Origin of the sequence: Flavobacterium algoris (assembly GCF_048158525.1) — a bacterium.
Lineage (GTDB): Bacteria > Bacteroidota > Bacteroidia > Flavobacteriales > Flavobacteriaceae > Flavobacterium > Flavobacterium algoris.
In genome coordinates this window covers 115,343-173,013 of the sequence record NZ_JBLNKT010000002.1, presented here as the reverse complement: position 1 = coordinate 173,013, position 57,671 = coordinate 115,343, and the positions used below count along the sequence as shown (strand labels likewise).

The 57,671-nt window shown below is 33.1% G+C and carries 57 protein-coding genes and 2 pseudogenes (2 of these 59 running past the window's edge); 35 read left to right on the top strand and 24 right to left on the bottom strand.

Annotated elements, in window-relative coordinates; genetic code table 11:
• The 3 genes in view from ACM55I_RS01820 to ACM55I_RS01810 are tightly spaced (at most 7 nt apart) and all read left to right on the top strand, a layout consistent with a single transcriptional unit that may run on beyond the window.
• Positions 1-440, top strand: partial view of an SCO family protein gene (locus ACM55I_RS01820; protein WP_416845076.1) — the 3' portion only. Its footprint begins 247 nt before the window's first position; only the last 440 of its 687 coding nucleotides appear in the window; its start codon lies off the left edge, out of view; the stop codon is at positions 438-440.
• A gap of 2 nt (positions 441-442) precedes the next feature.
• Positions 443-985: a DUF420 domain-containing protein gene (locus ACM55I_RS01815; RefSeq protein WP_416845075.1), complete on the top strand. Its 543-nt coding sequence runs from the start codon at positions 443-445 to the stop codon at positions 983-985.
• Positions 986-992: 7 nt separating this feature from the next.
• A complete protein-coding gene (locus ACM55I_RS01810) occupies positions 993-1,244 on the top strand; it encodes a hypothetical protein (RefSeq protein WP_416845074.1) in 252 nt (83 codons plus the stop codon).
• A gap of 10 nt (positions 1,245-1,254) precedes the next feature.
• Here the strand turns inward: ACM55I_RS01810 and ACM55I_RS01805 are convergent, their stop codons facing one another.
• A complete protein-coding gene (locus tag ACM55I_RS01805; protein WP_416845073.1) occupies positions 1,255-2,664 on the bottom strand; it encodes a DUF4403 family protein in 1,410 nt (469 codons plus the stop codon).
• Between the two features lie 194 nt (positions 2,665-2,858).
• Here ACM55I_RS01805 and ACM55I_RS01800 point away from each other — a divergent pair, with 194 nt between their 5' ends.
• From ACM55I_RS01800 to tsaB, 3 genes are all read left to right on the top strand, one after another.
• The gene (locus ACM55I_RS01800) at positions 2,859-4,295 is read left to right on the top strand and encodes a TolC family protein (protein WP_416845072.1); all 1,437 of its coding nucleotides are present in this window, start codon (positions 2,859-2,861) and stop codon (positions 4,293-4,295) included.
• A 6-nt stretch (positions 4,296-4,301) separates the two neighbouring features.
• Positions 4,302-5,606, top strand: a complete 1,305-nt coding sequence (locus ACM55I_RS01795) for an efflux RND transporter periplasmic adaptor subunit (RefSeq protein ID WP_416836019.1) — start codon at positions 4,302-4,304, stop codon at positions 5,604-5,606.
• Positions 5,607-5,688: 82 nt separating this feature from the next.
• A complete protein-coding gene (tsaB, locus tag ACM55I_RS01790; protein ID WP_416845071.1) occupies positions 5,689-6,357 on the top strand; it encodes a tRNA (adenosine(37)-N6)-threonylcarbamoyltransferase complex dimerization subunit type 1 TsaB in 669 nt (222 codons plus the stop codon).
• Between the two features lie 9 nt (positions 6,358-6,366).
• On the opposite strand, the gene ACM55I_RS01785 is transcribed toward tsaB, so the two are convergent.
• The 4 genes from ACM55I_RS01785 to ACM55I_RS01770 all read right to left on the bottom strand — a co-directional run bounded on the left by ACM55I_RS01785 (position 6,367) and on the right by ACM55I_RS01770 (position 9,573).
• Complete coding sequence (locus ACM55I_RS01785; RefSeq protein WP_416845070.1) at positions 6,367-7,194, bottom strand: mechanosensitive ion channel family protein; 828 nt, start codon at positions 7,192-7,194, stop codon at positions 6,367-6,369.
• An 82-nt stretch (positions 7,195-7,276) separates the two neighbouring features.
• On the bottom strand, positions 7,277-7,807 hold the full coding sequence (locus ACM55I_RS01780) for a YtxH domain-containing protein (RefSeq protein ID WP_416845069.1): 531 nt from the start codon (positions 7,805-7,807) through the stop codon (positions 7,277-7,279).
• 556 nt (positions 7,808-8,363) lie between these two features.
• Positions 8,364-8,564, bottom strand: a complete 201-nt coding sequence (locus ACM55I_RS01775) for a dodecin family protein (protein ID WP_416845068.1) — start codon at positions 8,562-8,564, stop codon at positions 8,364-8,366.
• Positions 8,565-8,673: 109 nt separating this feature from the next.
• The gene (locus tag ACM55I_RS01770) at positions 8,674-9,573 is read right to left on the bottom strand and encodes a NifU family protein (protein ID WP_035669874.1); all 900 of its coding nucleotides are present in this window, start codon (positions 9,571-9,573) and stop codon (positions 8,674-8,676) included.
• Between the two features lie 153 nt (positions 9,574-9,726).
• Between ACM55I_RS01770 and ACM55I_RS01765 the strand changes: the two genes are divergently transcribed.
• Together ACM55I_RS01765 and ACM55I_RS01760 are read left to right on the top strand one after the other, a co-directional pair.
• Positions 9,727-10,725, top strand: a complete 999-nt coding sequence (locus ACM55I_RS01765) for a PorP/SprF family type IX secretion system membrane protein (protein WP_416845067.1) — start codon at positions 9,727-9,729, stop codon at positions 10,723-10,725.
• 12 nt (positions 10,726-10,737) lie between these two features.
• Positions 10,738-11,253: a gamma carbonic anhydrase family protein gene (locus ACM55I_RS01760; protein ID WP_416845066.1), complete on the top strand. Its 516-nt coding sequence runs from the start codon at positions 10,738-10,740 to the stop codon at positions 11,251-11,253.
• 13 nt (positions 11,254-11,266) lie between these two features.
• On the opposite strand, the gene ACM55I_RS01755 is transcribed toward ACM55I_RS01760, so the two are convergent.
• From ACM55I_RS01755 to ACM55I_RS01735, 5 genes are read right to left on the bottom strand one after another with little or no spacing between them, the layout of a single operon-like run.
• The gene (locus tag ACM55I_RS01755; RefSeq protein ID WP_416845065.1) at positions 11,267-11,980 is read right to left on the bottom strand and encodes a LytR/AlgR family response regulator transcription factor; all 714 of its coding nucleotides are present in this window, start codon (positions 11,978-11,980) and stop codon (positions 11,267-11,269) included.
• A gap of 52 nt (positions 11,981-12,032) precedes the next feature.
• Positions 12,033-13,121, bottom strand: a complete 1,089-nt coding sequence (locus tag ACM55I_RS01750) for a sensor histidine kinase (RefSeq protein WP_416845064.1) — start codon at positions 13,119-13,121, stop codon at positions 12,033-12,035.
• Positions 13,122-13,487: a DUF4907 domain-containing protein gene (locus ACM55I_RS01745; RefSeq protein ID WP_416845063.1), complete on the bottom strand. Its 366-nt coding sequence runs from the start codon at positions 13,485-13,487 to the stop codon at positions 13,122-13,124. It lies immediately after the preceding gene.
• Positions 13,471-14,478, bottom strand: coding sequence for a Kelch repeat-containing protein (locus ACM55I_RS01740; protein ID WP_416845062.1), 1,008 nt, complete (start codon positions 14,476-14,478; stop codon positions 13,471-13,473). Before ACM55I_RS01740 ends, ACM55I_RS01745 begins: the two co-directional genes overlap by 17 nt.
• A gap of 15 nt (positions 14,479-14,493) precedes the next feature.
• The gene (locus ACM55I_RS01735; RefSeq protein ID WP_416845061.1) at positions 14,494-15,309 is read right to left on the bottom strand and encodes a DUF6268 family outer membrane beta-barrel protein; all 816 of its coding nucleotides are present in this window, start codon (positions 15,307-15,309) and stop codon (positions 14,494-14,496) included.
• Between the two features lie 262 nt (positions 15,310-15,571).
• Between ACM55I_RS01735 and ACM55I_RS01730 the strand changes: the two genes are divergently transcribed.
• Positions 15,572-16,894, top strand: coding sequence for a DUF4270 family protein (locus ACM55I_RS01730; RefSeq protein ID WP_416845060.1), 1,323 nt, complete (start codon positions 15,572-15,574; stop codon positions 16,892-16,894).
• Positions 16,895-18,130, top strand: coding sequence for an aromatic hydrocarbon degradation protein (locus tag ACM55I_RS01725; RefSeq protein ID WP_416845059.1), 1,236 nt, complete (start codon positions 16,895-16,897; stop codon positions 18,128-18,130).
• A gap of 1 nt (position 18,131) precedes the next feature.
• Here ACM55I_RS01725 and murI read toward each other — a convergent pair whose 3' ends face one another.
• The 8 genes from murI to ACM55I_RS01685 all read right to left on the bottom strand — a co-directional run bounded on the left by murI (position 18,132) and on the right by ACM55I_RS01685 (position 26,669).
• Positions 18,132-18,908 (bottom strand): glutamate racemase, encoded by a 777-nt coding sequence (gene murI, locus ACM55I_RS01720; RefSeq protein ID WP_416845058.1) that lies wholly within the window; start codon positions 18,906-18,908, stop codon positions 18,132-18,134.
• 112 nt (positions 18,909-19,020) lie between these two features.
• Complete coding sequence (locus tag ACM55I_RS01715) at positions 19,021-19,521, bottom strand: OmpH/Skp family outer membrane protein (protein ID WP_039108822.1); 501 nt, start codon at positions 19,519-19,521, stop codon at positions 19,021-19,023.
• Positions 19,522-19,563: 42 nt separating this feature from the next.
• A complete protein-coding gene (locus tag ACM55I_RS01710) occupies positions 19,564-20,754 on the bottom strand; it encodes an OmpH/Skp family outer membrane protein (RefSeq protein ID WP_416845057.1) in 1,191 nt (396 codons plus the stop codon).
• A gap of 37 nt (positions 20,755-20,791) precedes the next feature.
• Complete coding sequence (locus ACM55I_RS01705; RefSeq protein ID WP_416845056.1) at positions 20,792-23,536, bottom strand: BamA/OMP85 family outer membrane protein; 2,745 nt, start codon at positions 23,534-23,536, stop codon at positions 20,792-20,794.
• Positions 23,469-24,209 carry an isoprenyl transferase gene (locus tag ACM55I_RS01700; RefSeq protein WP_416845105.1) on the bottom strand — a complete coding sequence of 247 codons (741 nt, stop codon included), beginning with the start codon at positions 24,207-24,209 and terminating at the stop codon, positions 23,469-23,471. Before ACM55I_RS01700 ends, ACM55I_RS01705 begins: the two co-directional genes overlap by 68 nt.
• Positions 24,210-24,213: 4 nt before the next feature.
• Positions 24,214-24,897 (bottom strand): type IX secretion system protein PorG, encoded by a 684-nt coding sequence (porG, locus tag ACM55I_RS01695; RefSeq protein ID WP_416845055.1) that lies wholly within the window; start codon positions 24,895-24,897, stop codon positions 24,214-24,216.
• A 156-nt stretch (positions 24,898-25,053) separates the two neighbouring features.
• Entirely contained in the window at positions 25,054-25,938 is an 885-nt protein-coding gene (locus ACM55I_RS01690) for an NAD kinase (protein ID WP_416845054.1), read from the bottom strand.
• 71 nt (positions 25,939-26,009) lie between these two features.
• Complete coding sequence (locus tag ACM55I_RS01685) at positions 26,010-26,669, bottom strand: CBS domain-containing protein (RefSeq protein WP_416836041.1); 660 nt, start codon at positions 26,667-26,669, stop codon at positions 26,010-26,012.
• A gap of 113 nt (positions 26,670-26,782) precedes the next feature.
• Here ACM55I_RS01685 and ACM55I_RS01680 point away from each other — a divergent pair, with 113 nt between their 5' ends.
• The 14 genes from ACM55I_RS01680 to ACM55I_RS01615 all read left to right on the top strand — a co-directional run bounded on the left by ACM55I_RS01680 (position 26,783) and on the right by ACM55I_RS01615 (position 39,074).
• Complete coding sequence (locus ACM55I_RS01680) at positions 26,783-27,496, top strand: pyridoxine 5'-phosphate synthase (RefSeq protein WP_416845053.1); 714 nt, start codon at positions 26,783-26,785, stop codon at positions 27,494-27,496.
• Between the two features lie 89 nt (positions 27,497-27,585).
• Entirely contained in the window at positions 27,586-28,344 is a 759-nt protein-coding gene (locus tag ACM55I_RS01675) for an alpha/beta fold hydrolase (RefSeq protein ID WP_416845052.1), read from the top strand.
• 54 nt (positions 28,345-28,398) lie between these two features.
• Positions 28,399-28,743, top strand: coding sequence for a phage holin family protein (locus ACM55I_RS01670; RefSeq protein WP_416845051.1), 345 nt, complete (start codon positions 28,399-28,401; stop codon positions 28,741-28,743).
• An 84-nt stretch (positions 28,744-28,827) separates the two neighbouring features.
• Positions 28,828-29,199, top strand: a complete 372-nt coding sequence (locus tag ACM55I_RS01665; protein WP_416845050.1) for a hypothetical protein — start codon at positions 28,828-28,830, stop codon at positions 29,197-29,199.
• Positions 29,200-29,346: 147 nt separating this feature from the next.
• Complete coding sequence (locus tag ACM55I_RS01660) at positions 29,347-30,249, top strand: DUF3347 domain-containing protein (protein WP_416845049.1); 903 nt, start codon at positions 29,347-29,349, stop codon at positions 30,247-30,249.
• Between the two features lie 68 nt (positions 30,250-30,317).
• A complete protein-coding gene (locus ACM55I_RS01655) occupies positions 30,318-31,028 on the top strand; it encodes a DUF3347 domain-containing protein (protein WP_416845048.1) in 711 nt (236 codons plus the stop codon).
• Position 31,029: 1 nt separating this feature from the next.
• Positions 31,030-31,500 carry a heme-binding domain-containing protein gene (locus ACM55I_RS01650; RefSeq protein WP_416845047.1) on the top strand — a complete coding sequence of 157 codons (471 nt, stop codon included), beginning with the start codon at positions 31,030-31,032 and terminating at the stop codon, positions 31,498-31,500.
• Positions 31,501-31,766: 266 nt separating this feature from the next.
• Entirely contained in the window at positions 31,767-31,988 is a 222-nt protein-coding gene (locus ACM55I_RS01645; protein WP_416845046.1) for a heavy metal-binding domain-containing protein, read from the top strand.
• A gap of 125 nt (positions 31,989-32,113) precedes the next feature.
• Positions 32,114-32,674, top strand: coding sequence for a helix-turn-helix domain-containing protein (locus ACM55I_RS01640; protein ID WP_416845045.1), 561 nt, complete (start codon positions 32,114-32,116; stop codon positions 32,672-32,674).
• A 106-nt stretch (positions 32,675-32,780) separates the two neighbouring features.
• A complete protein-coding gene (locus ACM55I_RS01635) occupies positions 32,781-33,230 on the top strand; it encodes a heavy metal-binding domain-containing protein (RefSeq protein ID WP_416845044.1) in 450 nt (149 codons plus the stop codon).
• A 59-nt stretch (positions 33,231-33,289) separates the two neighbouring features.
• On the top strand, positions 33,290-35,824 hold the full coding sequence (locus ACM55I_RS01630) for a heavy metal translocating P-type ATPase (protein WP_416845043.1): 2,535 nt from the start codon (positions 33,290-33,292) through the stop codon (positions 35,822-35,824).
• Position 35,825: 1 nt separating this feature from the next.
• Positions 35,826-36,281: a MerC domain-containing protein gene (locus ACM55I_RS16325; protein ID WP_465245403.1), complete on the top strand. Its 456-nt coding sequence runs from the start codon at positions 35,826-35,828 to the stop codon at positions 36,279-36,281.
• Complete coding sequence (locus ACM55I_RS01620; RefSeq protein WP_465245402.1) at positions 36,281-36,424, top strand: GDCCVxC domain-containing (seleno)protein; 144 nt, start codon at positions 36,281-36,283, stop codon at positions 36,422-36,424. Before ACM55I_RS16325 ends, ACM55I_RS01620 begins: the two co-directional genes overlap by 1 nt.
• Before the next feature lie 31 nt (positions 36,425-36,455).
• Entirely contained in the window at positions 36,456-39,074 is a 2,619-nt protein-coding gene (locus ACM55I_RS01615) for a multicopper oxidase domain-containing protein (protein ID WP_416845042.1), read from the top strand.
• A 79-nt stretch (positions 39,075-39,153) separates the two neighbouring features.
• On the opposite strand, the pseudogene ACM55I_RS01610 reads toward ACM55I_RS01615, so the two are convergent.
• Positions 39,154-39,700, bottom strand: a pseudogene (locus ACM55I_RS01610) (REP-associated tyrosine transposase).
• Positions 39,701-39,906: 206 nt separating this feature from the next.
• Positions 39,907-40,257 (bottom strand): annotated as a pseudogene (locus ACM55I_RS01605) (transposase); the annotation flags it as partial.
• Positions 40,258-40,466: 209 nt separating this feature from the next.
• Here ACM55I_RS01605 and ACM55I_RS01600 point away from each other — a divergent pair.
• The 9 genes from ACM55I_RS01600 to serB all read left to right on the top strand — a co-directional run bounded on the left by ACM55I_RS01600 (position 40,467) and on the right by serB (position 49,633).
• Complete coding sequence (locus ACM55I_RS01600) at positions 40,467-40,775, top strand: hypothetical protein (RefSeq protein WP_416845041.1); 309 nt, start codon at positions 40,467-40,469, stop codon at positions 40,773-40,775.
• A 221-nt stretch (positions 40,776-40,996) separates the two neighbouring features.
• Positions 40,997-42,415 carry a hypothetical protein gene (locus ACM55I_RS01595; RefSeq protein WP_416845040.1) on the top strand — a complete coding sequence of 473 codons (1,419 nt, stop codon included), beginning with the start codon at positions 40,997-40,999 and terminating at the stop codon, positions 42,413-42,415.
• A gap of 456 nt (positions 42,416-42,871) precedes the next feature.
• Positions 42,872-44,197 carry a trigger factor gene (locus tag ACM55I_RS01590; RefSeq protein WP_416845039.1) on the top strand — a complete coding sequence of 442 codons (1,326 nt, stop codon included), beginning with the start codon at positions 42,872-42,874 and terminating at the stop codon, positions 44,195-44,197.
• A gap of 408 nt (positions 44,198-44,605) precedes the next feature.
• Positions 44,606-45,280, top strand: coding sequence for an ATP-dependent Clp endopeptidase proteolytic subunit ClpP (gene clpP / locus ACM55I_RS01585; protein ID WP_416845038.1), 675 nt, complete (start codon positions 44,606-44,608; stop codon positions 45,278-45,280).
• Positions 45,281-45,366: 86 nt separating this feature from the next.
• Positions 45,367-46,599, top strand: coding sequence for an ATP-dependent Clp protease ATP-binding subunit ClpX (clpX, locus tag ACM55I_RS01580; protein WP_416845037.1), 1,233 nt, complete (start codon positions 45,367-45,369; stop codon positions 46,597-46,599).
• Between the two features lie 259 nt (positions 46,600-46,858).
• Positions 46,859-47,272 (top strand): VOC family protein, encoded by a 414-nt coding sequence (locus ACM55I_RS01575; protein WP_416845036.1) that lies wholly within the window; start codon positions 46,859-46,861, stop codon positions 47,270-47,272.
• Positions 47,273-47,477: 205 nt separating this feature from the next.
• Positions 47,478-47,741: a hypothetical protein gene (locus tag ACM55I_RS01570; protein WP_416845035.1), complete on the top strand. Its 264-nt coding sequence runs from the start codon at positions 47,478-47,480 to the stop codon at positions 47,739-47,741.
• A gap of 23 nt (positions 47,742-47,764) precedes the next feature.
• Complete coding sequence (locus ACM55I_RS01565; protein ID WP_416845034.1) at positions 47,765-48,199, top strand: VOC family protein; 435 nt, start codon at positions 47,765-47,767, stop codon at positions 48,197-48,199.
• Positions 48,200-48,394: 195 nt separating this feature from the next.
• The gene (serB, locus tag ACM55I_RS01560) at positions 48,395-49,633 is read left to right on the top strand and encodes a phosphoserine phosphatase SerB (RefSeq protein ID WP_416845032.1); all 1,239 of its coding nucleotides are present in this window, start codon (positions 48,395-48,397) and stop codon (positions 49,631-49,633) included.
• Positions 49,634-49,687: 54 nt separating this feature from the next.
• On the opposite strand, the gene ACM55I_RS01555 is transcribed toward serB, so the two are convergent.
• Positions 49,688-49,837, bottom strand: a complete 150-nt coding sequence (locus ACM55I_RS01555; RefSeq protein ID WP_416845031.1) for a hypothetical protein — start codon at positions 49,835-49,837, stop codon at positions 49,688-49,690.
• Positions 49,838-49,849: 12 nt separating this feature from the next.
• Positions 49,850-51,373 (bottom strand): GH3 auxin-responsive promoter family protein, encoded by a 1,524-nt coding sequence (locus tag ACM55I_RS01550; RefSeq protein WP_416845030.1) that lies wholly within the window; start codon positions 51,371-51,373, stop codon positions 49,850-49,852.
• 102 nt (positions 51,374-51,475) lie between these two features.
• Between ACM55I_RS01550 and ACM55I_RS01545 the strand changes: the two genes are divergently transcribed.
• The gene (locus ACM55I_RS01545) at positions 51,476-52,270 is read left to right on the top strand and encodes a DUF2797 domain-containing protein (RefSeq protein ID WP_416845029.1); all 795 of its coding nucleotides are present in this window, start codon (positions 51,476-51,478) and stop codon (positions 52,268-52,270) included.
• 201 nt (positions 52,271-52,471) lie between these two features.
• Here the strand turns inward: ACM55I_RS01545 and ACM55I_RS01540 are convergent, their stop codons facing one another.
• Positions 52,472-55,087: an AsmA-like C-terminal region-containing protein gene (locus tag ACM55I_RS01540; protein ID WP_416845028.1), complete on the bottom strand. Its 2,616-nt coding sequence runs from the start codon at positions 55,085-55,087 to the stop codon at positions 52,472-52,474.
• 184 nt (positions 55,088-55,271) lie between these two features.
• On the bottom strand, positions 55,272-57,032 hold the full coding sequence (sppA, locus tag ACM55I_RS01535) for a signal peptide peptidase SppA (RefSeq protein WP_416845027.1): 1,761 nt from the start codon (positions 57,030-57,032) through the stop codon (positions 55,272-55,274).
• Between the two features lie 137 nt (positions 57,033-57,169).
• Here sppA and folK point away from each other — a divergent pair, with 137 nt between their 5' ends.
• Positions 57,170-57,671: the start of a 2-amino-4-hydroxy-6-hydroxymethyldihydropteridine diphosphokinase gene (gene folK / locus ACM55I_RS01530; RefSeq protein ID WP_416845026.1), read on the top strand. 632 nt of this gene lie beyond the right edge of the window; 502 of the gene's 1,134 nt are visible here — the first part of the coding sequence; it begins with the start codon at positions 57,170-57,172; its stop codon lies beyond the right edge, outside the window.

Genomic DNA, 57,671 nt, shown 5'->3' with positions numbered 1-57,671 from the left:
TCTTAGAATTTTTTTTTACAACTTGTCCTTCTATTTGCCCAAAGATGAATTTGAGTATGTTAGCCATAGAAAGTAGTTTTTTTGGAAACCCTAATTTTGGAATTGTTTCCATTACTATTGATCCGGCTCATGATACTCCGGCAATTTTGAAAGCACATGCTAAATTATTAGGCGTAAAATCGTCTAATTGGAATTTCCTGACGGGAGATAAAGATTATATTTTTGGTATTGCCAATAAAGGTTTTAATCTTTATGTTGGAGAAAACAGTAAAGTAAATGGTGGTTTTGAGCATTCAGGGTTGTTTGCCTTAGTTGATAAAAATGGTACAATCCGTTGTAGAAAAGATGATTTTGGAAATCCAATTTTATATTACGATGGATTAGATAAAAAAGGAGTTAGAGATATTCAACAAGATATTAATATTTTATTAAAAGATTAAAGATGGAAGATAATACACTTGAACAAAAATTCAGCAAATTTATTATAATTGTTTCAATTGTAATTCCTGTAGTTGTAGCAATTCTCTTTGGAGTGAAACTAAAAGATTTTGGTTACAATGTGGAGCCGCTTTCTTTTTTACCAGCTATTTATGCAACTACAAATGGATTAACGGCTATTATTTTAGTAGCAGCTGTAATAGCAATCAAAAATGGCAAAAGAAAACTTCACGAGCAGTTAATGACAAGTGCAATCGTACTGTCAGTAGCCTTCTTAGTTATGTATGTAGCCTATCATATGACTGCTGATTCTACTAAATTCGGTGGAGAAGGAGCTATTAGATACCTATATTTCTTCCTTTTGATAACACACATTATCTTATCGATTGCGATTATTCCTCTTGTTATGATTACTTATGTGAGAGCTTTGGCCGCTAAATTTGATAAGCATAAAAAAATTGCTAAAATTACATTTCCTATCTGGTTGTATGTTGCAGTTACTGGAGTAGTTGTTTACTTAATGATTTCGCCATATTATGTTCAATAGAGAAAATATGAAAAAGTTTGTACCGATGCAGTTTTCAAGATTTGTAAAAACTAGTGCATTTATTCTGGTGTCTTTTTTTTTATACTTACCTGCAAATGCTCAATGTGCTATGTGCCGTGCAGCATTATCCGGTGAAGGAAATAAAGCTAAAGCAGCAGCAGTAAATGATGGAATTGTTTATTTAATGGTAATACCATATGTTCTGGTAGGAGCTATTGGTTATGCTGTTTATCGTATGAAAAAGAATAAATTAAAGTAGATATTCAAGATTATTTTAAACCATCAACTGATACATTTACCGTTCCTTTTACTTTTATAAAAGCAATGATAGCCTGATTGGTTAGTTCGATTTTTTGAAATTGAATGTCCTCCATTTTTCCATTTACAAAAACACCTGGCATTGGCGAATAATTTTTCAAATAATTCATCATGCTTTGTTTGCCATCGTCTAAATTTGGTTTTATGGAATAGCGACAGCTTTGTTGGATTTTTCTTAAAACTAATCCTTGAGCAAGCCAGTTAGCTGTACGCATTAATTTGTTCTTTGTGTCCAATGCATAATCTAATTTGTCAAAAAATACTTCTTTCGTTTTATCATTATATTGAGGAAAACCTGCCAAATAAATGGTTCCATTTACAGATCCCAATACATCTAAAGCAATTATCATTTTGCCGTTTTTGTGCCAAATTGCTACATTTTGAACTTTGACTTTCTTACTGCCTGAGCCAAATTCCTGTCCAGAAAAATTCTTAGTCATTATTTTGGAAGCTTCTTCATAAGTAGAAACCGCAACGATATTTGCCGTAATATCTTCGGGAATTTTGATGACGGGTTTCAAAGTAATTTTGTTTTTGTCAAATTTTGATTCGGGTTTTTTGCCTATCAATGTTTCCATAGTACATTTCATACCCATATCTAATAAAAAGGTGTCGTTTTTTAGTTTGGCAGTAGTAGAATAGATTTCAATTGGAATAATACGAAGCCAGCTTTCATATTCCTCATTCATTTGAAAAGGAGTGCAAATTTTCTCTAATGCTGATAGGACATTAGGTTTAAAATCCATGGATTTTGCTATAGCATCATCTATCTTTTTTTCAATTTTAGATTTGAAAAGTTTGATTCCTGGATTAATTAAGTAAGTTACAGGAACATTTTTTCCAAAAACGGTCATTGTTGGACTTTCGTTCCAATCTAATGATTTTAATTCGGTTTTAGTATTTAGTTTCCAATTAATCAGACCAGTATCACTTATTAAAGTCACCACTCCATCTAGGTTAAATTCACGTGTGTCATAAAATTCAACCCCTAGTTTTTTTGTCCCTATTCTATATTTTACTATTGCCTTAAGCGGTAAAATAGTTTTTATTTTGTCTCCAGAAACTCCTTTGTCATTTGTAATCGTAATTGGTGCTTGTTTCCAAACTTTCATTTCTATGTCGTCATCTTCAATATTGTTGTCCTCATAGATTAGTCCATTTAAGATTGAATTCGTTTGATTTTCAATGTCTTTTAGTTTGATGCTAATTGGCAAATTAATAAAAGAGGGAATATTTTCGTAAACTAATGGAACAGCATCATCAGGTTCAGGTTTTAAAGTAGCTATTTTTTGAGAAGTAGAACAACCGGAAATCAATAAGATAAGCACTATAGAGAGTAAGAATGAAAAGAATTTTAGCATTTTATTTTGGTTTAAAAAAGCAAAATTAACAAAACAAATATATTTTTAGCATTTTTTGTAACAAATGCTAATTTTCAAAGTCTAATTGTTTTTATAACGGATTCTGGTATGAATTATTTTATAGTATTTCTAAGTTCTTTAATAGAAAAAGTTAAATTTGTTTAGCAGTGATACTGCACTTTTATTCGAAATATATGGGAAAAAGAAGTTTTCTTAGTTTAATTCTAATGTTAGTTTCTAGCATTACTATTCAGGCACAATCTAAAAAGTGGACCTTAGAAGAATGTGTAAAATATGCTATACAAAACAATATTTCAATCAAGCAAACCGAATTAGATTCTAAAACGGCTGCAATTGATAAAAAAGGCGCAATAGGAAATTTTCTTCCTTCTTTAAATGCTAATGCGTCTCACTCTTGGAATATTGGTTTAAATCAGGATATTACAACAGGACTTTTGCAAAATAAAACAACTCAGTTTACCTCTGCAGGAGCAAATATTGGGATTGATATTTATAAAGGCTTGCAAAACCAAAATACACTTCGCAAAGCTAATCTTTCGATAGTAGCAGCTAAATATCAATTGCAAAAAATGCAGGAAGATGTAGCGCTAAATGTTGCCAATGCCTTTTTACAGATTCTTTTTAATAAAGAGAATTTAAAAGTGCAACTGGAACAATTAGGGATCAATCAAAAACAATATTCTCGTTCAGAAGAATTAGTTAGTGCAGGGTCAATTCCTCGTGGAGATTTGTTAGATATTAAAGCAACTGTAGCTTCTAATAATCAAAATGTTATTGCAGCTGAGAATGCTTTGTTAATTTCAAAATTGAGTTTAGCTCAGTTATTACAATTAAAAGAATTTGAGAGTTTTGATATCATTGATGATACTAACGCTAAAGATGAAAACAATATTTTAGCACAAACTCCAGCAGCAATCTATGATAAAGCAAAAGAAAATAAAATCGAATTGAAAATTGCCAAAACCAATTTGGAGATAGCAGAAAAAAATGTTGCGATTGCAAAAGGGGCCTTTCAACCTACTCTTCAAGGATTCTATAGTTTTAGTTCTAGGGTTGCTTACAGTGACAGAGTTGTAGGTGTTCTGCCTAATACGTCAAATCCTACATCTATAGTTGGTTATGTACAAGGGACAAATCAAAATGTTTTGCAAAATAATTTTTCTCCTGTATTAGGAAAGGCATTGCCATTTTGGGATCAATTTAGCAATAATAAAGGACAATCTTTTGGAGCACAATTGTCTGTTCCAATTTTTAATGGTTTTTCAGCAAGAAATAATGTAGAACGTTCAAAGGTAAGTTTAGAAAAATCAAAAATCGCTTTAGAACAACAGGATTTAGATTTGCAAAGAAATGTTTTTACTGCGTTTACAGATGCAAAAGGCGCTTTAAATGCACATGAATCTTCCATTGTAGCATTAGAATCAAGACAAGAAGCCTATAATTATGCCAAAGAAAAATATGCTGTAGGTTTGATGAATTCTTTTGATTTTAATCAATCACAAACGTTGCTTACTAATGCACAATCTGAGGTTCTTAGAACGAAATACGATTACATTTTTAAAATTAAAATTTTAGAATTCTATTTTGGAATTCCAATCATTAAAAACTAGATTATTATGTCAAAAAAAACAATTTATATCTTAATTGGTAGTGCTGTGGTTATTATTGCATTATTAGTAGTGCTTTCAAAAAAAGGAATTATTGGAAACAAAGATAAAGGTAAAGAAGTAGAAACAGCCCAAGTTGATGCTACTACAATAGTTGAAACAGTTTCAGCTACAGGAAAAATTCAGCCTGAAATTGAAGTGAAAATATCGTCAATGGTTTCAGGAGAAATTATTTCTTTGCCAATAAAAGAAGGACAAGTAGTCAAAAAAGGAGATTTGTTAGTAAAGATAAATCCTGATTTATATACTTCTGGATTAAACAGAACAGTTGCCAATTTATCAGGAACTAAAGCAGGTTTGAGTCAGGCTGATGCTTCTTTTAAAGAAGCTAAGGCAAGTTATGACAGAAACAAAACGTTATTCGATAAAGGAATTATTTCCAAATCAGATTGGGATAAATCAGTTGCGTCATTTGAGGTTGCAAAAGCAGCGAAGCAAACCGCTTACTTTAATGTTAGAAGTGCTTCTGCTTCGGTTAATGAAGCTCAAGACAACCTTGGAAGAACAATTATTTATGCACCAGCTGATGGAACGGTTTCAGTACTTAATGTTGAGCTTGGTGAACGTGTTTTGGGAACACAACAAATGGCTGGAACAGAATTGTTGAGAGTTGCAAATCTCAATAATATGGAAGTTGAAGTTGATGTAAATGAAAATGATATTGTAAAAATAAAAGTGGGTGACGAAGCAAAAGTTGAAGTTGATGCCTATTTGAAAAAACAGTTTAAAGGAATTGTTACCAGTATTTCTAACTCAGCAAGTTCTTCTTTGACCGCTGATCAAGTAACTAATTTTAAAGTAAAAGTAAGAATACTTAAAGAATCGTATCAGGATTTATTAGAGGGAAGACCGGCGGCATATTCCCCTTTTAGACCGGGAATGACTGCAACAGTAGATATTATTACTAAAACAAAAAAGAATGTATTGTCTGTGCCAATTAGTTCAGTTGTGGTAAAATCAGATACAGCTGCTGTTAAGGAAATAAAAATTGAGGATCCTAAATCCGACGAGAAAAAAGTAGCGCCTAAAAGTGATAAGAAATTTGAATGTGTTTTTGTGAAAGTAGGTGATAAAGCTAAAATAAGAATCATTAAAACTGGAATTCAGGATGATACTAATATTGAAGTTTTAACTGGGCTTAAAAAAGGTGATGTAGTTATTACAGGGCCTTACACTACAGTTTCTAAAGAGCTTAATTCTGGAGATAAAGTAACGTTAAAAACAGAAAAAGATAAGGAAGAAAGCAAGAAATAATACATAAAGTACATATATTTGAAATTCACAATTGTAAATTTTATTTTATGGTTGCGATTTTCACGTTAAAATAAAAATAAAATTGGATTACATACTTAACATCGAAACCGCTACAAAAAACTGTTCTGTTGCTCTTGCAAAAGAAGGAAAAATAATTCTATGTAAAGAAATTGCAGAAGAAGGGTATTCTCACGCCGAACGGTTGCACGTTTTTATCGAAGAAATTATACAAGAAGCAGGAATTACTTTTAATGATTTAGTTGCTGTTGCGGTAAGTCAAGGTCCTGGATCTTATACGGGATTGCGAATAGGAGTTTCTGCCGCAAAAGGGCTGTGTTTTGCTTTAAACATACCCTTGATTGCTATTGATACCTTGAAAACTTTAGCTTCTCAGGTGACAGTTTCAACTGGTTTGATTATTCCTATGATTGATGCAAGAAGAATGGAAGTGTACAGTGCCATTTTCACTCCTGATTTTGAGAATAAGAGAGGAACTTTAGCTGAAATTATTACTGAAAATTCATTTGAAGATTTTCAGGAAACGATTTATTTTGTAGGTGATTGTACCGAAAAGTGTAAAGCAGTTTTAACCAAAGATAATTTTGTTTTCTTGGAAGATATCAAATGTCCTTCAGCCAAAGAAATGAGCTTGTTGAGTTTTGAAAAATTCAAAACAAACGACACAGTAGATGTCGCTTATTTTGAACCTTTTTATTTGAAAGATTTTATGATTACTACTTCAAAGAAATAACGAATCATATTAAGAATCTGTTCTAGATAATCCTTTAGCAAATGGCTGAATAACTATTCCGGCAGCATCAAATGCTATCTTGCAGCTTTCTAAAGTTTGAGAGAAAACGGCACCAAAATCCTCATTATTTGCCCATGGCCTAACTGCAAGTTGGATGGCACTATCAGTCAAATTCTTGACTGAAACTTCAGCTACGGGAGTTTTAAGTATTTTTGGATTACTATTTAAAACAGCAGTAATAATATCTTTTGCCTTTTTTATATCAGTGTCATAGGAAATAGCAATAGTCAAATCAGCTCTTCTAAATCCTTGTAAAGAATAATTGATGATAGTGCCATTGGATAATGATCCATTTGGAATAAAAATAGTTTGATTGTTCCCGTTGATTAATTTAGTCACAAATATTTGGATTTCACTAACTGTTCCAATGTTGCCCTGTGCTTCAATAGTATGTCCCACTTTAAATGGTTTGAACATAATAATTAGCATTCCTCCTGCAAAATTGGATAAAGAACCTTGAAGCGATAAACCTACTGCAAGTCCCATTGCTCCTAATATAGCTACAAAAGAAGAAGTTTCTATCCCTAGATTTGAAATAAAAGTTACAAATAGTAATACTCTTAAAACCCAGAGTAAAATATCAGCAAGAAACTTAGTTAAAGTAGGGTCTAAATCTCTCTTTACCATTATTTTTCTGATTAATCTATTGATAAGTCGAATGGCATAAAGCCCTACAAACAAAACAACAACAGCAGAAATTAATTTGGGAGAATAATCGATTAATAGTTGAATAAAAGTACTGGCGTAATCAGTAATTTGATTAGGATTTAAGATCATTTTTTAAATAATAAAAAACCCTCTCAAAAGAGAAGGTTAAGTTTTGAAGTGCAAAAATACAAATAAATTATTTTTATATAAATTAATCTGCGTCTTCTTCTATTCTATTTATGTTTTCTTTAGCAGTTTGAGTGGCTTCAGAATCAGCATCACTTATAAAAGTACTAGTTTTTTCAGAAACTGTATCAACAGCGTCAGTTGCAATTGTTTTAGTTTCACTTACTACATCCTCAACTTTGTTTACTGCTGTGGTAGCTTTTTCTTTTACAGTTTCTACTACTTTTCCTAAAGCATCACCTGCTTTTTCAGAATAGTCACTTACAGCTTCTTTGGCGTGGTCGGCATATACTTCTGCTTTGTCTAATATTGGGGTGGCAGCCACTTTTGCTTTGTCTATTGTTTCAGTTGCAAAGGTTTCTACTTTATCTAAAATTGGAGTAGCAGCTTCTTTTGCCTTGTCTAAAGTTTCTTCTACAAATGCCTCTGCTTTTTCAATATAAGGTGCTGCAGTTTCTTTTGCTTGTTCAAAAGTTGTTTCCGCTTTGTCTGCTAATTCACCAGCAGTTTCTTTGGCTGAGCCAAATAAATTTTTAAAAAATGAAGATAGTCCCATGATATTTATTTTGATTAGTCTTACAATATTAAGCAATTTTTTCTAAGAACGCTTTATTGAATCGTTAATAATTTGCTGAAAATCAGTGTTTGGGGTTAAATACGTTTGGTTTTGATAAACATAAAATGGACTCTCATTAGTTTTTTATCTTGAAGCTAAAAGGGAAATATTTGATATTTTTTTGGTTAGAGCCAAAATGATATTGGGAGTATGTAAACTATTTATTTTTGTGAAATAATCTAAACCTAATGCTCTGAAAATGGTTAATTTTTTACTTTGTTCCGAGTAATTTAAAATCAAATTCAGGTTTTCAAATTAATAGAATTGTTGACGTGTTGTAATAAATAGAGACTAGTTTATAAATGTAGCTCGTTTATTGGGATTGTTTAGCCCCGGTAGCAGTGGAAATCCTTTCTAGTCCTGAACTTGTTTCAGGATCCTGAAACAAGTTCAGGACTAGAAAGATTGAAACGGATGACGGGAAATAGCTCCTGAAAATATATTATAAAAAAAAGCGTCTCAAATGAAACGCTTAAATTAATTGGGTCAAATTAAGCTATTCGAGTTCGAAAGTTAATTTTAAATTTACTCTATATTCTGTTATTTCTCCTCCACTTACGGCTGCACTATGGTCTTTAATATATACAGAACGTATGTGTTTTACGGATTTAGCCGCCTTTGCAACACCTTTTCGTGCTGCATCTTCCCAACTTATATCTGAACTGGAAAGTACTTCAATTACTTTTAATACTGACATAATTTCTATTTGTTAAGTTAAAGATTAAATGTACCTATTTTATTTAAAATTAAAGGCTATTTTAATATAACTATAACATTTTCAGTTGCTTATGTTTTTTTTTATTGAGTTATGCGTTTACTGCTTCCACTTTGATTCCTTCGTCATTTAACATACTTTTTAGCATGTTTTCAATACCGCTTTTTAATGTAAATGTTGATGAAGGACAGCCACTGCAAGCACCTTGAAGAATTACTTTTACGGTTTTGTCACTTTCATTATAAGAGTCAAATGCAATATTACCTCCATCAGCTTGTACGGCGGGTTTTACATATTCCTCTAATATGTTGATAATTTGTTGCGAAGTGACATCTAGATTATCAAAACTTTGTGCTTTAGTATTTTCTTCTGCGGTTGCTGCTTGGATAAAATTTTCATCTAAAACGGTTCCCCCATTTTCGATATATTGCTTGATGAAACTTCTTATTTCTAAGGTAATTTCCTGCCACTCATTGATTTCATATTTGGTTACAGATATGTAGTTTTCGTCAATGAATACTTCTTTTACATAAGGAAATTTGAAAAGTTCTTTAGCCAATGGCGATGAACCTGTTTGATCAATATTTTTATATTCAACAGCATTTTTGGTCAACATTCTGCTTACTACGAACTTTAAAGCAGATGGGTTAGGAGTAGTTTCTCCGTAAACGGTTATAGGCTGTTTTTTTGTTTTGTTTTCGTCTGGTGTAATGATTATTCCGCCATTGTTTACAAATGTTTCTATTTGCTCTGACACCGCATCTTTTACATCTTCCCATTCTACAATGCTGTATTTTTCAATAGCGATGAAGTTTCCAGAGATGTAAACTGTTTTTACGAATGGTAAGTAAAACAATTGTTGTGCTAATGGTGAAGATTTTGCCTCGTCTATATTTTTGAATTCAAAACTTTCATTTTGAGTAATGAAATCCTGAAATTCAAATTTTAATATGGTTGGGTTTTGAGTTTCTTTTATGGTAACTTTTATCATGATCTTTGTAAATTTTTACAAATTTAGTAAAGTTATTTTCCACGAATAGCTATATTTGAATTTTAATAAAATAAATTAACAATAATTTAGTTATTTAAAGAGTTGTTACTGCATTTTATTGGCTAACGAATCATTTTATATATTAGTTTTTCTATGTATAACAAAATTAAATTATTAGCAGTCTTCTTTTTTATGTATCAATATTCTTTTTCACAAGAGGGTATTGCGGTGTATTCTGATTATTTATCAGATAATTATTATTTGATTCATCCTTCTATGGCAGGAGCAGCAAATTGTGCAAAAATTAGGCTTACTGCCCGTAAACAATGGTTTAGTCAGCAGGATGCGCCAGAGCTACAAACACTTAGTTTTAATGGTCGAGTGGGAGAAAAGGCTGGAGCTGGAATTATTTTGTTTAACGATAAAAATGGATATCATTCTCAAAAAGGAGTTAAGTTTACGTATGCCTATCATCTTATGTTTTCTAGAGATGAAATTGATTTAAACCAACTGTCTTTTGGTATTAGTGCAGGTTTGATTCAAAGCCAACTAGATGAAACCAGTTTTTTACAATCAGGTGATTTTGATCCTATTATAGATGGAACCATCGTGCAAAAAGATTCCTATTTTAATTTTGATATTGGAGCATCTTATAATTATTTAGATTTTTATGTGCATGGTACAGTAAAGAATGCCGTTGAAACCAGACGAGATATTTACACCGAATATGAAAGTGATAACTTAAGAAAATATTTGTTGAGTGCCGGTTATGTTTTTGGGGATAAAGATAGAGTATTGTGGGAACCATCATTTTTATTTCAACTGGTGGACAAGACCAAAGAAAAATCAATTGACTTCAATATTAAAGCTTACAAAAATATGGATTTTGGAATGCTTTGGGGAGGTTTGTCCTACCGCAGAAGCTTAGACGGAGCAGAATATACTAATGGCTCAGGAGTTTCCAAACAAAAACTTCAATATATTACTCCTATCGTTGGAGTTAATTTTAATAATTTTATGTTTGCTTATACCTACTCACATGTATCAGGTCCAGTGAAATTTGATAATGGAGGTTTTCACCAAATCACTTTGGGAATCAACTTATTTTGTAAGCCTGAAAAATATGAATGTAACTGTCCTGCAATTAATTAATTTACTTTATCCATGTTAATCAAATCTGTTAACGGAAAAACACCCTTAATACCTGAGGATTGTTATGTCGCCGAGAATGCTACTATTGTTGGTGATGTTAGTTTTGGTTCTTCTTGTAGTGTTTGGTTTAATGCCGTTATAAGAGGGGATGTCAATTTTATTAAAATTGGGGATAAAGTTAATATTCAGGATGGTGCGATTATTCATTGTACGTATAAAAAACATCCAACAATTATAGGGAATAATGTTTCTATTGGCCATAATGCTATTGTACATGGTTGTACGGTTCATGACAATGTATTGATTGGAATGGGAGCAATTGTAATGGATAATTGTGTTATTGAAAGTAATTCTATTGTTGCAGCTGGAGCTGCCATTACCCAAAATACAGTTGTTAGTTCAGGTTCGATTTGGGCCGGAGTTCCTGCCAAAAAGGTAAAAGATATTGACCAATCTGATTTTGCAGGTGAAATCGAACGTATTTCTAATAATTACGTAATGTATTCCAGTTGGTTTAAAGAGGAATAGGATTTTAATGCACTTATAAATTGATCTTTTCAAAGAATGAGCTTTTGTAGCTTTCACTAATCGGGATTCTTTTTTCGGCAATTATAACTTTGTTTTTCTGGATTGATTTCACGTGTTTTATATTGATGATATACGACCTGTGAATTCTTGCAAATCCTTTGGATGAAAGTAGATTTTCCAGTTTCATAAGACTAATTAATGTTAGTGTGTACTTATTGTCAGTGGTGTATATTTTGACATAATCTTTCAATCCTTCAATAAACAAAATATCTGAAAAATTCAATTTTACATTTTCATATTCAGCTCTTACAAACATAAAATCCTGTTCAATTTCAGGAGTGGAAATCAAGTTGTTACTTACAGGTAAGTTTTGTGGATTGAAAATTTGTTGTGCCCTTAAAACAGATTTTAAAAACCGATGAAACGGAATGGGTTTTACCAAATAATCGACCGCGCCAAGATTAAATCCTTCAACAGCATAATTAGAATAAGCAGTTGTAAATATGATTAGCGGCTTTTTTTCTATTGCATTAATAAAGTCAATTCCTGAAAAATGAGGCATTTCAATATCTAAAAAAATCAAATCAACATTGGACTGATTGATTATGGAAATCGCATCAATAGCATTAGTGAATGTGTTGACCAGTTCAAGAGAATCTACTTTGCTAACAAATTCTTTGAGCAAATCAACCGCTAAAGGCTCGTCATCTATAATTACACATTTCATCTTTTTTGTTTTTTATTTAAAATTTGGAACAATTAAAATTTACATCATGTTTTTAATTAAAAGAAGTTTGAATTTGGTCTAGTTTTAAATTTAAATGGACACTATAATTACTGTCAGTCTCAATAATAGTAAGTTGGTGTGCATTAGGATAAAGAAGATTCAGGCGGTTTTCAATATTGGTCATTCCTATCCCTGAATTTTCCGGATCTTTCCTGTGATTTTCAATTTTGTTTTCTACCCAAAAATCTAAAATATTCTCTTCAATTGTTATTTTGATTTTTACAAAAGCAGCTCCTTTGTAATCTGTGCCATATTTGAACGCGTTTTCAATAAATGAAATCAAAAGCAACGGCTCGATGTATTTGTTTTTTGTTTCACCATGAATATTAATAGTGATGTTTTCAATATTATTCAATCGCAGTTTTTGTAACTCAAGATAGTTTTTAATGTAATTGATTTCTTTTTCCAAAAACACAGATTTATTATCAGTTTCATACAACATATACCGCATCATTTCTGACAAAGTTACAATTGCATCTGGAACTAAATCAGATTTTTTATAGGCTAATGAATAAATGCTATTTAATGAATTAAATAAAAAATGAGGATTAGTTTGTTTCCTCAGGTAGTTTAATTCTGTTGAAGCCCGGTGTGTTTCGGCAATTAATTTATTTTGCTGATTGTTATATAATTCAGACAAGGTTTTTACGATTGTACCAATCGTAATGATTAATATATAGAAAAAAGAAGGAACCGCCTTAAAAAAAAACGGCTGCTTCCTTTTAAAATTGGCGTTTACTAAAATCTCTTTGCCAGATGAATTTATCATTCTGAGAGGTCTCATATTCTTAAATTCGGGCATAAAAAAAGTATACCGAATAATCATAAAGAGGATTATTATAGAAATTAGGATAGTAAAATATTCCCAATATTTTTTTTGCAAAAGCAATAAAGGAACTAAGTATAAATAATTCAGATAGAATAATAGTATTCCCGTAATCCACTGGGCATAGAAATCAGTATTAATGCTAAATGGACTTTCGTAAAACTGGATTAATGAGGTAACGATGAAGAAACACCAAATCATACTATGAAAAAGTATTTGGTTTAAATTGTTGTTTTTAATTCCTTCTATGTTCATCTAGATTTTTACAGCTAATAAAAATAAATCTTTTTTTGTTACCGTAGGCGATAAATCGTCTTTCAATTTTTGTAATACTAAGTTTCCCAATTTCAGCGCATCTTCTTCGGTTTTGAAACTTTTATTTTCGCTAATAACGGGAATTACGGTTTGTTTTATTATAATTTTTTTATTGTTAGTTATAAAATAACCCCAACCTGTTGGCGTTTTTAAGGATTTTATGTTTAAATTTTCATTTTTGTTACAAGAAATAAATAAAAACAAACCCAATAGTAGGAACACATTATTTCTTGTAATTAGGAATGATAAATTCTTCTGGATTGCTGTCCAGAAGAATTTATTAGTTGTATTAGTTGTCATCATCATTTTGTGCTTCTAAAGGTTTAAATTCCCATGAATCATCAAAATAAGATGTTCCGGTTCTTCCTAGCATTACAAACCCTCTTTGGTTAATTGAGAACCCTGTAGCATCTGTTCTTGCTGATCCTTCAAGTGGTGTTCTTTCTAACCAAATATCAGTTGATGGATTGTATTCCCATATCGATTTTGAACTTTCGCCACAAGCGACATATCCTAATCCGTTCATAGAAAAACTGGATGCATTAGAACGAACAATTACATAATCATCGTTGTAAGTATAATCATCAGTGGTATCTTGATCAATGTCGCGTTTCCTTGTCCATACATCAGTTGCCGGATCAAACATCCAAAAATCAACTTGATAAACTCCACTATTTACTCCTGTTCCAAAATACGCTTTGTCGTCAATTACAAAAACAGTTGCATTTCTTCTTTTATTTCCACTAAATCCATTTGCCAATGACCAAGAATTAGTAGTTGGGTTGTACTGATAAAAATCTTTTAAATAATTTCCATCATAACCAGTTCCAAAATACGCTTTACCACCCACTTGGAATCCTACAGCTGAATAACGTGCTGTTCCTGCAAAATCTGCTTTTTGTGTCCAAGTATTGCTGGTAGGATCGTATTGATAGAAATCTTTCAATTTATTAGTGCCATCATAACCAAGACCTACATAGCCTTTTTCGTTTAATTCAAATCCAGAAGCTGAACTTCTTGCTGCTCCAATAAAATCAGCTTTTTGCTCCCAATAATCGCCTGTTGAATTGTAAGCCCAAAGATCTTTTAGATATTCATCCCCTGTATATCCAGTGGTTACAAAAGCGTAAGTGCCAATTACGAAACTCGTTGCGCTTGATCTTGCAGGTCCGTCAAAGGAAGATTTTTTAATCCAGTTTCCAATTAAATCTACGGAATCGTCATCATTACTGCAGCCTACAAATACTAAACTTGCAAAAAGTGTAGTGAACAATATTCCTTTTTTTAAACTATTCATAATTTATTTTATTTATTAATGTTTGTATTTTATTCCAATGTTAAAAATGTAGCCGTTGCTTATGTTGAAATCAAATTTTGAATCTCCACTATTGTTAGTCAGATTGTATTTTTTGTTAAATTCATAACCTCCTTTAAGACTTACAAACCAGTTTGAATCCATATTTCTCTCATATTCTAATGCCGAAGTCATTTGTGAAAAACTAACTTTTGTTGCGGTGTTTAAATCATCAAGAACTCTTGGTCTATCGAGGTTGTGAAAATTTCCATCGAAACTATTTGTAACACTGAAGCTATTTCGAGTGCTATTTGAATAAGAAAAAGTTGAGTTTGGAAAGCCAACGTTTACAAATGAATTTTGATTTATTTGATGATGAAAAGAAAAAGTAGGCAGTATTTCCGGTTTACCAAAAATGGACATTCTTTTTATACCAATGTTAATGGAATTTGTAGGGTTAAAAGAATGGTTAACTTCTAAACCACCTAGAATCGACACATCAGAAATTCCAAAATTATTTTCGAAATTAACTATTGGATTAATTTCTAAATTCAATTTTGTTTCCCCCGTTAGTTGATGAGAAAGTTCAAAATCATTTCCGAAACTAGTAAACTGATTAAGACTATTTTGTAAATCATAATTTTCTAATGAATAATTGATTCCAATATTTTTGTACTTGATAGTGTTGGTTATTTTATTTTTAGAATCAATATTCCTAAAAAAGGTTAATCCAATTCCGGTTTCATTTACTGTGATTTTCTCAGTTGGTTGTGTTTTTACATTCAACTCTAAGGAGTATCCACTTTGGGCCGATGCATTAAGAATTGGAATCATAAATAACAGGTTTACTAAAGTCTTTATTCTCATTATTTTTTTATTGTTTCAAAAGTAGATACGTTATCCAATTAAAAAAAAGAAGATATATATACCGCCCAATTTCATAGACAAACAAGGCATTTGTATGGTCGAATGAATAATTAGTACCGCTGTCTTAATTGTAGATTAGAATCAGCTTTTTATAGACAGAAAGCTTCCAATGGTATATGTTATTATGCGGTATAAAGTGGTCTCTTATATATTTGTTCAAAAAACATTTATGTATAAGGTATTGTTGTTGCTGTTTTTTGGACTTATGATGAATTCGTGTAACTCTGATTCTGACACAGGTGAGTTTGTCGTTGGGTCTGACTATTTATCGGTTAATAATAAAGTGATATTGATTGATACTTTAACTGTTGATGTTGCTACTATTAATTTTGATTCATTGGTAACATCCAGTCAAAGTAGGATTCTGGTTGGGAATTATGACGACCCTATTTTTGGAAAAGTAAAATCAGACAGTTATTTTCAAATGGCATCTACAAGTTACAGTCTGTATAATGAGAGTTCTGATACGGATGCCCCAAATTATGTGTTCGATTCCATTAAATTGGTTTTAAAAGAGGCTAAGTATTTCTATGGTGACACAACAAAAGTACAATCGCTTAGTATTCATAAGTTGACACAAAAGGTCAAGCCCAATCTAGAAGATAATAATTTTTATAATAATTCCAGCTTAAGTTATGATGCTGAAAGTTTAGGCAGTATTTCATTTAAACCAAAACCAAATAGAAAGGATTCAGTAGTTGTTAAACTGAATAACGAATTTGGAAATGCTCTTTTTCTAAAATTGAAAAAACATGAAATATCAAATTTTGATGAGTTTACAGAATATCTCAAAGGATTTGTTATCAAGTCAACATCAGGTAATTCTTCCAGTATTATAGGGTTCAATATGTCTAGCGCGCTTCGGTTGTATTATTCAAAATACCTAGGTGATTCAGAAACCTCTTTAATTAAAAATTTCTCTGTTTTGGATGTCTCCAGGCAATTTAATAATATCACTTTGGATAGAACTGGAACACAAATTCAGGATTTGCCTATTTCGTCAAATAGACTGCCCAGTTTGCAAACAGGGAATAAAGCGTTTATTCAATCAGGAACGGGAATTGCTTGCCGGGTAGATTTTCCTAACATAAAACAATTGAAATATCTCTCAGATAATGGAGCTATTGTAGATGCTGAATTAATTATAAAGCCAGTAAATAATACCTATTCAGACACGTATCCTTTAGTAGATTCATTACGGGTTTTTGTTGGAGATAAATTAAATAGAATTAAAGGAACACTTAATACTATAGCCGGAAAACCTGTTTATGCAATCTTGAATAAGACAAGTGATGAATTTAATGAGAATATTGGGTATAAAATTTCGATAGGAGCTTTTTTGCAAAGCGAAATGCTAAAAGAATCGGATTCTAAATCTTCATTAATTCTCACATTGCCCAGTATTTCAAGAGCAGTTGACAGACTAGTTTTAGGCGATCAGAAAAATGCCAACAACAAAATTCAATTGAAAATTTATTATATTTCTTATTAGATGAAAAATAAAATAGCATTCGTAGGTTTGTTTCTTTTTATAACAACAGCTTCGTTTTCACAAAGTATTTCCAGTTCTCCCTATTCGCTTTATGGTTTAGGAACCTTGTATGATTCTGATTTTGGATCAATTCCTTCTATTGGTTCTTCAGGAATTGCTTTACCTTCGAATCGATTTATCAATAATTTAAATCCCGCGTCTTTGGGATTTATGTATCAAAATCATTTTTTATTTGATGTAGGAGGAAAGGCTATTTTGTCGAGTTATGAAAATAATCTAAAAAAAGAAAATCGGAATAATGTTCAGTTTTCCCATATCGCTTTTGCTTTCCCTGTGACATCAAAATCAGCTTTTAGTTTAGCGCTAAAACCTTATTCGAGTTCTACATTCAAAATATCTAATTTATCATTACCAATTCAAGATAGCCAGGAAAGCTATATTTTGAATGCTACGGGAACTGGGGGATTGAATAATTTTGATGTTTCATATGGGTATAGAATAGGTAAGAAATTAGCTTTAGGAATTTCAACGTCTTTACTTTTTGGAAACACTACTGATGATAGGAATTATACTACTTCTAATTCTGTAACTAACATTTATAAAAAAACGAATTACAATGGCGTTAGAGCATCTCTAGGAGCTCAGTTCAAAGTTGATTCTACATTTACTTTAGGGATCAATTTGAAATCTCCTACAAAAATAAATGCTGCCAAAGAGCAATCCGTAACCACAGTCAATAATTCTGGTACTACAACAATTGAATCGGAGCTTGCATCTGATACCGATGATTATTATATGCCATTGGAAATAGGAATGGGTTTAAGTAAAGTTTTTAAAAACAACTTGAATCTGACACTTGATTATGGAAAAGGGTTATGGAATAGTACAAATCAATCCGACTTGTATGGTAATTTTATTAATCAAGATAAATTTGCTTTGGGATTTTCGTATAGTAAATCAAAAAATATAAGAAGTTATTTTGATAGAATTCAGTACTCGACCGGATTGAATTATGATACGGGTTATTTGGAGGTTGATAACAAAAGAATCAATTCAATGTCATTCTCGCTTGGGGTTTCACTTCCTATCGAAAACACTTTTTCAGCGTTGAATATTTCGTATTCCTATGGGCAAAAAGGAAGAATCAGTGATGGACTTATCAAAGAAAATTATCATAAATTGTCACTTAATTTATGTTTAGATGGAATTTGGTTTGTCAAAAGAAAATTTGAATAGATTAAAAATCTATTTCTTCGACAGTATATTTGTTTTCTAAAATTTCAGTTAAAACCCTAGGATTACTATTGACATAGAAAATAGGTTCGCTTTTTTTAGTTGAAGAAAAACCTATTTTTTCTCGTAATATTTTTTGAGTCTGCTTCGCTACAGCTTCACCAGAATCGATAATGTGAATGTGTTCTGGTAGTATTTTTTTTATTTGAGGAATCAAATACGGATAATGACTACATCCCAATACTAAATAATCGATGTTAGCCTCAATCATAGGAGTGAGATAGGAGTAAAGTAGTTTTATCATTTCCGGTGAATTGATATCGCCATTCTCAATTAGTTGCACTAACCCATGACCTACTTGTTCAATTATTTTGGTGTCTTGATACATTTCAGCAGTCTTGTTAAAAAGCTCACTGTTTAATGTGCCTTGTGTGGCAAGGATTCCTATAATTTGAGTCTTAGAATGTGTTGCGGCCGGTTTTATGGCCGGTTCAATACCAATGAAAGGAACATCATACTTTTCTCGTAATTCTCGAATGGCATTTGTAGTTGCGGTATTGCAAGCTACTACGATCAATTTACAGTTCATTTTAAGCAATAAATCAGTGTTTTTCATGCTTAAAGCAACAATCTCTTCTTTCGATTTTTGACCATAAGGAGCATTCTTACTATCGGCTAAATAGATTGTTTTTTCGTTAGGAAGTAAATCATGAATTGCGCTCCAAATTGAAGTGCCTCCAATACCGGAGTCAAAAATTCCTATTGGTTGATTGTTGTTCATAGAAACAAAGTTAAGTGCTACCATTTAAATATCCTAAAATTTATTTTGACAAAAAAAAACTGCTCGATCCTATATTTTAGGGTGAGCAGTCTTTAAACTATTTTTGTGTTTTTTAGAAACCTAAATCTTTTTTCACATCAGCAGTCAAGTTTGGACCGTCAGCTAATAAAAGTGTAGAACCATCTAACACATATTGAAATCCTTTTGCTTTACCTACTTTTTGGATAGAAGCTCTTACTTTTTCCATTAAAGGTTTTACGATATCAGATTCTTTTTGTTGTAATTCTTTTTGAGCATTATCTCTAAAATCAACAATTCTTTTTTGCATATCTTGAACTTCTTTAGAACGTTCTCCATTTACAACTTCAGTAACTGTTGCAGATTCTGCTTCGTATTTTTTTAATTTTGCTTGGTATTCTTCAACCATTTTTTTGTAATCTGCATCGTATGTACCACTTAATTTTTCAAGTTGTTTTTGTGCTTCTAACATAGCTGGCATTTTTGCCATAATTTCACTCACATCAACATGAGCAGTTTTTGCTTGTGCGTTAATAGTTTGGTTTGCACCAAATAAAAGTATTGCAGCAATTAGTAAAGTTTTGATTTGTTTCATCGTTTTTAAAATATTTAGTATTAATTTTTGTTAGTATTTTTTTTAATTTTTTTCTTTAGCTTTTTTAAGAGCTTCTCTTTCTTCTAATATTTTTTTTCTTTTTTCTTCTAAAGCTTTTTTACGATCTTCCAATACCTTTTTACGGTCTTCTAAAATTTTCGCTTTTTGCTCTATCAGTTTCTCTTTAGCGTCTTCTGCAACTTTTTTTGAATCTACTTTAGTAGAATCACTAATAACTGTTTTAGCCTTTATATCTTCTGTTTTAGAAGAGGCAGAAATCGTGCCAGTTTTTTTTGCTTCTCTTTCTTCGAGTATTAGCTGTCTTTTTTCTTCAACTGCTTTTTTGCGATCTTCCAACGTTTTTTGTCTCAAATTCATTTGCTTTTGCCTTGCCTCGGCAGCAGCTGTTTTAGACGCTTCAATTTGTTGTGCTTTGTCAGTTGTTGCAGCTGTTTTATTGTTGTCAGTTACAGCACCAGTTTTTTTAGCTTCTCTTTCAGATAGAAGTTGTTTTCTTCTTTCGTCAAATTCCTTTTTCTTCTCTTCTTGAAGTAATTTCCTTTCAGCTATAATTTTGTCTCTGGCTGCTTTTTTTTCGTCCAATGCTTTTTGTCGATCAGCTAAAACTGGATTTTCATCCAAAGCATCTTCTTTATTTTCTTTTGCCTCTTCTTCCTTAAGTTGTTTTTTACTTAACTGTTCTCTCTTTTCGGCTCGATTTATTACTCGTAAAACCTGATCACTTACATCAAATCTTTTTGCTGAAAAAAGCATGGTTAAATCAGAAGATTTATCAAAGATAAAATCGTATTTTTTTGCTTCAGCAATATCTTGAACAGCAGTAAAAACTTGATCTTGTATTGGTTTTGCTAACATTGATTTTTGTTGAATCAAATCGCCATTAGCCCCAAATCTTTTTTGTTGATAATCTAAAGACTCATTTTCAAGGAACTTAATTTCTGTTTCTCGTTCATTAATAAGTTCTTTTGTCAGTAAAGCTTGTTCTGCTTTTAATGCGTTTTTTAACTTATCTATTTCGTTCTTTTTAACTTCAATCTCTTGTTTCCATTTTTGAGCTTTTTGCTCTAATTGAATTTTTGCTTGCGTATAATCGGGTACGTTTTGAAGGATATACTCCATGTCAATATACCCTATTTTAGTCCCTCTAGTTTGCGCATGAGAAGTAGTTACTACAACTAGCGCTAAAAATATAAATAAAAATTGTTTTCTCATAACTTTAATGTATTAGAAAAATTTTTAACTAATTTTTTTAAAATTGTTGTCCAATGATAAAATGGGTTTCCCATCCGTTTGGTTTAGTTGTTCCTGGTAAGGCATCAAAACCGTATCCAAAATCAATTCCTAATAGTCCAAATGCAGGCATGAAGACACGTAAACCAGCTCCAGCGGAACGACTTAATGCAAACGGATTATAGCTTTTGAAATTCGCATAAGAAGAACCTGCTTCTAAAAACGTTAATGCATAAATAGATGCTGATGATTTTAATGTTATAGGATAACGCATTTCCAATGAAAATTTATTATAAACCGTTGCTCCAATTTGTTCTCCTTTGCTGTTTACCGGTGTTAAAGAGTTGTTTGGATATCCTCTCAATTGTATGGTTTCTCTACCATCCATAGAGTAATTTGCTAATCCGTCACCACCCACATAGAATCTTTCAAAAGGAACAACACCTCTATCTTGGTTGTATGCTCCAAGGAATCCAAATTCAGTTAAAGTTCGTAGTACTAATTTACCATAAATTTTTGTGTACCAGTCTGCTTTGAACTTAATTTTATAATATTCTAACCAATTAAATTTCTGCTGATCTACTTTTGCTGGGTCAGCAGCTGCATCTTGATAGTTAGAAACTTTGTTTGGAGTAGGGTTTGTCGTGCTAGGGATAACTTCAACATAATCCCCTTCATTTACTTGTATTCCGTTTGAACCGGTATAAGTAGTACCTTTATATTTGTATTTGTATTCTTCTTTATCGCCTAATGTCGCATAATCAGTTCCATTTATCAATGAGTATGGAGGAGTTAATTTTGCTGAAATGCTAAACTCTGAACCATACGTTGGGAAGATTGGATTTACTCCTTTATTGCTTCGGGTTAATCCTATTGTGTAAGCTAAGTTTCTAGAAGTTCCATTTCCAAATGTAAATAATCCTGTGTTGTAATTATGTAAATCATAATGTTGGTAACTTATCGATTGTGACAATACAAAGAAATCATCTGGCACAGTTAATCTTTTAGCTAAACCAACAGATAAAGTAAGGATATTAAAACTCTTAGTTTTATCTACTCTTTGTGTTATATAATTATTTAAAAACTGTTTACTATAGGATAAGGATGTACTAAATTGTACTGGTTTTTTTCCGCCAAACCATGGTTCAGAAAAAGACATACTATAGGTTTGAAAGTAAGTACTTCCCTGTAATCTCAAAGAAACTTTTTGTCCGTCTCCCATTGGTAAAGGTTTATATGCTTCTTTGTTTAAAAGATTTTTTGCTGAGAAATTATTGAAAGATAATCCCAAAGTACCTATAAAACCACCTCCGCCATAACCACCTTGCAGTTCTATTTGGCTAGATCCTTTTTCAACAAGATTGTATTCTATGTCAACAGTTCCAGCTCCAGAATCTACATTTTTAAATTTTGGATCAATTGCTTCAGGATCAAAAAATCCCAACTGTCCAATCTCTCTAATAGTTCTTACCAGTTCTTCTTTACTGTATTTTTCTCCGGGCTTAGTTCTTAATTCTCGGTAAATTACATGATCATTAGTTTTGTCATTTCCTACAACTGTAATTTTATTGAAATAAGCCAAAGGTCCTTCAGTAACTCTTATCTCAAAATCGATAGTATCGTTAGCGGTCTTTACCTCTACGGCATTTATATTTGAAAATAAATAACCACTATTTTGATATAAATTGGTAATGTCCTCTCCGTCTGGTTTTGATTTATCAGCAATTCGTTTCTCAAGAAGTACACCATTATAAGTTTCTCCTTTTTTGACACCTAATATTCTACTCAACAATTGATCTGAATATACAGTATTTCCTAAAAACTTAATATTTCCAAAATAGTATTTATTTCCCTCTTCTACATTTATTTTAATTGACAATGCATTCTTGTCTTTGTTGTAAGTAACAGAATCAGAAAGTATTCTGGCATCTCTATATCCTTTTTCTTTATAAGCAGCAATTACTTTTTCTAAATCGGTTTTGTATTTTGCTTGTATGAATTTAGATGCTTTTAAAAGTCGAATAGGGTTTTTTTGTTTTGTATCTTTCATTGCGCCACGCAATGTTTTGTCAGAAATCTTTTCATTTCCTACAAAATCAATATTTTGAATCTTTATTTTGTCACCTTTGTCGATATTCACAAGCATGTTTACTTGGTTAATTGTTGTTGTATCTTTGGTGGTATTTATGGTTACTTTTGTATTGTAATAACCGTCTTTTTTGTATTTATTTTCAATGTAATTTTTTGTCGTAGTGATTAAATTTTCGTTTACAATCTTATTTTTGGTAAGGCTATTATCTTTTATTAAAGCCTCCGTTTTATTTTTCTTAATACCTACAAATCTCACCTGATTTAATTTAGGTAATTCTTCAATATTTAGGTCTAGATAAATACTGTCATTTTGAATTCGATTTACATAAAAAGAGATTTCATCAAAAAGCCCTAATTTACCAAGTTTTTTTATGGCGCTGCTTATTTCTTCTCCGGGAATTGTTATTTCCTGTCCTTTTTGAAGTCCTGCAAAAGTTACTACGGTCTGAGAATTGAAACTTATTTTTCCAACAACTGCTACATCGGCTAGAATGTATTTTTTTCCTTGGTCAAAAGGAACTCTTTCTTGAGCCTTAATTTGAGTAAAACTTCCCAAAATCAAAATAGTAAGGACTGTTTTTATGCTTTTATGTAACACTAAAAAATTATTTAATTTGTTCACTTGTTTTTCCAAATCTACGTTCTCTTTTTTGATAACTAATAATAGCCTCATATAAATCTTGTTCTTTAAAGTCTGGCCACAATATATCAGTAAAATATAATTCTGCATAGGCGATTTGCCACAACAAAAAATTACTTATTCTATGTTCTCCACTTGTTCGTATTAATAAATCTACATCCGGTAAATTTTGCGTGTAAAGATGCTCATTTATAATTGAATCGTCAATAGTGTCTATTGAAATTATATTATTTTTAACTTTACTACAAATGTTCTTAACTGCAGAGACTAATTCTTCTCTAGAACCATAGCTTAATGCCAGTGTTAATGTCATTTGCGTGTTGTCCTTTGTTTTATTTATTACATCGAGAAGTTCCTTTTGTGCTGATTTTGGTAATTTTTCAAGATTTCCAATAGCATTCAGTTTGATGTTGTTTTTTTGGAGTGTTGTAAGCTCCTTTTTTAAGGAATTTATTAAAACTCTCATTAAAGTCTCTACTTCCAGTTTTGGTCTGTTCCAGTTTTCAGTAGAGAAGGCATATAAAGTGAGATATTCTATTCCTAATGTAGCACTGGCTTCAATTATTTTTTTTACTGACTTTGTTCCGCTTTCATGTCCAAAAGCTCTTAAAAGCCCTTTTTGTTTTGCCCAGCGTCCGTTACCATCCATTATAATGGCTAAGTGTTTTGGTAAATTAGTTGTGTCTATCGTATTTAGTAAATCCATTTCTTTATTCTGCACAGTAACAAGGTTTGTTTCCAAAGGTATAGGTTAGGGTTAATCCCGAAAACACATACCAGTCATTATTATTTAAATTTCCAAATTGTAACGTTTCTAAATTATCATTTTTCGGATTGCTTCCGTCTAGATTATCCGTTAGTGTGTATCTTGCTCCAACTTCTACAGCTAATATAAAATTAGGCGTAATGTTAGATTTTATTCCTAAATTCATTGGAATTGCAAAAGAACCCGTACTCTTATCTTTTCGTGTTATGCCTGATAAAATATATAATTCGTCATATCTAAAATAACTTATTCCAGAATATACATATGGTGTGATTTTATTCTTCATTTCATGAAGATTAAAATCAAAAAAATTGAATTCAAGGCCTAAAGATACTTCTTTTATGCTATTTTCAAAATGATATCCTCTTTGGTTTCTACCAGCCTCTTCAGAATCCAAATCGTTTGAAGTTATTTTTGATTGTGTATAGGAAAATCTATAGGCATGTCTTGGGCTTTTATTCCATTTGTAAAGGATTCCCAAAGCAGGTTCGTTTGGAGAAATATAGGTTGTAGGTCCAACATCTCCAATATAGTTACTGCCTCCTACAAAAACACCAATTTCATGAATTTGAGCATGGACTGCTAAAAAGGGAAACAGGCATAAAAATAAATTAAAAACTTTGTTCATTTAGTTAAAATTGCGTGCAAATATAATAATTATCAATACGATTCAATACCTATTGAGTTAATTGTACTCTCTTTTGAGTAATTCACAACAAATAGACGTTAGATAAATCCAAACGTGAAAAATAGATAGAATCGTATAGTGTTTAACTAAAATGGATTAATTCCTTCTATCTTCTCCCCAAAGTAGTTTGGTACGCAATGTTTTTAGAAAGGTCTCTTCTGGGATTTCCACCATGTTTATTTGAAAAGGAGTTTTCTTAATGGTTAGGATTGATTCGTTTTTTACAGATGTAATTCTGGAATCTAAGGATACTAAATATTGATTTTCTCTACCGGAAACTTTTAGTCTTATTTCTGTTTCATCAGGAACTACAAGCGGTCTGGCATTTAAATTGTGAGGTGCAATAGGAGTTATTACTAGGCTTTTTACATCTGGGGTTAAAATAGGACCTCCACAACTTAAATTATATCCTGTCGATCCTGTAGGAGTGGCAATAATTAAACCGTCTGCCCAATAGGAATTTAAAAACTCATCATTCAAATACGTTTCTACGGTAATCATCGAGGTAGAGTCTTTTCGGCTAACTGAAATTTCATTCATAGCAAAATTGATGTCTAATAACGATTCGTTTTCGGGAGTGCAGGACAAACTTAATAGAGTTCTTTTTGAAATGGTGTATTTTTTATCAATTACAAACTGCATAAATGTAGCAATATTCTCTTTTTGAACAGTAGCCAAAAAGCCTAATCGGCCTGCATTTATTCCTAGTATTGGAACGCCGGAATTCCGAACTAATGTAACGGCTCTTAAAATAGTTCCGTCACCACCAATGCTGATTAGCATATCAAAACTTTTGTCTAATTCCGTATGTGATGAAAAAGTGTTGTATTCTTTTTGTATTATTTTTTTTTCATAAAGCATCTTAAGAAATTCTGCTTCAATAACCATTTCAACATTGTTTTTATTAAAAAAAACAAAAATATCTTTTATGATTGGTTCTGTGCTTACAAGATAGTATTGTCCGTATATAGCTACTTTCATCTGTTGTTTAATCTTTAATTTATTTTACTCGTTTAATTTGTTGAAGTAAATAAACAAATTAAACGAGTAAACTATATATTAAGGTATTTGTCTAAATAGTCAGAACGTTCCTTTAAGTTGTTGATGTAATTGTCTTCTTGATGCTCTGATATGATTTCATAATTATACCTTCTGAAAGTTTGGATGATTTCATTCATGGCTCCTAAACTTATTTTCATGGTTATTTGGACGCTTTCAACATCAGCATCAGATATGAATAAACCCAAAAGCTTTCCGTTATTGCTTTCAACAATTTGGGTAATCTGGCTCATTGAGTAATCCAAAATAGGTTTTTTGACAACAATAATTCCACCAGGTTCTTTTAAAAATGGGGTTTCATGGAAAAATTTCATGATGTCCTCTATTTCATAATAGCCTACATATTTATTATTTTCATCTAAAACAGGCACTAAATTAGTGTGGTTTTTTGCAAAAATTTCTAAAACATCGAGCCAAATAGTATTGGTTCTGGTAAAAAATCCTTCAAGAGTAAATCGGTAATCAGCTACTTCCTTATCGGTATCAAAAGTTTCTATATCGTCGGATGCAATACTTCCAATATAAATTCCCTCTTCAATCACTGGAAAGTGCGAAAAGTGCAATTCATCAAAAAACTCTTGAACAACCGCAATAGTATCATGGCTGTCAATCGCTTTGAAATCGTTGGTAATATATTCTGTTATTTCTGTCATAAATCAATCGGCAATATTTCATGCAAAATAATCAAAAATAAGCAAAAACTCCTACCTTTTACTTTGTATTTTTGCTCCAATAAATACTATTATCACAATCAAAAAGTGTTCCAATGACAAAGTTAAGTGTAAACATCAATAAAATAGCTACTTTACGAAATGCTCGTGGTGGAAATGTTCCAGATTTATTAAAAGTCGCAACCGACATTCAAAAGTTTGGAGCCGAAGGAATCACCATTCATCCGCGTCCAGATGAGCGTCACATTCGCTATCAAGACGCCCACGATTTGAAATCCATTGTTTATACCGAATATAATATGGAAGGAAATCCAGAGAAAACCTTTATCGATCTTGTTCTCGAAATAAAACCGACCCAAGTTACTTTGGTTCCGGATGCTGTCGATGCGATAACTTCAAATGCAGGTTGGAATACTATAAAACATGCCGATTATCTCAAAGAAGTGGTTCAGGAATTTCAACGCAACGGAATCAGAACGTCTATTTTTGTCGATCCAGTTCTCGAAATGATCGAAGGCGCCAAAAAAATTGGAACCGAAAGAATCGAACTATATACCGAAGCCTTCGCGCACGAATACAGTTTGGGTAACCAAAGAGGAATTCAGCCGTATATGGAATCAGCAATTTTAGCCAATCAAATAGGTTTGGGAATCAACGCTGGCCATGATTTAAGTTTGGATAACATTCAGTTTTTTAAAGATAACATACCGGGATTACTCGAAGTTTCCATAGGTCATGCTTTAATTTCCGAAGCCATTTATCTAGGATTGGATAATGTGATCAATATGTATTTGCAAAAATTAAAATAGTTTATCAAAAGTGATTCATGAATCTGGATGGTAGTAGTTAAAATCTGCAATCTAAAATCTAAAATCTGCAATCTAAAATCTAAAATCAAATGTTGTACTCAAAAATTGAAGGCGTTGGCCAACCACTTTTAATTCTCCACGGATTTCTTGGAATGTCTGACAATTGGAAAACACTCGGAACACAATTTGCTGAAAATTTTCAAGTTCACATTCTCGATTTACGCAATCACGGCCGAAGTCTACATTCAGAAGAATTCAGTTATGAAATAATGGTTCAGGATGTTTTTGAATATTGTCAAGCCCATAATTTAGAAAACATCAATATGATTGGGCATTCAATGGGCGGGAAAGTAGCCATGCTTTTGGCAACAACGCATCCCGAATTAGTAAACAAATTGATTGTCGCGGACATTGGACCAAAATTTTATCCGCAGCATCATCAGGATATTTTGGCGGGATTAAATGCGGTTGATTTTTCAATAAAACCAAGCCGCAACGAAGTCGAGGAAATTATGAAAAAATACATTCCTGATTTTGGAACACGACAATTCCTGATGAAAAATTTGTATTGGCAAGAGCCGGGACAACTCGCCTTCCGATTTAATTTGGCCGTTTTCAATACTAAAATGGATGAAATTGGAGTTCCGTTACCAGAAAATTTAATTTTTGAGAAACCAACTTTATTCATTCGTGGTGGAAATTCCAATTATATTTTGGACAGCGATTTCGAAAATATAAAATACCATTTTCCAACGGCAACAGTTGAAACGATTCCTAGCGCAGGACATTGGCTTCACGCTGAAAACCCTGTTGTTTTTTATGAAAGGGTTATCTCATTCCTAAAATAAAATAATCGGATTTAAATTTTTCTTACATTTATTAAAATTTTAAAACAAAAAACCATGAATTTATTGATCAGAATTCTTGTTACTTCAGGATTAGTACTGCTAATTTCCCATTTTATGCCGGGGGTTCATGTGGCTGGATTTACTACTGCATTAATTGTAGCGGTTGTTTTGGGTTTACTTAATATATTTATCAAACCAATATTGGTGATATTAACATTACCGGTTACCATTGTTACCTTGGGTTTATTTTTATTAGTGATCAATGCCTTGATTATTTTATTGTGTACCAGTATTGTAGGGGGATTTAGTGTCGATTCGTTTTGGACAGCCTTTCTTTTCAGTATCATATTGTCTCTTTCACAATCCATCATGAATGGGATATTAGGAGAAGGAAAATAATCAATTATTTAACAGCTATTTGTGAGTGAATAAATTCACGATGATTGTTGATTTAATATCTTTGTGCTATAAATCGTTTGATAAATGTCGAAAAAGTTTTACATAGTGCTATTTGTTATGTTTGGTTTCTGTATGATGCCAAGCATAGCTTTTGCATGTGGAACTAAATCAGAGAAAGCATGTTGCAAAAAAGAGGCTTCTTCAAAAACGGAGAAGGCTGACTGTTGTAACAAAGAACATTCTTCTAAAAAGGAATCACATGAGGGTTGTAATGGAGCTTGCAAGAGTGTTTCCTGCAGTTGTCCCGCAATTCATTTGGGTTTAACTTTATTATTTTACACCGATTTAAACAATAAAAACGTTAGTTTTTCTTTAGAAAAACAAAAGTATTATTATTCGGAAATCTTTATTTCTTCTGATTTCCGATCTGTTTGGCTTCCACCTAAAATAAGCTAAATTCCTTTTTAGACAGCCATAAGTCTGCTTAATTCAAAGCGTTAATGCTTTAAAATCATTAAATTTATAGTCAAATTCAATTTTCAGCAATGCAAACCATTGCTCCAATGTTGTTTGTGGCAAACTCACTTCAAATTATTTAAAACAATGAACTCAATAAAAAAAATAGTGATGGCAATTATAGTATTGCTTTCAGTCACAATCGCGAATGCACAAATTAAAAATGCCAAAACCGAAACGGTGAAAATTTATGGGAATTGCGGAATGTGTAAAACAACAATAGAGAAAGCCGGAAATTTGAAAAAGGTAGCACAGGTAGATTGGAATAAAGATACCAAAATGGCTCTCCTGACCTATGATTCACAAAAAACAAATCAAGAGGAAATATTAAAACGCATTGCTTTGGCAGGTTATGACAGCAACAGCTTTCTTGCTCCAGAGGCCGCTTACAATAATCTTCCCGGATGTTGTCAATACGACAGAGAAGCTAAAGTGGCTGTTACATCCGAAACTAAAAATGATCCTAGCAATAGCGAACAGGCGAAGCAAATGGGAACTATGACAAATCATGAAAGTCACGATAAAAATTCAGGGACTCTAAATCAAGAACAGAAAACGAATAATCAATTGAAACCAGTTTTTGATAATTACTTTTTGTTGAAAGATGGTTTGGTAAAAACTGATGGTAAAGCGGTTTCTTTTATAGCGAAAGATTTATTAACGGCATTGAATGAGGTGAAAATGGATGAACTGGCGATGGATGTTCACTTGGTTTGGATGAAGGTAATGAAGGATTTGATGGCTGGAGCCAAAAATATTTCTGAAACAGAAGACATTAAAAAACAAAGAGCTCTTTTTATGCCTTTGTCGAAAAACATGTACGATTTGATAAAAGTCGCTAAGTATGAAACTCCCGTTTTTTATCAATTTTGTCCAATGGCAAATGATGGAAAAGGGGCTAATTGGTTGAGCAAAGGGGACACGATTAAAAACCCTTATTATGGCTCTCAAATGTTAAGTTGTGGAAAAACTGTAGAAACAATTAAGTGATTTAAGTAGAGCGAATTATAAAAGTAACTTTAAAATAGAAGTAAAAATTAGTAACATAAATATAAAATATGAAAAATATAATCCTTTCCTCGATTGCATGTGCATTCCTATTTACAGCTTGTAACCAGAAAAATAAGCAAGCTGAAGCAGTAAATTCTGAAACAGCTAAGAGCTCTTCAGAATTATATGCGTGTTCCATGCATCCTGAAATTACAGGAAAAAAAGGCGAAGCATGTTCTAAGTGCGGAATGGAATTGACAGAACCTGTTTCTGAAACTCCGAAAACTGAAACAAAAACGGCCACTATTTTTACGACTGAATCTGAAGTGAAACCAGTTGTTTCCTCTTCATTTGCTATTGATGGAATTGTAAGTAGCTATTTGAAACTTAAAAATGCATTGATAAAAGATGATTCTAAAGGAGCTGCTAATGCTGGAAAAATATTATATGCCACTTTTAATAGTGTAAATACTGGTGGTATAAATCCAAAATTAAAAGCTGAATATCTAGATATTACTGGTGATGCCAAAGAACACGCTGAACATATAGGGGATAATCCTGGGAAAATTGATCATCAAAGAGAACATTTTGTTATGTTGAGCAAAGACATAAATGATTTAATAAAAACCTTTGGAACAAAACAAAAATTATATCAAGATTATTGTCCAATGGCAGATGAAGGTAAAGGTGCTATTTGGATAAGTGAAACCAAGGAAATAAAAAATCCTTATTATGGTTCTACTATGCTTACTTGTGGTTCAATAAAAAAAACATTATAAAATGAAGAAAAGCATCAAGAAAATATTTTTTATAGGATTAATTATTTTTTTATTGATGCAACTGTATCAACCTGCTCGGAATGTGAATTCCGAGCAGGATATGACAGTAGATTTTACAAGAGTGTATGCTGTTCCTAAAAATGTAGAAACTATTTTAAGAACGTCTTGTTATGATTGTCATAGTAATAATACTAATTATCCTTTGTATTCTTACATTCAACCAGCACGTTTTTTTATGGAAAGCCATATCAAGGAAGGTAAAGAAAATTTGAACTTTAATGAATTTGGCAGTTATTCCAAGCGAAAACAGGAAAACAAATTAGACAGAATGGTTAAACAAATAAAATCGAACGAAATGCCTTTAGCTTCGTACACTTTAATTCATAAAAATGCAATACTGTCACCTGCACAAAAAAACGAATTAATGGATTGGATTAATAAAACAAAAGATAGTCTGTCAACTGGATATTAAAAAGCAATACAGCTTAAAAAAATGCCAAATAATATACAATTTTATGAAATTATAAGAAGAAGTTTAATAGGAAATCGTAATTCCTGTTATGGTTCAGAAATTCAGAGGGCTAGAGTCTATTTTTGTGTTGATATAGAGTGAATTATGTGATTTAAACTAATGGAAATACAATAGTTAGAAAACTATTTTTTTTTAGCCTGATGATGGCTTTTGTAATGATGTCCTGTAACCAAAAAAATAAACAAAATTCAACAAATGATTCTCATATGATGGATGATAACGCCACTATGATGAATTCAGACTCTACAATGATGGGGAATGATTCAACGATGATGGGTAATAACACAAAAATGATGAAAAATAATCCAACAATGTATGCTTGTCCGATGCACCCTGAAGTTCAAGGTAAGTTGAATGATAAATGTCCAAAATGCGGAATGAAATTAACGGTTCCTGTTCCTAAAACTGCTGAAAAAAGTAACAAATAAAAAAAGTGTTTTTCACATTTAAACCAGACAGCTTTACCGTTAAATCAACAAGTTTTGGTTATAAGATAAATAATTTATGAAATATAAAATACTATTAAGAGTATGTGTCAAAATAATATTGTAAAATGAAATTCTATATCAAAAATATGGTATGCGATCGCTGTAAAATGGTTGTGAAAGCAGAACTCGAAAAAATTGAAATTTTTCCAGTTTCAGTTGAGTTAGGTGAAGTCGAATTATTAGAAAATTTCAAAGACAATCAGAAGCAAGATTTAGAAAAAAAGTTGCAATCACTTGGATTTGAATTATTAGAGGATAAAACGACTATAACTATTGAGAAGGTTAAATGCCTAATTGTTAATTTGGTTCATCATCAAAATAATGAATTAAAAACTAATTTGTCAAGCTATTTGTCCGAGCAATTAGGGCAAGATTACAACACTTTAAGTAATTTGTTTTCGGAAGTTCAGGGCACGACTATTGAGCATTATTTTATTGCTCAAAAGATTGAAAAAGTAAAGGAATTATTAATGTATAAGGAATTAACACTAAGTGAAATTGCAATTAAGTTGAATTACAGCGATGTAGCGCATTTGAGTAATCAGTTTAAAAAAATTACGGGCGTAACGCCAACTCATTTTAAACAATTAAAAGAAAATAACAGATTGCAAATTGATGGGTTGTAAAATTTACAAATCATTTCCAAAATTCTACAACAAGTCAAAATAGACGGTCTTGTACCTTTGATTTGTAGAAATGAATCTTTAGTTTAATGTTTTAATAATAGAAAAAATGAAAAAATTAATTATCGTACTAAGCGTATTCTTAGCAGTGAATTCAATGGCATCAGCTCAAGAAGGGGTGACGTCTTCCCAAAAGGAAACTCATAAAGGAATGTATGTGTGTCCAATGCATCCGGATGAAATGAGTAATAAAGAAGGGGAGTGCAGTAAATGTGGAATGAAATTGGTAAAAACATTAAAACACGACACCTCGGGTAAAGGGAGAAAAACAGAAGTAGTTTCAAAATACGTTTGTCAAATGGATGGTACAACTTCTGATAAACCTGGAAAATGTTCTAAATGTGGAATGAAAATGACTCCTGAAAAAGTTCAAAAATCGGGATATTCCTGTCCAATGCATCCGAAAGAAATGAGTGATAAACCTGGAAAATGTCCTAAATGCGGAATGGAAATGACTCCGAAAGAAAGTGATAAAAAAGAAGAGAATCATCAACATTAAAGTCTTTTTCAAATCGGTTCTATAAATTTTATAGAATCGATTTTTTTTAATTCAACAGTATGAAACATACGTATACAGTCACCGGAATGTCTTGCGACGGTTGTCGTTCCAAAGTCGAAAAAACATTGAATGCTATCGATGAAATTCAAGCAATAGTTACTTTGGATCCGCCAATGGCATCGATAACAATGGATAAACACATTCCTACAACTCAATTGCAAGAGGCATTGACGGCTGCCGGAAACTATACAATAGCAATGAATAACGGGGTTGATTCTCATGAAACGACTGAGAAACCAAAGGAAAAGTCATGTTGCAGTTCGAATAAATCTCAAGAAAAATCGTCTGTGGTTTTGCCAAATAATGCAAAAGGAAAATATTATTGTCCGATGCACTGTGAGGGCGAAAAATTCTATAATAAATCGGGAAGTTGCCCAGTTTGCGGAATGGATTTGGTCAAAGAAGCAGCGTTGACAGCTAGTAAAATGTTTTATACCTGTCCCATGCATCCCGAAATAATCAAAGACGCTCCTGGTTTTTGTCCCATTTGTGGAATGGATTTAGTGCCAATGGAACCAACCGATTCTGAAGAAAATAAGGTGTATAATGACTTGGTGCGTAAAATGAAAACAGCAGTGGTTTTTACGGTTCCTGTGTTCTTAATTGCCATGTCGGATATGATTCCGAATAATCCATTAATGAAAATTATGGATGTTTCAAAATGGAATTGGGTACAGCTAATTTTATCGCTTCCAGTAGTTTTTTATGCGTGTTGGATGTTTTTTGAGCGCGCTTGGAAATCCATTATTACTTGGAATCTCAATATGTTTACCCTTATCGGAATTGGTACGGGAGTGGCGTTTTTATTTAGTTTAGTCGGAATGTTTTTTCCTGATATTTTTCCAAATGAATTTAAAACTCATAACGGAACGGTTTCGCTCTATTTTGAGGCTACAACAGTCATTTTGACTTTGGTTTTATTGGGACAATTGTTAGAAGCCAGAGCACACAGTCAAACCAGTGGTGCGATAAAAGAATTGTTGAAATTAGCACCAACCGAAGCCACTTTGGTCAGCGATGGAGCAGATAAAGTAATCTCAATTCACGACATCATAAAAGGAAATTTATTGCGTGTAAAGCCTGGAGATAAAATTCCGGTGGATGGAAAAATCACCGATGGAGAAAGTACCATTGATGAATCGATGATTTCTGGAGAGCCTATTCCTGTTGATAAAAAAAAGGATGATTCCGTTATCGCAGGAACAATAAACGGAAATAAATCCTTTGTGATGATTGCTGAAAAAGTAGGTTCGGAAACGGTGCTTTCGCAAATTGTAGAAATGGTGAATATTGCCAGTCGCTCTAAAGCACCAATCCAAAAACTAGCGGATAAAATCGCTAAATATTTTGTGCCTATTGTTGTTTTTGTATCGGTAATCACCTTTTTTGTTTGGGCAAAATTTGGACCGGAGCCTGCACTGGTTTATGGATTTATTAATGCTATCGCCGTATTAATTATTGCGTGCCCATGTGCTTTGGGATTAGCCACGCCTATGTCAGTAATGGTTGGTGTTGGGAAAGGAGCGCAATCAGGGGTTTTGATAAAAAATGCTGAAGCACTGGAAAATATGAACAAAGTGAATGTTCTAATTACAGATAAAACTGGGACAATTACCGAAGGAAAACCTTCAGTTGAAAAAGTATTTACTATAAATAATGATGAAAATTTGCTATTGCAAAGTATTGCTTCCTTAAATCAGTATAGCGAACATCCTTTGGCTCAAGCCGTAGTCAATTTTGCAAAAGCGAAAGAAGTTTCATTAATCGAAGTAATGGATTTTGAAGCGATTTCCGGCAAAGGGGTTATTGGTACGGTAACCAATAAAAAAGTGGCTCTTGGAAATAAAAAATTAATAGAACAGGTGAGTGCTACGGTTTCTGAAGAGTTAGAAAATCAAATTATAGCAGAACAAAAACTGGGAAAAACAGTTTCTTATATTTCAGTTGACGGAATTGCGGTTGGGTTTGTATCGATTACTGATGCTATAAAAACAACAAGTGTTGAAGCTATAAAAGAATTAATACGTCAGGGAGTTGAAGTCATAATGTTGACGGGCGATAATGAAAATACGGCAAAAGCAGTGGCGACACAATTGAATTTAAGTTCTTATAAAGCGGGTTGTTTACCCGAAGATAAGCTCAAGGAAATTAAACGATTGCAATCTGAAGGAAAAATTGTAGCCATGGCAGGAGATGGAATAAATGATGCTCCGGCTTTGGCACAAGCCGACATCGGAATTGCCATGGGAACTGGAACTGATGTTGCCATTGAAAGTGCTAAAATTACATTGGTGAAAGGTGATTTACAAGGAATAGTCAAAGCCAAAAATTTAAGCCATGCCGTGATGCGAAATATTAAACAAAACTTATTTTTTGCTTTCTTTTATAATGTGTTGGGGATTCCAATTGCCGCGGGCGTTTTATATCCATTTTTTGGAGTTTTGCTTTCACCAATGATTGCAGCTTTGGCGATGAGTTTCAGCTCGGTTTCCGTAATTGTAAATGCCTTACGATTAAGGAATCTAAAACTTTAAAATGAAAATAATAAATAACATAGATAAATTAGGGATAGTGGGGCTCTTTACAACAGCACTGTTTTCACCTTGCTGTTTTCCTCTTTTTGCAGTCGGAGCATCAACATTTGGATTGGGTGCTTTTGAGTTGTTTGGCGGATGGACAATGTGGATATTTCAGGCAATGGTTTCAATTTCTATTGTAGGTTTAATCATTTCTTATCGCAAACATCGTAGTGTTTACCCTTTATTAATGGGGGTTCCATCGGTTCTATTAATTTATTACGGATACTATTTTAACAGTAACCCTTATTTTATTTACATGGGTATGTTTGGATTATTGATAGCAACTGGAGTAAATTACTCTAGAAATAAATTGAATGATATCTGTACTACTTGTGTAATCTATAACGGTACGTCAGTAGAACTAAAATCAACTTTAACTTGCCTAAATTGCGGATATAAAAACCCGAAATAATGCCTACTGATACTTGTCAATTCTTTTATGAATGCGAGAATTGTAAGACTGTATTAAGACCCAAACAAGGTAATTGTTGTGTTTATTGTAGTTACGGTACAGTAAAATGTCCATCAATACAGGTGGGTGAAAGTTGTTGTTAAAAAACAGCAACATCAATTTTAAACCAAAAAAATGAAAAAAATAATAGTATTTACATTCATTCTCGCTTTTTATTCCTTTTCACAAGCACAGGATATGAAAGAAATGAACATGCAAAAGAAAGAAAGCACACAAAAGGCGCAGCCTACAACATATACATGCCCGATGCATTCCGAAATTCATGCTAAAACGCCGGGAAATTGTCCTAAATGCGGAATGATATTGATAAAGGAAAAAACGAAAGTGGTTAAGAAAACGGGGGTTAAAGAACAGGATAAAATGCAAATGCCCATGAAAGAAACTTCTATAAAGAAGGACAATAAAGGCAATTTGAAATCTGACACTATTGATACGCATCAAAATCATAATATGGGAAATATGGATATGTCAAAAGCAAGCCTGGAGCCCGCGAAGACAATTGTAAACAACACGTCTCCAAGAACAGTTCGTTACGATTTATATGTTCGGGACACGATCGTTACTTTTGGCGATAAATCTAAAAGAGCGATTGCCGTAAATGGACAAATTCCAATGCCAACGCTCACTTTTACCGAAGGTGATATTGCCGAAATTTATGTGCACAATGAATTAAATGAAGATACTTCGTTGCATTGGCACGGATTGTTTTTGCCGAATCAATATGACGGTGTTCCTAATTTGACACAAATGCCAATCAAACCGCATACTACCCATAAATATACGTTCCCGATTATCCAAAATGGAACCCATTGGTATCACAGTCATACCGGTTTGCAAGAACAAATTGGGATGTATGGTTTGTTTATTATGAATAAAAAAGCAGATGATTCGACTTTTAGAAAAGGAATAGATGATTTACCAACTGTTCCAATTATTTTGAGTGAATGGACGGATATGAAACCAGAAACTGTACATCGCATGTTACACAATGCTTCTGATTGGTTTGCGATTCAAAAAGGGACAACACAAAGTTATTCGGAATCCGTAAAAGCGGGGCGTTTTAAAACAAAAGTCACTAACGAATGGAAGCGAATGAATGCCATGGATGTTAGTGATGTCTACTACAATAAATTTTTAATTAATGGAAAAAACGAAAGCCAACTTTCACAGTTAAAAGGGGGTGATAAAGTCCGATTGCGAATTGCAAATGGAGGTGCATCAACGTATTTTTGGTTGACCTATGCCGGTGGTAAAATAACTGTTGTGGCAAATGATGGAAATGATGTGGAGCCTGTAGAAGTCGACAGACTAATTGTTCCAGTTGCTGAAACGTATGATGTTGTTGTAACGATTCCTGCCGATAAAACGGCGTATGAGCTTTTAGTAACCTCAGAAGATAGAACCAAATCAGCTTCCTTGTATATAGGGGATGGGGTGAAACAATTAATTTCGCCTTTGCCTAAATTAAAATATTTTGAAGGGATGAAAATGATGAATGGCATGATGAAAATGAATGGAGATTTAGATGATATGGGAATGCAAATGTCACTCAATAAAATGGACATGAATGTGGTGATGTATCCTGAAATTACTGGAAAAGAAGAGGACAGCGGGAAGAATATAGAGAAAAGAAAAGATGAAAAAATGGATCATGCTTCACATGACATGGGGAAAATGAAAATGACTGAAGATGATTATAACAGCAATGAACTTTCAGATATCACGACTTTGAATTATGCAATGCTGAAATCCCCAACCAAAACAACATTGCCAAAAGACGCACCCGTAAAAGAATTAAAGTTTGAACTTACAGGGAATATGAACCGTTATGTTTGGAGTTTAGATAATAAAGTAGTTTCGGAAACTGATAAAATCTTAATTAAAAAAGGAGAAATCATCCGCATGGTAATTCACAATAATTCGATGATGCGGCATCCGATGCATTTGCACGGACATGATTTTAGGGTAATTAATGGGCAAGGGGATTATTCGCCATTGAAAAACACGATTGATATTATGCCAATGGAAACCGATACATTGGAATTTGCCGCTACCGAAAGTGGAGATTGGTTTTTTCATTGCCATATTTTGTATCACATGATGAGTGGAATGGGCAGGATTTTCTCTTACGAAAATTCTCCTGTTAATCCCGAAATACCAAATCCGAAATTAGCGCAACGCAAATTATTCGCTGATGACCAAGCTTTTCATTTGATGGCCGAAAATGATTTTGCCACCAATGGAAACGATGGAATGGCAATGTTGGGAAATACGCGTTGGAGTATTGGTACCGAATGGCGTTTGGGTTACAGCGATCATCATGGTTATGAAACTGAAACGCATATTGGACGATACATCGGGAAAATGCAATGGCTGATGCCGTTCATCGGTTTTGACTGGCGGTATCGAAAAATGGAAATGGGAGCAATGGAAGAGAATCTTTTTGGTCAAGCCAATACCAAGGACAATCGCGCCGTTTTCAGTGCCGGAGTCGAGTATACGTTGCCCATGCTCATCAAAGCCCAAGTGGAAGTATTTACAGACGGGAATTTAAGGTTGCAATTTGAACGCATGGATATTCCGGTTTCCAAAAGATTGCGTATGAATTTAATGTGGAATACCGACAAAGAATACATGGCGGGTTTGCGCTATATTGTCAAGAGAAATTTTGGAATTACCACGCATTATGACAGTGATATGGGATTTGGTTTTGGATTGAGTTTGAATTATTAGAGAATTGAAAATTTATTACCATAGCTAAAGAGCAATGCCGCCGCTAGCGCGAGTTTCCCGCTCGTGCCCACTATCAAAATCAATTCAAATCTATCTCTAAAATCGTTTGATCATTATTTCCATAATTTCTGGCACTACTATTTCCAATCTATTGGATCAGTTACAAAACCAGATTCGACTGGATTGTAATGTATATAATTAAGTTTTTGTTCAAAAACCTTTAATGACCAAATTTCTATTGGATGATTATCCTGTTGCCAAAATTGTCTATGCTTTACATTACTATTCTTTTTTCCTGCTCGTTCCATCATCCAAAGCATCCATTCTCTTCGGCTTTCTTGAGCATTTTCTTCGATTGTTTGGAGCATTTTTTTTGATGTGAATCCTTTGAAATCTCGCATCAATCCTGATGGATTGCCATTTCCTGAGCGAAATAGTAAATGAACATGGCTTGGCATAATGCAATACCCATAAATTTCCATCGCCTTATTTTTTCTGCAAAAGTCCAATGATTCAATGATATTCCCAAAATACGCATCTCTTGTAAATACATCTATCCAATTTACTGTGGCAAAGCTTACAAAATAAGCTCCTGTACTTTCTCCAAATTTATATTTTGTACTCATAGATTTTGCTTGTATTTAAGTACTCTAACCACTTCAATTATCAGTCTGAAAAACTAATTAAATTCATTCTAAATCTTTCTTTAAAACTTGATTTTTTTTAAGATTTTGCTTTTTGTTTTTCTAACTCTTTGTTGTGGGCACGAGCGGGACGCTCGCGCTAGCGGGGGGAATACCGATAGAGAATACATGGCAGGTTTGCGTTATATCACATTACTATTCTTTTTTCCTGCTCGTTCCATCATCCAGAGCATCCATTCTCTTCGGCTTTCTTGAGTATTTTCTTCGATTGTTTGGAGCATTTTTTTTGATGTGAATCCTTTGAAATCTCTCATCAATCCTGATGGATTGCTATTGCCAGAACGAAATATTAAATGAACATGGCTTGGCATAATGCAATACCCATAAATTTCCATCGCCTTGTTTTTTCTGCAAAAGTCCAATGATTCTATGATATTCCCAAAATAAGCATCTCTTGTAAATACATCTATCCAGTTTACTGTGGCAAAGCTTACAAAATAAGCTCCTGTACTTTCTCCAAATTTATATTTTGTGCTCATAGATTTGCTTGTATTTAATCTAATTGTCAATTAAAAGTAAATGTATTATTTCTAGTTTTTTTAGAAGTAGAAGATTTAGTTTTTTGTTTTTTCCTGCTTTTGTTTGCGGTTACGAGCGGAGGTTAAATTGGTTCGCTTACGCTAGCGCGAGCGTCCCGCTCGTGTCTCTTATGACATTTATTTTTTAGATTTTTTTGTATTTCCTACTTTTGTTTACGGTCACGAGCGGGACGCTCGCGCTAGCGGGGGAATTAGAAGATGATTTAGTTAAGGATAATCAACAAAAAAAATATGATTATAAAATCAACATCAATTTATCTTATGGTTTTCTTAAAAACAGAATACTAGATTTATTCCTTACTTCAAAATCAATGGAAAAATCTTTTGAAGACCTTAAGCAGTTATATAAAGAAAACCTTATTCCAATAAGACCCAATAGATCTTTTGAAAGAAATTCAGGAAAATATAGAACCAGAATAAAACCTAATGTGACTAAAAACCAAAAAGATAGCTTTTAAAAATTTCTTAACTTAATGACATTGCGCTAGCGGGGGCTGGGTTTTGGCTGTGTCTATTGTAGATGAGATAATAGGCAGATACGTTTGCGCAGCATTAATGAGAAATTTATTCTTTTAAGGAAGACTTTGTGGAGCTGGTCAAAAGATTTCTTGTTGATAACTTTAGCTCTTTTTAGATTCTAACATATTTCTCTTCCAATATATTTGTAGAAAAATATTTGATGGCGAAGGGATTTAAAGAAAATTGTGATGCAATAAAAACCTACTGGAATACAAAAGTCGGTCTGGCTTTCTTCTTTTTCATTTTTATAGCAACTTACTATGGTGCTGTTTCTGAATTTATTAAAGAGAATTTGTTTGATCACAAGTTATACCGCGTCTGGCTTATCCCAGTAATAGGATTGATGTTAATATATGTAGTTTGGGCATTCGCTTCTCATCGACTAAACCTCTTCAAAAAAAAGGTTGTTACTACCGGTATTTTCTTGAAGTGTAATGACTCTATTTCTGAGTTGCGGATAAAAGAAATCATCAATGACTTAGTAGAAGAATTAGGAGACGAGTTTGGCGAAATAAAATTTAAGCTGTTCCCAATAAACCATATTACAACAAAAAATCAATTAAGTAGGTTTGTTGATAACAATAATCATATAATAGATAATGCTTTCTTTGCGACGATTTTTAATGGAAGCAGTATGGAAGATGCACAAACTGTTGCGAAAATAGAACTCCAAAATATTCATTTTTCAGCTCATCTAAGTAATATTGATCAATCCGATTTTAGAAATAATATCAATATGTCACGTGATTTGAATTTTAGAAACTTAAATAAGGACTGGCAATATGTCGAAAGCAAAAGCTTTACGGATAAAACTAAAATCAAGCACAACTTTAAAGACTCATTGCTTTTTTTTAACGGACTTTATTCGATTTATATCAAGGAATACGACTTGGCATTAAAGATTTTTAAAACCCTAAAGGCTTCCGAAGACTTAAACAACGATACAGTTAGTAATGCTAAAAAAACAAGATTAAATGAGATTTTGCTTGGTCTTTTTACATTTAACGCAATTGAAAAATATATTGACAAAAAAGATATTGAATCTGCGTTCAATTTGTTGAAGGAATGCGAAATACTGTTCAAAGAAAATCATCGCTTTAGCTTCAGTAATTATATATCTCTTTCACGAATGTATTTTGAAAAAAGCGAATACCTTTTGGCGAAAGATTATACCGACAAAGCAAAGATGATAAGTAAATTTTCGCCAGCAATACATTGTAATCTAGGCTTTTTTGGAATGGTTGAAAATGACCCTGAGCAAGTGTTTACCAATTACAGGGAGTTAGCTCACACTTATAGATATGAAAAAAAGCTCAATTATTTGGAAATATTACATTTTATAGAGTTGCACAAGAAAAAATATCTAAATTCTCTTCATCTTTTTGATTTTGCAATTGCAGCATTGAATTTTTTATATGTTGATAGGGAATTAGGGAGAGTCCAATTGCTTCAAATTCAAGAAAGTCTAAGATCAAATCTGATGTGTGTAAATTTGCTAAGCCTAACTAATCATCTTTTACGCAAAGGCGATATTAAATCTCCATATTTTCAACGAGATAGGAAGCGAAAGGCCAGTTAATTTACTAAAGACTATAAAATGGCTTTCACATAACTTGTAAATAATCAAACGATATCAGACTTATTATCCTTAAATTGGGTCGTTTTATCTTATAAGTATAAGTTTTTATATATTTCAAACATATATTGTTGAATACTCCAAGCCGCGTGAAGGATGGCAGTGAAAATCCTTTTATGAAGCAAAGCGCAATAAAAGATTACTTCACAATGTTTTTAATTTTTAGCGGAGTTCAGTGAACTTCGTTTGTAACGAACAGCCTGACCCGCAGTTTTTACAGAGGGACACGCCCAAACTATTTTCCTTTTCAAGCCTCTGATTTTGTCAAATAACCGCCTAAAATTCAATCCAGTCCCGTCCCGACGCTTCGGGATTAGGATCGTGAATAAAAAGCTTGTTTGGGTTGGAAAAATTTTATAATTTTGCAGTCCAATTTTATTATGTAAATTAAAGAAGAAGATGGATATTAAAAGAGTAGCAACAGACGCTGTAACTGAGACAATTGTAATGACAGTTGTTCACATGGATTACAAAGGACAAGTAGCAAAAAGAATAAACGAAAAAATGCCTTTGGCAACTGTTAAGGGATTTAGAAAAGGAGCGGTGCCTAAAGATCTTGTTGAAAAACAATACGGTAAAGGGATTAAACAAGAAGAAATTCAGAAAGTTGTGGATTTAGCTTTAGAGCGTTTCGTACAATCAGAAAGATTAAACCTTCTGGGAACGCCACTTGCTAAAGTAAACGAAGATTTTTCTTGGGATACTGAAGAATTGGTTTTTGAATATGAAATAGGATTGGTTCCTAACTTTGAATTGGATTTAGAAGCCAAAAACGACATCGTGAAATATGTAGTTTCTGCTGATGCTAAATTAGTTGACGGGCAAGTAGAACGCATCCAAAAACAATTTGGAAAAGCAATTCCTCAAGAGGTTGTTGCTGCAGATTCAGATGTAACAGGAACTTTCACAAACGAAGAAAAAGGAATTAATAACGCTACCACTATTGCTGCGGATCTTTTCAAAGACAAAGCGACTTTTGATTTATTCATTGGTAAAAAAGTAGGTGATGTAGTGACAGTAAATACGAAAGGTTTATTTGAAGACGACCACCAATTGATGGACGTAATGAAAGTAAGTCATGATGACGTTCACGGTTTAAATGTTGATGTAAACTTCACAATCGAAGCCATCAATACAGCTGAATTAGCAGAATTGAACCAAGAATTGTTCGACAAATTGTTTGGTGCTGGAACTGTTGCTTCACTTGAAGAATTGAAAGCAAAAATCAAGGAAGATGCTGAAAACCAATTTGCACAACAAGCGGATCAAAAATTATTGGCTGATGTTCAGGATTTCTTGATCGAAAACACAAAATTTGACTTGCCATCTGAATTCTTGAAAAAATGGTTGCAAACGGTAGGAGAGAAAAAATTGTCTCCTGAAGAAGCTGAAGTAGAATATACAAGATCAGAAAGAGGATTGCGTTTTCAGTTGATCGAAGGTAGAGCAATGGCTTCAAGCGACATCAAAATTACTTTTGAAGACTTGAAAACATTTACTACAAAAAATATCCGTCAACAAATGGCGCAATTCGGGCAAACAAATCCTACTGACGAAGAAGTTCAAGGAATTGTGGCTAGAGTTTTGTCAAACCAAGACGAAGTGAAAAGACTTTCTGACCAAGTTGTTGCGGAGAAATTATTGGAATTGTTCAAAGAGAAAGCAAATCCTACTACTAAAGAAGTAACTTACGATGAATTTATTGCCGCTTCATACGGAGAATAAATTGTAGTCGTAAAGTCAAATGTCATAAAGTCAAAAGTTGAAAAACGGAAAACGTATTTCGTTAGTTGTTTCAAATTTTAAGATTTTATTACAAATGCAAAACAATAAAAAATAAGTATATTTGAGCGTCAAAAGAATAATTTTTTGGCGCTCTTTTGTTTCCATTAATTTCAGGAGCCAATCCAGCTATCCGTTGCAAGTTTTTTCTTCCGTTTCAGTTTTTTTTATCCTTACAAGAGCTTCTTCCAGTCGCTTTGCAAGAATAAAAAAACTAAAAACCGGAATTCAAAAAGCTTTTCACTCTTATCTGGGCTAAAAATAAGACATATTGACATCCTTTGGAAATAGGTATGACCTTTGCATTAAATGGAATCACAAGATAGTACGTAAAACTTAGAACAAAAAAATATGAACTACGGTAAAGAATTTAAAAAATTTGCTACAAAGGACCACGGGGTAAACTCGATGTATTACGATAAAATCGTAGGCGCAATGACTCCTAAAAACATGACTCCCTACATCATCGAAGAGCGTCAGTTGAATATTTCACAATTAGACGTTTTTTCAAGATTGATGATGGACAGAATTATATTCTTGGGAACAGGAATTGATGATCAAATTGCAAATATCGTTCAGGCACAATTGTTGTTCCTTGAAAGTGCCGATGCTTCTAAGGATATTCAAATTTATTTGAATTCTCCAGGAGGAAGCGTTTACGCAGGATTGGGGATTTATGACACGATGCAATACATCAAACCGGATGTAGCCACAATTTGTACCGGAATGGCAGCTTCTATGGGAGCGGTGCTTTTGTGTGCAGGAGCTGCAGGAAAACGTTCGGCATTGCCACATTCAAGAGTAATGATTCACCAACCATCAGGCGGAGCGCAAGGAGTTGCAACAGACATGGAAATCAATTTACGTGAAATGTTGAAACTGAAAGATGAGTTGTACAAAATTATTTCTCACCACTCCGGACAAACTTTCGATAAAGTACACGGTGATAGCGAGCGTGATTATTGGATGATTGCCGAAGAAGCAAAAGCATACGGAATGATTGATGAAGTTTTAGTAAGAGGATAAATTATTAGTCGAAAGTCAAAAGTCCGAAAGTCAGAAGCATTGCTCAGACTTTACGACTTTTGACTTTATGACATTAGACTAAAAGAATGGCAAAAGTAGTATTAGAGTGTTCGTTTTGTGGAAGAAAGAAGCCAGAAACCCAATTATTGATTGCTGGTATCAATGCACATATTTGTGATAAATGCATCGAACAAGCACACGGAATTGTTTTAGAGGAAATAAAATCCAGTGGAAGTTCAAAACTGGTTGGAGATTTGATTTTGAAGAAACCAAAAGAAATCAGGGCGTTCTTGGATCAATATGTAATTGGACAAGACCAAACTAAAAAAGTAATGTCGGTTGCGGTTTACAATCACTACAAACGGTTGATGCAACAGCAACTGGACGATGAGGTAGAGATTGAAAAAAGCAACATCATCATGGTGGGACAAACAGGAACAGGAAAAACATTGGTGGCTAAAACCATTGCAAAAATGTTGGATGTGCCTTTAGCTATTGTTGATGCGACAGTTTTAACAGAAGCAGGTTATGTGGGAGAAGATGTCGAAAGTATTTTGACGCGTCTTTTACAAGCTGCTGATTATGATGTAGCCAAAGCGGAACGCGGAATTGTATTCATTGACGAAATAGATAAAATTGCACGTAAAAGTGACAATCCGTCTATTACGCGAGACGTTTCAGGGGAAGGTGTGCAACAAGCATTATTGAAATTATTGGAAGGAACCGTTGTGAATGTGCCACCAAAAGGAGGCCGTAAGCACCCAGACCAAAAATTTGTTGAGGTCAATACACAAAATATTTTGTTTATTGCCGGTGGTGCTTTTGATGGAATCGAAAGAATTATTTCGAAACGATTGAACCGTCAAGCTGTTGGTTATTCTACTTCTAAAAATGTGGATAATATTGACAAAGACAATTTGTTGCAATATATTATCCCAAAGGATATCAAAGATTTTGGATTGATTCCGGAGATTATTGGTCGTTTGCCAGTATTGACACACATGGATCCTTTAGACAGAGAAACCTTGCGTGCTATTTTGACACAGCCTAAAAATGCGTTAATCAAACAATACGAGAAATTATTTTTAATGGACGATGTCGAATTCACCATTACAAATGAAGCATTGGATTTTATCGTTGATAAAGCGTTAGAATATAAATTAGGAGCTCGTGGATTGCGTTCTTTATGTGAAGCCATCCTAACCGATGCGATGTATGAATTGCCAAGTTCTGATGATAAAATATTAGAAATTGATGTAGATTACGCCAAAGAAACGTTGAATAAAAACTTATTGAAACGTTTGGAGATTGCATCGTAATTTGAGTTCTGATAAAGATTAATTGTAATCTTTTCTAAAAACAGTAAACCTGTTCATTCCATTGAACAGGTTTTTTTATGGATTATTTTAAAGTTATATTATTGATTATAAAAGAGAACAGACTTCAAATATTTTGTAAATTTATAGTCGAAAATTTGACTCCGAATTGAAAATCCTGAAGCATTGCACAACAATGTTGGTAGGTAATTTTGGATAATTGTAAGATAATGTCAAAAAATGAGACTTTAAAAATAATAGTATGACAAAACAAATCTGGCTTAATTTACCTGTAAAAGAGGTGGCGAAATCAAAAGCATTTTTCGCTAAAATAGGTTTTTCTTTTAATGAGCAATACGCTACTCCGCATTCAACATGTCTGTCAGTTGGAGTTACTAATTTTGCGGTCATGCTTTTTGAGGAATCGATGTTTGAAGGTTTTGTGCAAAATAAAATTACGGATACACAATCAAGTTCCGAAGTGTTAATTTCAATTGATGCAGAAAGTAAAGAAGAAGTGGATGAATTCGCAAAGAAAGTGGAAGAAGCCGGAGGGACTGTTTTCGCCAAACCAGCCGAAAACCAAGGTTGGATGTATGGTTGTGCTTTTGCAGATTTAGACGGACATCGCTGGAATATGTTATATATGGATTTTAGTAAAGTACCAAAACAATAGGTTTTAAGTTAATCTAAAAAAACACAAAATGACAACACTGGAATTTAAAATCGAGATAAATGCTCCAAAATAAAAAGTTTGGGACGTTTTATAGAATGATGAGACATACAAACAATGTACCTCCGTTTTCTGTGAAGGGAGTTATGCGGTAAGCGATTGGAAAGAAGGCAGTAAAATTCATTTTTTATCTCCAAATGGGAATGGAATGAATAGTATTATTTACAAGAAAATTGATAATGAATACATGGCTTTTAAACATTGGAGTGAAATTAAAAACTTTCAGGAAATGCCAGTTGATGATGCGACTCAAGAATGGGCTGGCGCTAAGGAAATGTATCGTTTGACCGAAGATAAAGGAATTACTGTTTTAGAAGTAAAAATGGATTCAGTCGAAAAGTATATCGATTATTTCAAAACGACATGGCCAAAAGCATTAGATTTGGTAAAGAAACTTTCAGAAGAAAAATAATATATTAATCTTAAAATAGCATTATGGCATCAATTAATCCGTATTTAATTTTTAATGGAAATTGCGAAAAAGCATTCCTATTTTATCAATCTATATTTGGGGGTGAATTCCCTTATATTGGCAAGTTTAAAGATATGCCACCAGCGGAAGGTAATCCCGTACTTTCTGAAGCAGATGGAAATAAAATTATGCATGTTACATTGCCAATCGGTGATGGATTTGTATTAATGGGAAGTGACAGCAATTCAGCAAGTGGGGAAGTTGTTTTTGGGCAAAACGTTTCACTTTCAATCAATGCTAAGAGTAAAGAAGAAGCTGATAAATTGTTTAACGGACTTTCGGCAGGAGGAACGGTAACGATGCCAATGAATCAAACCTTTTGGGGCGCTTATTTTGGAATGTTTGTTGATAAATTTGGAATCAATTGGATGGTGAATTTTGATGAAAACGAGAAATAATTAGCATTGAAAAGTTTTAACATTGCATAGTAAAAATTGCATTTTTCTCATAAATATAAACCTGTTCATTGATTTGGGCAGGTTTTTTTATGGGTAATTTAAACTATTTGTTATTGTTTAAAAAAACAAACATTATTCTTTTTTATCATCATTAGAATGCCGATTTTTGTCCATTGTAAATCAATAGTAATAAAAATGGAAGTAGAGGATAAAGAGGTTATTTTATTAAAAGTTTCTGGACAAGACAAACCCGGAGTTACTGCTGGTTTAACATCGATATTAGCGACTTATGATGCAACTATTTTAGATATTGGACAAGCAGATATTCATGATACCCTATCCTTAGGGATTTTATTTGAAATAAAAGCGGGTTCTTCTTCTGGGCCTGTTTTAAAAGATTTATTGTTTAAAGCCTATGAATTGGGTATTAAAGTTAAGTTTATTCCAGTTTCTATTGCTGATTACGAAATTTGGGTAAAAGCACAACACAAACAACGTTACATCATAAATATTTTGGGAGAAACATTAACAGCTGTACAATTGGCGGCTGTGACTAGAATAATGTCGGACCAAAATTTAAATATTGATTCTATCAAAAGATTAACTGGTAGAGTTTCTATTATTGAAAAAGAAGAATTTCCTCGTTCTTGCGTGCAATTATCCGTAACGGGCGATATTGTGGATAAAGCATCGATGACTGCCAGTTTTATGGAAATTTCCAGAACTTTAGATGTGGATATCTCTTTCCAAGAAGACAATATGTATAGAAGAAATAGACGTTTGGTGTGTTTTGATATGGATTCTACCTTAATTCAAACGGAAGTAATTGATGAATTAGCTGAATTAGCGGGTGTAGGTGAGCAAGTCAGAGCCATTACTGAATCGGCTATGAACGGCGAAATTGATTTTAGCGAAAGCTTCAAAAAACGGATGGCTTTGTTAGAAGGCTTAAGTGAAGATGTGCTACAAACGGTTGCTGAAAATCTACCCATAACACAAGGAGCTCATCGCTTGATGAAGGCCTTAAAATATTACGGCTACAAGACCGCTATTTTGTCGGGAGGTTTCACCTACTTTGGTAATTATTTACAAAAGGAATTAGGGATTGATTACGTTCACGCCAATGAATTGGAGATTATAGATGGTAAATTGACGGGTAATTATTTGGGTGAAATTGTTGATGGACAAAAGAAAGCCGAATATCTAAAAGCTATTGCGGAAAAAGAAGGCATAAATATCAATCAAACCATTGCTGTGGGTGATGGTGCAAATGATTTACCTATGTTGAACCTAGCCGGTTTAGGAATTGCTTTTCATGCCAAACCAACAGTCAAAGAAAATGCAGCTACTTCAATTTCTAGCCTGGGTCTCGATGGTGTTTTATACCTGTTAGGCTATCACGACAGGCATATTGATATGATGGATGAGGAATAAAAAGTGCAAATGATAATACAAAAAAGGCTGTCTAAAATTATTAGACAGCCTTTTTTATGCTTTAATAGTAGCTGTTTTTTTAGGTTTTTCCAATGTTTGTTTTTCGGGAGATTTACAAATTCCTCTGGCTCCACAACGCATTCTGTGTGGTCCGCAGGAATTTAGAAAAAGTAGCGTTATCAAGATGTAGAAGGTATTTTTCATCTTCCCGTTTTTTTATGCTGTTTGAAATTGCATGCTTTTCAATTGTTCTAGATAATCTCTTTGGTTTGATAATCTTGGAATTTTATGTTGTCCACCCAGTTTATTTTTTCCTTTTAGCCAGTCATAAAACAAATTTTTTCGGGCTACATTAATTACTAACGGATTCAAGGTCATGTTATTGTAGCGTTTCGCTTCGTAATCAGAATTTAAGGATTGTATGGATTCATCCAGTGCTTTCTGAAATTGGGACACATCAGCAGGATTATCTTTAAATTCAATCATCCATTCGTGAGCGCCTTTTTCTTTTCCATTCATAAATATGGGAGCGACAGTATATTCAACAACTTCCATTTGGGTCATTTTACAGGCTTTGGCAATAGCCTGATCGGTATTTTCGACCATTAATTCTTCTCCAAAAACATTGATATGATGTTTGGTTCTGCCTGTAACCCGAATTCGGTATGGATTCAATGAGGTGAAACGTACGGTGTCACCTATCAAATACCGCCACAGCCCAGAATTGGTCGTAATCACTACTGCATAGTTTTTGAAAAGTTCTACATCGGCCAGACGAATTACTTTTTGGTCTGGTGTTCCAAAAGTATCCATTGGAATAAATTCATAGAAAATTCCATAATCCAGCATTAATAATAAATCACTGGAATAATTTAAATCCTGAATGGCAAAAAATCCTTCGGAGGCATTGTATATTTCGTAATATTTAAAATCTTTTTTCGGCAGTATTTTTTTATACTGTTCTCGATAGGGTTCAAAATTTACGCCGCCATGAAAGTACACTTCGAGATTGGGCCAGATTTCGAATAAATTTCCTTTTCCGGTTTCCTCCAGCATTTTATTCATTAAAACCAACATCCACGAAGGAACTCCTGCAAAACTGGTTACATTTTCGTTTTTCGTTTCGTTTATAATGGCAGCAATTTTGGTTTCCCATTCACTCATTAGTGAAATCTTACTGCTTGGTGTACTGCTAAACTCCGCCCAAATAGGCATATTTTCGATTAATATCGCTGATAAATCTCCAAAAAACGTATTGTTATCTTCGTAGATTTGTGAGCTTCCACCAAGACGCAGACTTTTTCCAAGAAAGAGTTCTGATTCTTCGTTGTTATTGAGATACAAACACAGCAAATCCTTACTTCCTTTATAATGGCAATCTTCCAGCGCTTCGTTGCTTACCGGAATAAATTTACTTTTGGCATTAGTTGTTCCGCTTGATTTGGCGAACCATTTTATAGGTGTTTCCCAAAAAACATTTTGTTCGCCTTTACGAGTTCTTTCAATCAGAGGTTGTAATTCTTCATAAGTAGAAATAGGAATTCTATCAGCAAAAGTGGCATAGGAATTTATCGAAGCATAATCATATTCTTTGCCTAAAACAGTATTTTTTGAGGACTGAATTAAATTCATAAGCAATTCTTCCTGAACCTCGTTCGGGTATTTCAAGAAAAGTTCAATCTGATGGATGCGTTGTTTCAGAACCCAAGAGGCAAACGAATTGATTATGGTTAGTGGCATTTTTAAATTATGAATTATGAATTACGAATTACGAATTATAACTTTACCAAAAATAACAAAATTTGTTTAACTTGATGTGTTAAACCTGAAACTTTAAATAGAATGACTTACGAAGGTGTACTTACAAAAATGCAGACTGAATTTGGAAACCCAATTCAATATTATTTAGTTTTTGAGAATAGTTTTTTGAATGTGAATCAGTTGCTGAATAAAAATCTTGAAATTAATTTTGTGGGATACCAATGTTTGAATTGTGGAAAGAAGAAAAAAATATTCCGTCAAGGATTTTGTTACGATTGTTTCTATTCTAGTGCTGCTGTTGGAGATTGGATTATGAAACCGGAGTTAAGTACCGCTCATCTTGGAATTCAGGACAGGGATTTAGCATATGAAGAAAAAGTACAATTGCAACCTCATATTGTATATTTAGCTTTGTCAAGCGAAGTGAAAGTAGGGGTGACCAGAAAAACACAAGTGCCAACCCGTTGGATAGATCAGGGCGCAACCCAAGCGATTTCGATTGTGGAAGTACCAAATAGGTATTTAGCGGGGATTACTGAGGTAGCTCTAAAAAAACATTATGCCGATAAAACCAATTGGAGAAAAATGCTGACAAATAATGTGGAACAAATTGACTTAGTTGCAGAACGATTGAAAGTGGAGAATCTAATTCCAACAGAAGTTCAGGAGTATTTTTATTTGCAAAAAAATGATTTGTACGAAATGCATTATCCCGTTTTACACTATCCAAATAAAGTAAGTAGTTTAAGTTTAGACAAGACACCTCAGTTTCAAGGAAAACTCACAGGAATAAAAGGGCAATACCTACTTTTTGACGATGGAACAGTTTTCAATATCCGCGGTTCTGAAGGATATGTGGTGACGATTAATGTATAAAAAAAGCCTGTCATTGTGAGGATTAAGTTAAGGGATTTTTGATTGAAGATTAACGATTCTTGATTTCAGATTTTTGTGTTAGTAAATAAAAACCATCGCTTTTACAGGTCTCACACATCTGAAATCAAGAATCGTTAATCAAAAATCTGCCATCAAATTTGTCGCTTTATCTTGGACTTAATGACATTGTCTGGAAATAGTTTAAGGTGTCGCCTTAGGTTCTTCTGCTTTTTTCTTTTTATTAAACAATCCATTTAATAAATCGGTTGCTTTTGTTTTTACAGCATTCGTAGTTTCTTCCTTTGTTGTGGGAGTTACTGTCTTTGTAGTGTCGCTTGGTTTCTTATTTTTATTGATAAAATCAGTTAAAGCTGAAGTTCCTTGTTTTACCAATCGTTCTTTTTGTTGTTTCACTAATTGAGTAGTCAGATTGTTAACAGCACTTTTTATATCGGTTGAAATTTTTGGATTAGTGAAGTTTCCGGTTAAAATGGCATTTATAGGGAGATTTTCCAATTTAGCAGCATCGGCTGGAGACAATTTAGCAATTAATGCATTGGCTTCTGAACCCAGATATTTAGCAGGAACATCAAATTTGATATTGTAATTCATACTTTGGTCAAAACCATGAGAACCGCCAATTGTTGCTTTAATGTCTTGGTATTTAATGTTAAATGGTTTTACATTCACTTTTCCGTCTTTGAAAGTAATGGCCGCTTTCAAATCATTCAAATTGATTTTACTTACATCGATGAACTTCAGATTAGAGACCAAAGCCGTTAGTAATGTCGAATTACTCGAATTTATAGTGGTTGAAAGCAACTGGCCCAATAAATCTCCGGTCAGCGTTTTTAAATCAGGCGTTAGTTCTGTTGCATCAAGATTTCCGTTCAATTTGATGGTTGAATTCAGCTTCCCGTTAATGATTCCTGCTATTGGCGCAATTTTTTTCAACATATCAAGTTGCGTAAAAGATTGTGCAATATCCACTTGATTTAAATTCAAATCCATATTGAAAACTGGCGTTTTTCCTTTTGTGGAAACGGCCCCATTTACACCAATTGTCCCTCCAAAAATAGATGTTTTTACGTTTTCTAATGTTACTTTTTCATCCTTTATGATCAATTTTCCCGAAACGTCTTTCAAGGTCAGATTGTTATATAAAACCGTAGTCGCTTTTGCGGTAAGCGTACAATTTAAGAAAGCCGGAATCTTCATTGCTTCTGCTTTTTTAGTGACAGTTTTAGTTTTTTCACCGGTTGTCATGAAATCATCTACAGCTAATTGCTTGGAATTCATGTTGAAATTTCCTTTCAATTCTTGATTTTTAAAAATGAATCCGTAAAAATTTTCTAGAACTCCCGTTACGCTAATGTCGCTTTTTCCGGTTGTTGCATTCAATTGTTTCAAATTGACCTGACTCGGGTTAAACTGAACTAAGGCATTGCTAATGTTCATTGTTTTGCCGTTTTCATCCACATAGTTGAAACCAGACAAACTCATCGTTCCTGCATTGTTAATATTTTGATATTGACTTTTCTCTACAGATTGCATGTCAAATTTGGTCGTTACATCTGCTTTTAAAATACCTGATAATGGTTTGTCTAACTTTATAGGATATGCTTTCGAAAGATTGGCCAAGTTGATGGTTCCTTTTAAAGCGGCATCGACAATTGCATTTTGTGTTATGTTTTTGATATTGGCTTTAGCATTGAAAACATCCTGATCTATTTTGAAAGAAAGTTTGTCAAGGTTCACATACGTATCGTTCAGAATTCCTGTTTCATTAATGATTTTAGTGTCAATAACTATATTTTGAACTGATTTTGGTAAATTAGGATATTGAAATGAAGCATTATTGGAGGCAATTTCAATTTTGAATTTTGGAACGGTTGAATCAGAATACAATCCTTGGGCAAAACCCATAACGGAAAAATCACCAGTTGTTTTTACATTGTCCAAACTTGCCGCGTAAGCCGCCGGAATAACTCCCAAGAAATTTTTGAAAGAAGAAGTTGGTGTTTTGAATTTCAAATCATATTGCTGACCCGCTTTTACCATTTGAATAAAACCGTCAAATTCTAACGGTAATTGATTGATTAATGCTTTGTTTTCCTTGAAAGTGTATTTGCTTTTTTCTAAATCAATGCCCAAAACAGCATCTAAAGTCAAAGAGACGTTTTTCATGTAATTGACTTTATCCATGTCTAAAGATATTTTCGCAGTAGATTTAGTAACCAAATCTAGTTTCTGTGCTTCAAAATCTCCAGTTCCTTCATGGTTCAAGCTGTCGATAACCATCTTTATTTTTGAACTTTCGTCAAAATACCTGAACTTGAAATTCTCGATTCTATAATTCTGAATTTTTAATGATAAAGGACTGCTTTTACCGTCATCCTTGGTTTTGTTATCTTTCAAAGCGATGTCATAATTTCCGATTCCGTCTTTATTGAATAGGATATTGATTAACCCGTTTTTTGAAGTTATTCCGTCAATATGCATTGCTTCGTTTTTGCCTTTAAAAAGTTCTTTTATGGACATTTTTAAATTCAATTCACCTAATGAAACTAACGTGTCGCCTTCAAAAGGAGCTTTGTTAATAATGACTAGCTTATCTAATGCCACATTAGCGTTTGGAAAATTTTTGAATAAACTCAAATTGGCATCTGCAAAAGTGACTTTGGCATCTACTTTTTCATTAATAGCTTCGGCAATTTTGGCTTTTATTTGATCTTTAAAAAAATAGGGAATAGCAAATAAAGCTGCTGCGAATAGGACAATTAGAATCCCAATGATTTTTAAAATTTTCTTTAGCATAATTTGATTTCTTAAGATTTTATAAGTTTAGCAAAAACCCTGCCTGACTTCTTACCAAAATAACGGATTATAGTTTAGGATATTTGTAATGTTTTCATAAATAATGTAATGCTCTCTTTTTTCTTTGTAAAAAAAAATCCGTTTAAGTGAGCTTAAACGGATTTTCTATAAGATATTGTAGGGGTTATTTGATGTTAATTTCAAAAGGCATCATGGCTTGAACGCCTTTTTGAGCTTGCAATCTTTTTACTTCTTCCATGATTTTATAATTTTCTTCCCCAATTTCTTCCTTAATGAAAGATTCTTTAGACTTAGTAAATGGCAGATTAGCTAAAAGATCATTAAAGTCTTTTTCGTATTCAGGATAGTTTTGTGTGGAGTATGTTTTTGTTTTTGCCAAAGCTGCAGCTTCCTGTATAGCATCATTCAAACCTCCAATTTTATCTACCAATCCAATTTTTACTGCTTCGGAACCAGCCCAAACTCTTCCTTGTGCGATAGCATCCACTTGTGCGAATGTCATTTTTCTTCCTTGTGCCACATGTGTTACAAAAGTTTTATAGATATGTTCAATCTCTTCAAGTGTAACTGCTTTTAGTTTTTCGTCCAATGGAACAAAAGGACTGTATCTCGCAGCGTTTTCATGTGTTTTTACTTGTTCTACATTTATCCCGATTTTCTTTGTCAATTGACTGAAATTAGGCAATATCCCAAAAACACCTATTGAACCGGTAATGGTATTGTTTTCGGCAAAAATTTTATTCGCGTTGCAAGCAATATAATACCCTCCTGAAGCTGCGTAATTTCCCATCGAAACGACCACAGGTTTTACTTTTTTAGTTAATTCGACTTCTCTCCAAATCAAATCGGATGTTAAAGCACTTCCGCCAGGACTATCAATTCTAAGTACGATGGCTTTTATATTTTTGTCTTTTCTGGCATCTTGTAATGAACGACGCATGGAACCTTCCCCTATAACATCTACATCTCCTTCCCCGCTACGAATTTCGCCTTGGGCATAAATAACGGCGATTTTATCATTGGCATCGGTGTTTTTTGAAGTTGTAGCTACTTTTTTGGCATAATCCAAAATAGTTACTTTATTGTAATCTTCGTCTTTGGCTACTTTCAATAAGTTTTTAATGGCATTATGGTAAACATCTTCGTAGGCCACAACATCAACCAATCCTTGTGTTTTTGCCATCTCAGGAGTTCGTGCCAGAAGTCCGTTTGCAATTTCATTCAGTTTTGGTACTGATATATTTCTACTTTTTGAAATTTCTGATGCAACAGAATTCCAAATGGAATTCAATAAAGCGGAAGTTTGCTCTCTATTAGCATCGCTCATTTTATTTTCCAGAAAAGGCTCAACAGCACTTTTGTATTTTCCATGACGAATTACTTCCATTTTTATGCCTGATTTTTCCTGAAAATCTTTGAAAAACATAATTTCCGAAGATAATCCTTTGAAATCCATATCGCCAACAGGGTTTAGGTAAATAGGTTTGGCAACTGAATTTAAATAATATTCTTTTTGCGAATAGGAATTAGCGTAAGCCATTACAAATTTGCCTGATTTTTTGAAATCTTCTAATGCATCTCTTAAAGCTTTACTTTGAGCCATGCCTAATTGAGAATCATCATTCAAAATAGAAATTCCTTTAATATCATCATCAGTTTTGGCATCTTCTATTGCACTGATAATATCAGTCAGACCTATGTTTTTTCCATCAGAAAAAATGGTTACCCAAGGATCTTTGAATTTACCGGCATAATCATTTTTTATATCTTCTAGATTTAATTCGATTACTGAATTGCTTTTTACGCTAACTCCTTCTGATTCACCTCCAAAAATGGCTCCTATAATTAGTATTCCAAAAAAGAATAACATAAAAAAGATGAAAATACCTATGATGGTCGCCAACACATTTCCTAAAAACTTCATATTTATATTTTTTTAATAAGTCTAAAAAGAGGTCGAATTGTTACAAACTTTAGGGTTTTTAATTCTAGAATTAGTTATCAACACTCTTTGCAAAGATACTTCTATTCTAAAATTCTTTTAGTTAATTTGTGCTTAATATGAAATCACAGCATCAAGTTATTTTATCGATAGGTAGTAATCAAGGAAACCGATTAGAAAACATCGAGCGTTGCTTGCAATTGATACACCAGGAAGTTGGAACAGTAATCAAAGTTTCAAAGCTATATGAAACGCCGTCTTGGGGTTTTGACAGTGATGCATTTTATAATTGTGCATTAGTGATTCATACCTTTAGCGCTGCTAATAAAATTTTAGGTCAGGTTTTGAAAATTGAAAAACGATTGGGACGTATTCGCAGTGAAGAATTGGGATACCAATCTAGAAGTATAGATATTGACTTGATCACTTTCGATTCAGCAATTATTGAAACGGAAAAACTTCAGATTCCACATCCATTAATGCAAAACAGGAAATTTGTTTTGTTACCCATTCAGGATTTGAATTTAGATTGGAAACATCCTATTCTTAAAAAAACAATATTGGAATTGCTTGAAGTTTCTCCGGATGAAAGTATTTGTAAAGTAGTACAGGATTTAGAAA

Excerpts from the sequence above, each read along its gene's own strand:
- ACM55I_RS01680 (WP_416845053.1), top strand. The coding sequence starts at position 26,783 with ATGACAAAGTTAAGTGTAAACATCAATAAAATAGCTACTTTACGAAAT.
- ACM55I_RS01780 (WP_416845069.1), bottom strand. The coding sequence starts at position 7,807 with ATGGGACTATCTTCATTTTTTAAAAATTTATTTGGCTCAGCCAAAGAA.
- ACM55I_RS01725 (WP_416845059.1), top strand. The coding sequence starts at position 16,895 with ATGAAAAATAAAATAGCATTCGTAGGTTTGTTTCTTTTTATAACAACA.
- ACM55I_RS01745 (WP_416845063.1), bottom strand. The coding sequence starts at position 13,487 with ATGATGATGACAACTAATACAACTAATAAATTCTTCTGGACAGCAATC.
- ACM55I_RS01810 (WP_416845074.1), top strand. The coding sequence starts at position 993 with ATGAAAAAGTTTGTACCGATGCAGTTTTCAAGATTTGTAAAAACTAGT.
- ACM55I_RS01665 (WP_416845050.1), top strand. The coding sequence starts at position 28,828 with ATGTCGAAAAAGTTTTACATAGTGCTATTTGTTATGTTTGGTTTCTGT.
- ACM55I_RS01795 (WP_416836019.1), top strand. The coding sequence starts at position 4,302 with ATGTCAAAAAAAACAATTTATATCTTAATTGGTAGTGCTGTGGTTATT.
- ACM55I_RS01575 (WP_416845036.1), top strand. The coding sequence starts at position 46,859 with ATGACAAAACAAATCTGGCTTAATTTACCTGTAAAAGAGGTGGCGAAA.
- ACM55I_RS01815 (WP_416845075.1), top strand. The coding sequence starts at position 443 with ATGGAAGATAATACACTTGAACAAAAATTCAGCAAATTTATTATAATT.
- ACM55I_RS01655 (WP_416845048.1), top strand. The coding sequence starts at position 30,318 with ATGAAAAATATAATCCTTTCCTCGATTGCATGTGCATTCCTATTTACA.
- ACM55I_RS01710 (WP_416845057.1), bottom strand. The coding sequence starts at position 20,754 with ATGAGAAAACAATTTTTATTTATATTTTTAGCGCTAGTTGTAGTAACT.
- ACM55I_RS01650 (WP_416845047.1), top strand. The coding sequence starts at position 31,030 with ATGAAGAAAAGCATCAAGAAAATATTTTTTATAGGATTAATTATTTTT.
- ACM55I_RS01705 (WP_416845056.1), bottom strand. The coding sequence starts at position 23,536 with ATGAGGCTATTATTAGTTATCAAAAAAGAGAACGTAGATTTGGAAAAA.
- ACM55I_RS01730 (WP_416845060.1), top strand. The coding sequence starts at position 15,572 with ATGTATAAGGTATTGTTGTTGCTGTTTTTTGGACTTATGATGAATTCG.
- ACM55I_RS01645 (WP_416845046.1), top strand. The coding sequence starts at position 31,767 with ATGATGGATGATAACGCCACTATGATGAATTCAGACTCTACAATGATG.
- murI (WP_416845058.1), bottom strand. The coding sequence starts at position 18,908 with ATGAACAACAATCAACCAATAGGAATTTTTGACTCCGGTATTGGAGGC.
- ACM55I_RS01735 (WP_416845061.1), bottom strand. The coding sequence starts at position 15,309 with ATGATTCCAATTCTTAATGCATCGGCCCAAAGTGGATACTCCTTAGAG.
- ACM55I_RS01615 (WP_416845042.1), top strand. The coding sequence starts at position 36,456 with ATGAAAAAAATAATAGTATTTACATTCATTCTCGCTTTTTATTCCTTT.
- ACM55I_RS01760 (WP_416845066.1), top strand. The coding sequence starts at position 10,738 with ATGTTAATCAAATCTGTTAACGGAAAAACACCCTTAATACCTGAGGAT.
- ACM55I_RS16325 (WP_465245403.1), top strand. The coding sequence starts at position 35,826 with ATGAAAATAATAAATAACATAGATAAATTAGGGATAGTGGGGCTCTTT.
- ACM55I_RS01565 (WP_416845034.1), top strand. The coding sequence starts at position 47,765 with ATGGCATCAATTAATCCGTATTTAATTTTTAATGGAAATTGCGAAAAA.
- ACM55I_RS01750 (WP_416845064.1), bottom strand. The coding sequence starts at position 13,121 with ATGAACATAGAAGGAATTAAAAACAACAATTTAAACCAAATACTTTTT.
- ACM55I_RS01630 (WP_416845043.1), top strand. The coding sequence starts at position 33,290 with ATGAAACATACGTATACAGTCACCGGAATGTCTTGCGACGGTTGTCGT.
- ACM55I_RS01785 (WP_416845070.1), bottom strand. The coding sequence starts at position 7,194 with ATGATCTTAAATCCTAATCAAATTACTGATTACGCCAGTACTTTTATT.
- ACM55I_RS01800 (WP_416845072.1), top strand. The coding sequence starts at position 2,859 with ATGGGAAAAAGAAGTTTTCTTAGTTTAATTCTAATGTTAGTTTCTAGC.
- ACM55I_RS01550 (WP_416845030.1), bottom strand. The coding sequence starts at position 51,373 with ATGCCACTAACCATAATCAATTCGTTTGCCTCTTGGGTTCTGAAACAA.
- ACM55I_RS01570 (WP_416845035.1), top strand. The coding sequence starts at position 47,478 with ATGAATAGTATTATTTACAAGAAAATTGATAATGAATACATGGCTTTT.
- ACM55I_RS01675 (WP_416845052.1), top strand. The coding sequence starts at position 27,586 with ATGTTGTACTCAAAAATTGAAGGCGTTGGCCAACCACTTTTAATTCTC.
- sppA (WP_416845027.1), bottom strand. The coding sequence starts at position 57,032 with ATGAAGTTTTTAGGAAATGTGTTGGCGACCATCATAGGTATTTTCATC.
- clpX (WP_416845037.1), top strand. The coding sequence starts at position 45,367 with ATGGCAAAAGTAGTATTAGAGTGTTCGTTTTGTGGAAGAAAGAAGCCA.
- ACM55I_RS01595 (WP_416845040.1), top strand. The coding sequence starts at position 40,997 with ATGGCGAAGGGATTTAAAGAAAATTGTGATGCAATAAAAACCTACTGG.
- ACM55I_RS01770 (WP_035669874.1), bottom strand. The coding sequence starts at position 9,573 with ATGATAAAAGTTACCATAAAAGAAACTCAAAACCCAACCATATTAAAA.
- ACM55I_RS01740 (WP_416845062.1), bottom strand. The coding sequence starts at position 14,478 with ATGAATAGTTTAAAAAAAGGAATATTGTTCACTACACTTTTTGCAAGT.
- porG (WP_416845055.1), bottom strand. The coding sequence starts at position 24,897 with ATGAACAAAGTTTTTAATTTATTTTTATGCCTGTTTCCCTTTTTAGCA.
- ACM55I_RS01620 (WP_465245402.1), top strand. The coding sequence starts at position 36,281 with ATGCCTACTGATACTTGTCAATTCTTTTATGAATGCGAGAATTGTAAG.
- serB (WP_416845032.1), top strand. The coding sequence starts at position 48,395 with ATGGAAGTAGAGGATAAAGAGGTTATTTTATTAAAAGTTTCTGGACAA.
- ACM55I_RS01590 (WP_416845039.1), top strand. The coding sequence starts at position 42,872 with ATGGATATTAAAAGAGTAGCAACAGACGCTGTAACTGAGACAATTGTA.
- ACM55I_RS01805 (WP_416845073.1), bottom strand. The coding sequence starts at position 2,664 with ATGCTAAAATTCTTTTCATTCTTACTCTCTATAGTGCTTATCTTATTG.
- ACM55I_RS01640 (WP_416845045.1), top strand. The coding sequence starts at position 32,114 with ATGAAATTCTATATCAAAAATATGGTATGCGATCGCTGTAAAATGGTT.
- ACM55I_RS01555 (WP_416845031.1), bottom strand. The coding sequence starts at position 49,837 with ATGAAAAATACCTTCTACATCTTGATAACGCTACTTTTTCTAAATTCC.
- ACM55I_RS01755 (WP_416845065.1), bottom strand. The coding sequence starts at position 11,980 with ATGAAATGTGTAATTATAGATGACGAGCCTTTAGCGGTTGATTTGCTC.
- ACM55I_RS01690 (WP_416845054.1), bottom strand. The coding sequence starts at position 25,938 with ATGAAAGTAGCTATATACGGACAATACTATCTTGTAAGCACAGAACCA.
- ACM55I_RS01775 (WP_416845068.1), bottom strand. The coding sequence starts at position 8,564 with ATGTCAGTATTAAAAGTAATTGAAGTACTTTCCAGTTCAGATATAAGT.
- ACM55I_RS01540 (WP_416845028.1), bottom strand. The coding sequence starts at position 55,087 with ATGCTAAAGAAAATTTTAAAAATCATTGGGATTCTAATTGTCCTATTC.
- ACM55I_RS01700 (WP_416845105.1), bottom strand. The coding sequence starts at position 24,209 with ATGGATTTACTAAATACGATAGACACAACTAATTTACCAAAACACTTA.
- clpP (WP_416845038.1), top strand. The coding sequence starts at position 44,606 with ATGAACTACGGTAAAGAATTTAAAAAATTTGCTACAAAGGACCACGGG.
- ACM55I_RS01545 (WP_416845029.1), top strand. The coding sequence starts at position 51,476 with ATGACTTACGAAGGTGTACTTACAAAAATGCAGACTGAATTTGGAAAC.
- ACM55I_RS01635 (WP_416845044.1), top strand. The coding sequence starts at position 32,781 with ATGAAAAAATTAATTATCGTACTAAGCGTATTCTTAGCAGTGAATTCA.
- ACM55I_RS01670 (WP_416845051.1), top strand. The coding sequence starts at position 28,399 with ATGAATTTATTGATCAGAATTCTTGTTACTTCAGGATTAGTACTGCTA.
- ACM55I_RS01765 (WP_416845067.1), top strand. The coding sequence starts at position 9,727 with ATGTATAACAAAATTAAATTATTAGCAGTCTTCTTTTTTATGTATCAA.
- ACM55I_RS01660 (WP_416845049.1), top strand. The coding sequence starts at position 29,347 with ATGAACTCAATAAAAAAAATAGTGATGGCAATTATAGTATTGCTTTCA.
- ACM55I_RS01715 (WP_039108822.1), bottom strand. The coding sequence starts at position 19,521 with ATGAAACAAATCAAAACTTTACTAATTGCTGCAATACTTTTATTTGGT.
- ACM55I_RS01685 (WP_416836041.1), bottom strand. The coding sequence starts at position 26,669 with ATGACAGAAATAACAGAATATATTACCAACGATTTCAAAGCGATTGAC.